This is a genomic window from Luteimonas gilva (genome assembly GCF_005239095.1).
Classification (GTDB): Bacteria; Pseudomonadota; Gammaproteobacteria; order Xanthomonadales; family Xanthomonadaceae; genus Luteimonas_C; species Luteimonas_C gilva.
This window is the reverse complement of record NZ_SZUA01000001.1, coordinates 56,935-114,605: the sequence shown is the minus strand read 5'-3', so window position 1 is coordinate 114,605 and position 57,671 is coordinate 56,935. Positions and strand designations below refer to the sequence as shown.

General features: G+C 67.0%; 48 protein-coding genes (2 of these 48 only partly in view). 34 read left to right on the top strand and 14 right to left on the bottom strand.

What is annotated here, in order from left to right; genetic code table 11:
* From parC to FCE95_RS00480, 3 genes are all read left to right on the top strand, one after another.
* Positions 1-562: the end of a DNA topoisomerase IV subunit A gene (gene parC / locus FCE95_RS00490; protein WP_137265058.1), read on the top strand. It extends 1,682 nt beyond the left edge of the window; only the last 562 of its 2,244 coding nucleotides appear in the window; its start codon lies off the left edge, out of view; it ends in the stop codon at positions 560-562.
* Between the two features lie 52 nt (positions 563-614).
* Positions 615-1,298 (top strand): thiopurine S-methyltransferase, encoded by a 684-nt coding sequence (locus FCE95_RS00485; RefSeq protein WP_137265057.1) that lies wholly within the window; start codon positions 615-617, stop codon positions 1,296-1,298.
* A gap of 64 nt (positions 1,299-1,362) precedes the next feature.
* Entirely contained in the window at positions 1,363-3,741 is a 2,379-nt protein-coding gene (locus tag FCE95_RS00480) for a penicillin acylase family protein (protein ID WP_137265056.1), read from the top strand.
* 140 nt (positions 3,742-3,881) lie between these two features.
* On the opposite strand, the gene asnB is transcribed toward FCE95_RS00480, so the two are convergent.
* From asnB to map, 6 genes are all read right to left on the bottom strand, one after another.
* Entirely contained in the window at positions 3,882-5,570 is a 1,689-nt protein-coding gene (asnB, locus tag FCE95_RS00475) for an asparagine synthase B (RefSeq protein WP_137265055.1), read from the bottom strand.
* A gap of 234 nt (positions 5,571-5,804) precedes the next feature.
* Positions 5,805-6,953, bottom strand: coding sequence for a succinyl-diaminopimelate desuccinylase (gene dapE, locus FCE95_RS00470; RefSeq protein WP_137265054.1), 1,149 nt, complete (start codon positions 6,951-6,953; stop codon positions 5,805-5,807).
* On the bottom strand, positions 6,950-7,309 hold the full coding sequence (locus FCE95_RS00465; RefSeq protein ID WP_137265053.1) for a Spx/MgsR family RNA polymerase-binding regulatory protein: 360 nt from the start codon (positions 7,307-7,309) through the stop codon (positions 6,950-6,952). Before FCE95_RS00465 ends, dapE begins: the two co-directional genes overlap by 4 nt.
* Before the next feature lie 151 nt (positions 7,310-7,460).
* The gene (gene dapD / locus FCE95_RS00460) at positions 7,461-8,342 is read right to left on the bottom strand and encodes a 2,3,4,5-tetrahydropyridine-2,6-dicarboxylate N-succinyltransferase (protein WP_137265052.1); all 882 of its coding nucleotides are present in this window, start codon (positions 8,340-8,342) and stop codon (positions 7,461-7,463) included.
* Entirely contained in the window at positions 8,339-10,972 is a 2,634-nt protein-coding gene (gene glnD, locus FCE95_RS00455; RefSeq protein WP_484496910.1) for a [protein-PII] uridylyltransferase, read from the bottom strand. The genes dapD and glnD overlap by 4 nt, the downstream gene beginning before the upstream one ends.
* Positions 10,969-11,745 carry a type I methionyl aminopeptidase gene (map, locus tag FCE95_RS00450; protein WP_137265050.1) on the bottom strand — a complete coding sequence of 259 codons (777 nt, stop codon included), beginning with the start codon at positions 11,743-11,745 and terminating at the stop codon, positions 10,969-10,971. The genes glnD and map overlap by 4 nt, the downstream gene beginning before the upstream one ends.
* Positions 11,746-12,089: 344 nt before the next feature.
* On the opposite strand from map, the gene FCE95_RS00445 reads away from it, so the two are divergent.
* The 6 genes from FCE95_RS00445 (at position 12,090) to tsf (ending at position 18,919) form a co-directional block, all read left to right on the top strand.
* The gene (locus FCE95_RS00445; RefSeq protein WP_137265049.1) at positions 12,090-12,584 is read left to right on the top strand and encodes a Csu type fimbrial protein; all 495 of its coding nucleotides are present in this window, start codon (positions 12,090-12,092) and stop codon (positions 12,582-12,584) included.
* A gap of 69 nt (positions 12,585-12,653) precedes the next feature.
* A complete protein-coding gene (locus FCE95_RS00440; protein WP_137265048.1) occupies positions 12,654-13,376 on the top strand; it encodes a fimbrial biogenesis chaperone in 723 nt (240 codons plus the stop codon).
* Positions 13,330-15,708: a fimbria/pilus outer membrane usher protein gene (locus FCE95_RS00435; protein ID WP_137265047.1), complete on the top strand. Its 2,379-nt coding sequence runs from the start codon at positions 13,330-13,332 to the stop codon at positions 15,706-15,708. Before FCE95_RS00440 ends, FCE95_RS00435 begins: the two co-directional genes overlap by 47 nt.
* Positions 15,705-16,727 carry a Csu type fimbrial protein gene (locus FCE95_RS00430; RefSeq protein ID WP_137265046.1) on the top strand — a complete coding sequence of 341 codons (1,023 nt, stop codon included), beginning with the start codon at positions 15,705-15,707 and terminating at the stop codon, positions 16,725-16,727. The genes FCE95_RS00435 and FCE95_RS00430 overlap by 4 nt, the downstream gene beginning before the upstream one ends.
* 294 nt (positions 16,728-17,021) lie before the next feature.
* Entirely contained in the window at positions 17,022-17,894 is an 873-nt protein-coding gene (gene rpsB, locus FCE95_RS00425) for a 30S ribosomal protein S2 (protein WP_137265045.1), read from the top strand.
* 152 nt (positions 17,895-18,046) lie between these two features.
* Complete coding sequence (gene tsf, locus FCE95_RS00420) at positions 18,047-18,919, top strand: translation elongation factor Ts (RefSeq protein WP_137265044.1); 873 nt, start codon at positions 18,047-18,049, stop codon at positions 18,917-18,919.
* A 93-nt stretch (positions 18,920-19,012) separates the two neighbouring features.
* On the opposite strand, the gene FCE95_RS00415 is transcribed toward tsf, so the two are convergent.
* Positions 19,013-19,708, bottom strand: coding sequence for an AIM24 family protein (locus FCE95_RS00415; protein ID WP_137265043.1), 696 nt, complete (start codon positions 19,706-19,708; stop codon positions 19,013-19,015).
* A gap of 115 nt (positions 19,709-19,823) precedes the next feature.
* Between FCE95_RS00415 and pyrH the strand changes: the two genes are divergently transcribed.
* From pyrH to FCE95_RS00305, 22 genes are all read left to right on the top strand, one after another.
* A complete protein-coding gene (pyrH, locus tag FCE95_RS00410) occupies positions 19,824-20,546 on the top strand; it encodes a UMP kinase (protein ID WP_137265042.1) in 723 nt (240 codons plus the stop codon).
* 157 nt (positions 20,547-20,703) lie between these two features.
* Positions 20,704-21,600 carry a cation diffusion facilitator family transporter gene (locus FCE95_RS00405; protein ID WP_137265041.1) on the top strand — a complete coding sequence of 299 codons (897 nt, stop codon included), beginning with the start codon at positions 20,704-20,706 and terminating at the stop codon, positions 21,598-21,600.
* A gap of 159 nt (positions 21,601-21,759) precedes the next feature.
* Positions 21,760-22,320 (top strand): ribosome recycling factor, encoded by a 561-nt coding sequence (gene frr, locus FCE95_RS00400; protein ID WP_137265040.1) that lies wholly within the window; start codon positions 21,760-21,762, stop codon positions 22,318-22,320.
* 13 nt (positions 22,321-22,333) lie between these two features.
* Complete coding sequence (uppS, locus tag FCE95_RS00395; RefSeq protein WP_189644597.1) at positions 22,334-23,095, top strand: polyprenyl diphosphate synthase; 762 nt, start codon at positions 22,334-22,336, stop codon at positions 23,093-23,095.
* Positions 23,092-23,955: a phosphatidate cytidylyltransferase gene (locus FCE95_RS00390; protein ID WP_137265039.1), complete on the top strand. Its 864-nt coding sequence runs from the start codon at positions 23,092-23,094 to the stop codon at positions 23,953-23,955. Before uppS ends, FCE95_RS00390 begins: the two co-directional genes overlap by 4 nt.
* 10 nt (positions 23,956-23,965) lie before the next feature.
* Positions 23,966-25,156 carry a 1-deoxy-D-xylulose-5-phosphate reductoisomerase gene (locus FCE95_RS00385; protein ID WP_137265038.1) on the top strand — a complete coding sequence of 397 codons (1,191 nt, stop codon included), beginning with the start codon at positions 23,966-23,968 and terminating at the stop codon, positions 25,154-25,156.
* Entirely contained in the window at positions 25,153-26,508 is a 1,356-nt protein-coding gene (rseP, locus tag FCE95_RS00380; RefSeq protein ID WP_137265037.1) for an RIP metalloprotease RseP, read from the top strand. Before FCE95_RS00385 ends, rseP begins: the two co-directional genes overlap by 4 nt.
* 80 nt (positions 26,509-26,588) lie before the next feature.
* On the top strand, positions 26,589-28,997 hold the full coding sequence (bamA, locus tag FCE95_RS00375) for an outer membrane protein assembly factor BamA (RefSeq protein ID WP_137265036.1): 2,409 nt from the start codon (positions 26,589-26,591) through the stop codon (positions 28,995-28,997).
* A gap of 79 nt (positions 28,998-29,076) precedes the next feature.
* Complete coding sequence (lpxD, locus tag FCE95_RS00370; protein ID WP_137265035.1) at positions 29,077-30,093, top strand: UDP-3-O-(3-hydroxymyristoyl)glucosamine N-acyltransferase; 1,017 nt, start codon at positions 29,077-29,079, stop codon at positions 30,091-30,093.
* Positions 30,090-30,548, top strand: a complete 459-nt coding sequence (gene fabZ / locus FCE95_RS00365) for a 3-hydroxyacyl-ACP dehydratase FabZ (RefSeq protein ID WP_137265034.1) — start codon at positions 30,090-30,092, stop codon at positions 30,546-30,548. The genes lpxD and fabZ overlap by 4 nt, the downstream gene beginning before the upstream one ends.
* Positions 30,548-31,333, top strand: a complete 786-nt coding sequence (lpxA, locus tag FCE95_RS00360; protein WP_189644596.1) for an acyl-ACP--UDP-N-acetylglucosamine O-acyltransferase — start codon at positions 30,548-30,550, stop codon at positions 31,331-31,333. The genes fabZ and lpxA overlap by 1 nt, the downstream gene beginning before the upstream one ends.
* A gap of 128 nt (positions 31,334-31,461) precedes the next feature.
* A complete protein-coding gene (gene lpxB, locus FCE95_RS00355) occupies positions 31,462-32,730 on the top strand; it encodes a lipid-A-disaccharide synthase (RefSeq protein ID WP_137265033.1) in 1,269 nt (422 codons plus the stop codon).
* Positions 32,727-33,347 (top strand): ribonuclease HII, encoded by a 621-nt coding sequence (locus FCE95_RS00350; RefSeq protein ID WP_137265032.1) that lies wholly within the window; start codon positions 32,727-32,729, stop codon positions 33,345-33,347. Before lpxB ends, FCE95_RS00350 begins: the two co-directional genes overlap by 4 nt.
* A gap of 275 nt (positions 33,348-33,622) precedes the next feature.
* Complete coding sequence (locus FCE95_RS00345; protein ID WP_137265031.1) at positions 33,623-34,246, top strand: YkvA family protein; 624 nt, start codon at positions 33,623-33,625, stop codon at positions 34,244-34,246.
* A gap of 176 nt (positions 34,247-34,422) precedes the next feature.
* A complete protein-coding gene (dnaE, locus tag FCE95_RS00340) occupies positions 34,423-37,956 on the top strand; it encodes a DNA polymerase III subunit alpha (protein ID WP_137265030.1) in 3,534 nt (1,177 codons plus the stop codon).
* Between the two features lie 204 nt (positions 37,957-38,160).
* On the top strand, positions 38,161-39,120 hold the full coding sequence (locus FCE95_RS00335) for an acetyl-CoA carboxylase carboxyltransferase subunit alpha (RefSeq protein ID WP_137265029.1): 960 nt from the start codon (positions 38,161-38,163) through the stop codon (positions 39,118-39,120).
* Between the two features lie 180 nt (positions 39,121-39,300).
* Positions 39,301-39,597 carry a hypothetical protein gene (locus FCE95_RS00330; RefSeq protein WP_137265028.1) on the top strand — a complete coding sequence of 99 codons (297 nt, stop codon included), beginning with the start codon at positions 39,301-39,303 and terminating at the stop codon, positions 39,595-39,597.
* Between the two features lie 61 nt (positions 39,598-39,658).
* Positions 39,659-40,966, top strand: a complete 1,308-nt coding sequence (gene tilS, locus FCE95_RS00325) for a tRNA lysidine(34) synthetase TilS (RefSeq protein ID WP_137265027.1) — start codon at positions 39,659-39,661, stop codon at positions 40,964-40,966.
* Between the two features lie 176 nt (positions 40,967-41,142).
* Positions 41,143-41,394: an exodeoxyribonuclease VII small subunit gene (locus FCE95_RS00320; RefSeq protein ID WP_137265026.1), complete on the top strand. Its 252-nt coding sequence runs from the start codon at positions 41,143-41,145 to the stop codon at positions 41,392-41,394.
* Positions 41,387-42,265 carry a polyprenyl synthetase family protein gene (locus FCE95_RS00315; protein ID WP_137265025.1) on the top strand — a complete coding sequence of 293 codons (879 nt, stop codon included), beginning with the start codon at positions 41,387-41,389 and terminating at the stop codon, positions 42,263-42,265. The genes FCE95_RS00320 and FCE95_RS00315 overlap by 8 nt, the downstream gene beginning before the upstream one ends.
* An 84-nt stretch (positions 42,266-42,349) precedes the next feature.
* Complete coding sequence (locus FCE95_RS00310) at positions 42,350-44,173, top strand: CHASE2 domain-containing protein (protein WP_137265024.1); 1,824 nt, start codon at positions 42,350-42,352, stop codon at positions 44,171-44,173.
* A 16-nt stretch (positions 44,174-44,189) separates the two neighbouring features.
* Positions 44,190-45,527 carry a M48 family metalloprotease gene (locus tag FCE95_RS00305; RefSeq protein ID WP_189644595.1) on the top strand — a complete coding sequence of 446 codons (1,338 nt, stop codon included), beginning with the start codon at positions 44,190-44,192 and terminating at the stop codon, positions 45,525-45,527.
* A 203-nt stretch (positions 45,528-45,730) separates the two neighbouring features.
* Here FCE95_RS00305 and FCE95_RS00300 read toward each other — a convergent pair whose 3' ends face one another.
* The 3 genes from FCE95_RS00300 to pmbA form a co-directional block, all read right to left on the bottom strand.
* Positions 45,731-46,129: a DUF4870 domain-containing protein gene (locus FCE95_RS00300; RefSeq protein ID WP_137265022.1), complete on the bottom strand. Its 399-nt coding sequence runs from the start codon at positions 46,127-46,129 to the stop codon at positions 45,731-45,733.
* Between the two features lie 288 nt (positions 46,130-46,417).
* Entirely contained in the window at positions 46,418-46,846 is a 429-nt protein-coding gene (locus FCE95_RS00295) for a DUF4870 domain-containing protein (protein ID WP_137265021.1), read from the bottom strand.
* Positions 46,847-46,903: 57 nt separating this feature from the next.
* Entirely contained in the window at positions 46,904-48,265 is a 1,362-nt protein-coding gene (gene pmbA, locus FCE95_RS00290) for a metalloprotease PmbA (protein ID WP_137265020.1), read from the bottom strand.
* A 67-nt stretch (positions 48,266-48,332) separates the two neighbouring features.
* Here pmbA and yjgA point away from each other — a divergent pair, with 67 nt between their 5' ends.
* Positions 48,333-48,881: a ribosome biogenesis factor YjgA gene (gene yjgA / locus FCE95_RS00285; protein ID WP_137265019.1), complete on the top strand. Its 549-nt coding sequence runs from the start codon at positions 48,333-48,335 to the stop codon at positions 48,879-48,881.
* Positions 48,882-49,042: 161 nt separating this feature from the next.
* Here the strand turns inward: yjgA and tldD are convergent, their stop codons facing one another.
* The 4 genes from tldD to FCE95_RS00265 all read right to left on the bottom strand — a co-directional run bounded on the left by tldD (position 49,043) and on the right by FCE95_RS00265 (position 56,747).
* A complete protein-coding gene (gene tldD, locus FCE95_RS00280; RefSeq protein ID WP_137265018.1) occupies positions 49,043-50,485 on the bottom strand; it encodes a metalloprotease TldD in 1,443 nt (480 codons plus the stop codon).
* 144 nt (positions 50,486-50,629) lie between these two features.
* Positions 50,630-54,463 carry a YhdP family protein gene (locus tag FCE95_RS00275; RefSeq protein ID WP_137265017.1) on the bottom strand — a complete coding sequence of 1,278 codons (3,834 nt, stop codon included), beginning with the start codon at positions 54,461-54,463 and terminating at the stop codon, positions 50,630-50,632.
* 15 nt (positions 54,464-54,478) lie between these two features.
* Positions 54,479-56,062: an Rne/Rng family ribonuclease gene (locus FCE95_RS00270; protein WP_137265016.1), complete on the bottom strand. Its 1,584-nt coding sequence runs from the start codon at positions 56,060-56,062 to the stop codon at positions 54,479-54,481.
* A gap of 88 nt (positions 56,063-56,150) precedes the next feature.
* Positions 56,151-56,747 (bottom strand): Maf family protein, encoded by a 597-nt coding sequence (locus tag FCE95_RS00265; protein ID WP_137265015.1) that lies wholly within the window; start codon positions 56,745-56,747, stop codon positions 56,151-56,153.
* Between the two features lie 110 nt (positions 56,748-56,857).
* Between FCE95_RS00265 and FCE95_RS00260 the strand changes: the two genes are divergently transcribed.
* Both FCE95_RS00260 and FCE95_RS00255 read left to right on the top strand, forming a co-directional pair.
* On the top strand, positions 56,858-57,604 hold the full coding sequence (locus FCE95_RS00260; RefSeq protein ID WP_137265014.1) for an SIMPL domain-containing protein: 747 nt from the start codon (positions 56,858-56,860) through the stop codon (positions 57,602-57,604).
* Positions 57,604-57,671 carry the 5' portion of a hypothetical protein gene (locus FCE95_RS00255; RefSeq protein WP_137265013.1) on the top strand. 121 nt of this gene lie beyond the right edge of the window, so the window shows 68 of its 189 coding nt (coding positions 1-68); the start codon lies at positions 57,604-57,606; the stop codon falls past the right edge of the window. Before FCE95_RS00260 ends, FCE95_RS00255 begins: the two co-directional genes overlap by 1 nt.

Genomic DNA, 57,671 nt, shown 5'->3' with positions numbered 1-57,671 from the left:
GACGTTGGCGCATTCGCTGCCGTCGGCGCGCGGCAACGGCGAGCCGCTGACTGGACGCTTCTCGCCCGCTGCCGGCGCCTCGTTCCAGGCGCTGGCCACCGGCGACAACGACACTCGCTTCGTGCTCGCTTCTTCGCACGGCTACGGCTTCGTCACCCGCTTCGAGAATCTGACCGGCCGGCAGAAAGCCGGCAAGGCGATGCTGTCGCTGACGCCCGGCGCGAAGGTGGTGCAACCGGCACCGATCGGCGATTCGGGCAAGGACCGCATCGTCGCCGTCACCAGCGCCGGCCATCTGCTCGCCTTCCCGGTGTCGGAACTGCCCGAACTCGACAAGGGCAAAGGCAACAAGATCATCGAGATCCCCAAAGCCAAGCGCGGCACCGAACGCGTCGTCGCGATCGCGGTGGTGCCGCCGGGCGGCACGCTGTCGGTGAAATCCGGCGCGCGGACGATGTCGCTGTCGTTCAAGGAATTGGACGACTATGTCGGAGCGCGGGCTTCGCGGGGCGGCTTGCTGCCTAGGGGTTGGCAGAAGGTGGACGGCCTTTATGTCGAATGACAGCCGGCGGCCTTAACTCTTAAGACACGAATATCGAACGGGCGCAAAGCACATGGACGCGGATTTCTGGCAAAAACGCTGGCACGACGGACAAATCGGCTTCCATCAGGACCGCGCCACGCCGCTGCTGGAAGCGCACTGGAACGCCGCGGAAGTGCCGAGCGGCGGTCGCGTCTTCGTCCCGTTGGCCGGAAAGTCGCTGGACATGCTCTGGCTGGCGGCGCGCGGCCATCGCGTGCTGGGCGTCGAGTTGTCGCCGTTGGCGGTGGAGCAGTTCTTCGTCGAAAACCGGCTGACGCCGTCGATTTCAGAATCGCGCTACGGCCGCCATTACGTCGCCGGCGCGATCGAACTGATTCTGGGGGACGCCTTCGCATTGGACGCGGAGACACTGGCCGATTGCGTCGGCGTGTTCGACCGCGCGGCACTGATCGCCCTGCCCGCTTCGATGCGCCGCCGCTATGCCGCCAACCTGTATTCGAAGCTGCCCGACGGCTGCCGCGGGCTGCTGATCACGCTCGAATACCCGCAATACGAGAAAGCCGGCCCGCCTTTCTCCGTCGTCGAAGCGGAGGTGCGCGCCTTGTTCGAACGCGATTGGCGGATCGAACCGTTGGAGCGCAAGGACATCATCGATACGCAGATCGCATTCCGCGAAGAAGGCGTGACCGCATTGACCACGGCGGCGTATCGGCTGGAACGCTGGAATACGCGGCAGGTGTCCGAACGCGGCTGAACCGGCGCCGCGGCGAATCGCCTCGCTCCCCTACAATGGCCCGATCCGGCTCGGGGAGGCCCGCATGGTCCGTTGGCTGAAGCGCATCGCGCTGCTGTTGGTCCTGATCGTCTTGGCGGCCGTAATCACGGTATGGCTATCGCTGCGCGCCAGCCTGCCGAAACTGGAAGGCGAATGGGCGCTGCGGGGCTTGTCCGCGCCCGTCACGGTCCAGCGCGACCGTCTGGGCGTGGTCACCATCGACGCCGCCAACGAAACCGACGCCATGCGCGCGCTCGGCTACGTGCATGCGCAGGAACGCTTCTTCGAGATGGATTTGATGCGGCGAACAGCGGCCGGCGAATTGTCGGAATTGTTCGGACCGATCGCGCTGGATACCGACAAGCGGCACCGCATCCACCGCATGCGCGCTCGCGCCACCGAGCACCTGGACGCGATCGCGGGCGATAAATTGCCGCAGCTGCGCGCTTATGCCGAAGGCGCGAACGAAGGCCTCCACGCCTTGAAGGCGCGCCCCTGGCCTTATCTGCCGCTGCGCGCCGAACCCGAGCCCTGGCAACCCGTAGACTCGCTGCTGACCGGATACGCGATGTATTTCGATCTGCAGGACGCGAGCGATGCGCGCGAATTCGCCTTGTGGCGGATCAAGCCGCATCTGCCGCCTGCGTTGTTCGATTTGATCGTCCGCGACGGCACGCGCTGGGACGCGCCTTTGATGGGACGGGCGCGCGGCGATGCGACGCTGCCGGGCCCCGATCAAGTCGATCTGCGCAAACTGCCCCGACCGACCGGACCGGGGCCCGGTGCGGCGAGCGGCGGCGATGCGCCGGGCAGCAACAATTTCGCGGTCGCGGGCGCGCTGACCCAAGACGGCCGTGCGATCGTCGCCGACGATATGCATTTGGGCCTGCGCGCGCCCAACATCTGGTTCCGCGTACGCCTGCGTTACGCCGCCGCCGACGCGCCCGGAGGCAAAGTCGACATCGCCGGGTTCAGCCTGCCGGGGCAGCCGGCGATCATCGTCGGCAGCAACGGACATATCGCCTGGGCTTTCACCAACGGCTATGTCGATACGATGGATTGGATGCGCGCGCGGCCCTGCTCGGGCGACGCCGCGCCGCAAACCTGCGCGCAGGTGCGCACTGCGCACGAGAAGATCGAGATCGCCGGCGCACCGGCATACGATTTCAGGATTGAAGAAACGGATTGGGGTCCGGTACTCCACAAGGACGCCGACGGCACTCTCTATTCCTTGCGTTGGGTGGCGCAGAGACCGGAGGGCTTGAATCTCAACCTGTCCGGCTTGGCCAAGGCGGATTCGGTGGATGCGGCGTTGCGGATCGCCGACCGGGTCGCGATCCCTGCGCAGAATCTGCTGGTCGCCGACGGCGCGGGCCGTATCGCTTGGCGTCTGCTCGGCGCTTTGCCGGCGCGGGAAAACACATGCCCCGCTTCGATGACGGTGGCCGACGGCGCAGGGTTTACGCCGCCGTCCCAATGCAGCGCTTGGGCGCCGCGCAGCGTCGATTTGCCGCAACTGCCCGACCCCGCTTCCGGACGCCTGTGGAGCGCCAACAACCGCTTGCTCGACGACGGCGCCTTAAACCAAGTCGGCGATAGCGGCTATGCCCTCGGTGCGCGCGCGAAACAGATCCGCGACGGTTTGTTCGCGAGATCCTCGCTTTCCGAACGCGATCTGCTCGCGATCCAGCTCGACGACCGCGCGTTGTTGCTGACGCCTTGGTGGACGCTGCTGCGCGAGCAAGCCGCGCGCGGCCGCACGCCGGCGATGCGCGAATTGGCCACAGCCGCCGAACATTGGGAAGGCCGCGCCTCGCCGCAATCGGTGAGCTACCGCATCGTCCGCGCCTGGCGCCTGGCCGTGCATGCGCGGATCGCCGAAGGCCTGCTCGCGCCGGCGCAGGCAGCGCTCGGCGACCGGTACGAGGCGCCCGACCTGGGCCAGTTGGAAGGCATCGCTTGGCCCTTGGTCTCGCAGCGGCCCACGCATCTGCTTTCGCGTCGTTATCCGTCGTGGGGTGCCTTGTTCGAAGATGCGGCGCAAGAAGTCCGCGATACGCTCGCCAAGCAAGGACCATTGGCGCAGCGCAACTGGGGCGAGCAGAACACCGCCGCGATCTGCCATCCGCTGGCAAAAGCCATCCCGCTGATCGGCAAGCGCCTACTATGCATGCCACCCGATCTTCTGCCCGGCGACGGCGCGATGCCGCGCGTGCAAGGGCCGGCCTTCGGCGCATCGGAACGCATGGTGGTTTCGCCCGGGCACGAAGCCGACGGCATCGTGCATATGCCGGGCGGACAGAGCGGGCATTTCTTGTCGCCGTTCTGGGGCGCGGGGCACGAGGATTGGGTGCACGGGCGGCCGACGCCGTTCTTGCCGGGGAAAACCGAATACACGCTGACCCTCAAGCCCGCACGCTAGCTGAGCTTGTATAGGAGCGGCTTTAGCCGCGAGCTTTTCCTCCAAATCCTTGCGTCGTCGCGATTTGACGAAAAAACTCGCGGCTAAAGCCGCTTCTACGAAAAACAGGAGCAGCCGAACAAGCCCCGCTCTACAAAACCTCAGAGCGCCGCGTTGTGGACGCCTGCGATAGCCCGACCAGACGGGTCGGCCGCCGCCGCGAAACTCGCATCCCAAGCGATCGCTGCCGGCGACGAGCAAGCGATCGACTTGCCGCCCGGCACCGTTTCCGCACAAGCCGTTCCCGGGAACGCTCGTTCGAACAGCGTGCGGTAGAAATACGCTTCTTTGGTCTGCGGCGGGTTGATTGGGAAGCGTTTGTCCGCCGCTGCCAGCTCGCGATCGCTGACGCGCTTTTCGGCATGCGCCTTCAGGCCGTCGATCCAGCCGTAGCCGACGCCGTCGCTGAACTGTTCCTTCTGCCGCCACAGGATCGAATCGGGCAGATAGCCTTCGAAGGCTTCGCGCAGCACCGCTTTTTCGATGCGTCTCTTGCCGGCTCCGCTCTTATCGACCATCTTGTGTTGCGCATCCATCCGCATCGCCACGTCCAGGAATTCCACGTCCAGGAACGGGACGCGCGGCTCTACGCCCCAGGCCATCATCGACTTGTTCGCGCGCAGGCAATCGTAGTTGTACAGCGCGTCCAGCTTGCGCACCAATTCCTCGTGGAATTCGCGCGCGTTCGGCGCTTTGTGGAAATAGAGGTAGCCGCCGAAGATCTCGTCCGAACCCTCGCCCGACAGCACCATCTTCACGCCCATCGCCTTGATCCGTCGCGCCAGCAGGTACATCGGCGTCGAAGCGCGGATGGTGGTGACGTCGTAGGTCTCGATATGGCGGATCACTTCCGGCAGCGCGTCCAGGCCTTCCTCGAAGCTGTATTTGAAGCCGTGATGCACGGTGCCGAGCGCCGCCGCGGCGATTTCGGCCGCGGCCAAATCGGGCGAACCTTCCAGGCCGATCGCGAACGAATGCAAGCGCGGCCACCAAGCTTCGGACGCATCGTCCTCTTCCACGCGCATGCGGGCGAACCGCGCCGCGCAGGCCGCGACCAGCGACGAATCCAAACCTCCGGACAGCAGAACGCCGTAGGGCACGTCGGTCATCAATTGCCGGTGCACGGCGCGTTCGAAGGCCTCGCGCAGTTCTTGCGGCGACACTTCCACGCCTTGCACGGCGCCGTAATCGCGCCAGGCTTTCGCGTAGTACTTCTGCAATTTGCCGCTGGCGCTGTCGTACCAATGGCCGGGCGGGAATTGGGCGACATCGGCGCAGATGCCGGCCAGGGCCTTCATTTCCGAGGCCACGCACAGCCGGCCTTCGCGATCGTGGCCCCAATACAGCGGGCACACGCCGATCGGATCGCGCGCCACGATCACCCGTTCGCGCGACTTGTCCCAGAGCGCGAAGGCGAAGATGCCGTTGAGTCGGTTGAGGAAGGATTCCGGCGCGTCTTCGCGGTACAAGGCGTTGATGACTTCGCAGTCCGAACCCGTTTGGAAGGCGTACGCCTGCTTCAATTCCTTCTTCAGTTCGCGATGGTTGTAGATTTCCCCGTTCACCGCGAGAACCAACTCGCCGTCGGACGAGCGCAGCGGTTGCGAGCCGCCGGCCGGATCGACGATGGCCAGGCGCTCGTGCACCAGGATCGCGCCATCGTCCATGTACACCCCGCTCCAGTCGGGACCGCGATGCCGCTGCTTCTGCGACAACTCCAGCGCCTGCCGTCGCAGCGCGCCGGCGTCGTCGCCCGGTTGCAGGCCGAATATGCCGAGGATGGAACACATGGAAGACTCCTGATTCGAAAGTGGAAGGCCTGAAACGAAAAAACCCGCGTCTGGGACGCGGGTTTCGGACGATGGGCTGGTGCTGCCTTGCCTAGTCGCGGACCCGCGTTTTCCGCGCACGATTATTCGCGCGCAGGTTATTGCGGTTCGAATTGCGATGGGCGTTGGCGGCGTTGCGGCGCATGAAAGCAACCTACCCTGTTTACCCGCGGGCTGGCAAGCCCTGTCCTGGGATTAACGCGGACCCGCTCCGGGACCGGTCAACAGGCGCTCGATGAGGGCCTGGTACAAGTCCGGCAATGCCTCCAAATCGGCTACCGCCACCTGTTCGTCGACTTTGTGGATGCTGGCATTCACCGGCCCGATCTCCACGCACTGCGCCCCCAACGGCGCGATGAAGCGCGCATCCGACGTCCCGCCGCCGGTACTCTCTTCCGGCGGGGCGCCTGCGAACCGCGCGAGCACCTCGCGCGCGGTCGCGCGCAGCGGGCCTTCGGGGGTGTAGAACGGTTCGCCGCCACGCTGCCAGCGGATGGCGTAGTCCAATCCGTGCGCCTTCAGCACTTCCTCGCAACGCCGTTCCAAACGCTCCGCGCGCCAATTCGGGTTGTAGCGCAGGTTGAACAACACCTGCAGCTCGCCCGGGATGACGTTGTTGGCGCCGGTGCCGGCGTGCACATTGCTGATCTGCAGGCTGGTCGGCGGAAAAGTCTCGTAGCCTTCGTCCCAACGCTGCGCGGCGAGTTCGGCCAAAGCCGGCATCGCCTGGTGGATCGGGTTGCGCGCTTTTTCCGGATAAGCGACGTGGCCTTGCACGCCGCGCACCGTCAGCGTCGCCGACAGCGTGCCGCGGCGGCCGACGCGCAACAGGTCGCCCAACTTCGCCGTCGAAGACGGTTCGCCGGTGATGCACCAGTCGATCTTCTCGCCGCGCTCGCGAAAGGCGTCGGCGACGCGGCGCACGCCGTCGATGGCGTCGCCTTCCTCGTCGGAGGTCAGCAGCAAGGCGACGGTGCCCGCGTGGTCGGGATGCGTGGCGACGAAACGCTCCAGCGCGACGACGAAAGCCGCCACGCTGCCCTTCATGTCCGCCGCGCCGCGGCCGTACAGGGCGCCGTCGCGGATTTCCGGCACGAAGGGATCGCTGGCCCAAGCTTCGCGCGGCCCGGGCGGCACCACGTCGGTGTGGCCGAGCAGCACCAGCACCGGGCCGCCGGAGCCGTGCGTCGCCCACAGATTGTCGACGTCGCCGAAGCGTAGCGATTCGCAGGCAAAACCGGCGCGCCGCAGGCGCTCGGCGATCAAAGCCTGGCAGCCGGCGTCGTCGGGCGTGACCGACGGCCGTAGCAGCAATTCCTTGGTCAGCTCGACGACTTCTTTCATTTTCCGACGCCGAAACGCTGCTTGAAGCCGTTGTCGCTGAAGCCCTGGGTCATCTTGCCGTCGTCGGTGACGACCACGGGACGGCGGATCAGTTGCGGATATTCCTTCAGCAGCAGTTTCCACTCGGCGTCCGAACCGGGCGTCTTGCGGTTCGGCGGCAGATTGCGCCAAGTGGTCGAGGACTTGTTCACCAACGCATCCCAGCCGCCGGCTTGCTTGGCCCATTCCGACAGCGTTTCCGCGGATTGGCGCTCATCGCGGTAGTCGAGGAAAGCATGGGCGACGCCGAAGCGATCGAGCCATTTGCGGGCTTTTTTTGTGGTATCGCAGTTGGAGAGTCCGTAGATCGTCGTCATGCTTTGCTCTTCCGCCCTTGCTTTCAGCCGTCATTCCCGCGAAGGCGGGAACCCAGCGACTTTAACTCCTCCAGAAAATCGCGACGCGAACTTCGATCGCGCGCGCCCTCACCCAGCCCTCTCCCGCAGGCGGGAGAGGGCTCAAGCCGGATCAGTCGGCCATGCCGCGCAATAGATCGTTGATCGAAGTCTTGGCCCGGGTCTTGGCGTCGACCTGCTTCACGATCACCGCGCAATACAACGAGTGCGAGCCGTCCTTGGCCGGCAGCGAACCAGACACGACTACGCTGCCCGGCGGCACGCGCCCATAGGAAATCTCGCCGGTCATGCGGTTGTAGATGCGGGTCGACTGGCCGATGAACACGCCCATGCCGATCACGCTGTGGTGGCCGACCACCACGCCTTCGACCACTTCGGAGCGCGCGCCGATGAAGCAATGGTCCTCGATGATGGTCGGGCTGGCCTGCAGCGGTTCGAGCACGCCGCCGATACCGGCGCCGCCGGAGATATGGCAATGCTTGCCCACTTGCGCGCAGGAACCGACCGTGGCCCAGGTGTCGACCATGGTGCCGGCGCCGACATGCGCGCCGATGTTGACGAAGCTCGGCGTCAGCACCACGTCCTTGCCCAGATAGGTGCCGCGGCGCACGATCGCGCCGGGCACCACGCGCACGCCGAGTTTGCGGAACGCGGCTTCGTCGAAATCGGCGAAGCGCATCGGGATCTTGTCCCAGAACGGCGCCGGGTAGGACTCCATCAACTCCATGTCCTGCACGCGGAAGTACAGCAGCACCGCCTTCTTCAGCCATTCGTTGACGGTCCAGCCGCCCTTGCCGTCCGGTTCGGCGACGCGGAATTCGCCGCTTTCCAGGCCTTCGATGACTCGTTCGACCGCGGGCGCGGTCGAACCTTCCAACTCTTCGGGCGTCAGCATCGTGCGCCGTTCCCAGGCGCTGTCGATCATGAACTTCAGTTCGTCGATCCCGGGACCGGGCGGCGCTTTCTTCTTGGCGGTCTTGCGGGGCGGACTCATCCTTCGTTTTCTCCGTCGATGCGGGCCTGCAGCGCTTCGCGCAGGACCTGTTGCTGTGGATCGTCCAGCGCGCGGTCGTCCGCGCCGCTGATCAGGAAGACGTCTTCGGCGCGCTCGCCGAAGGTGGCGATGCGCGCGTCGTGGATGCGCAGGCGCTGCGTGCGCAACACGTGCGCGAGGTCGGCGAGCAGGCCCGGGCGGTCGGTGCAAACCACGCTCAGGACGCTGCGGCGGCCGTCGGAGCTGACGTCGAACGCGATTTGCGGCGCGATCCGGAAGTGGCGCAAATGGCGCGGCTGGGTACGGCGTGAAGGCCGGATGTTCTCCAGCGGGCCGGACAGGGCCGCGGCCAAGCTGCGTTCGATCTGCGCCGCGCCCGGCGCGTAACGCGGGTCGGCGTTGACCACTTCGAAGCTGTCGAAGATGGTGCCGTCGGGTCCGTTCAGCGCGCGCGCCTGCTGGATCGCCAGGCCCAGCAAGCGGTCCAGCGTGATGACGATCGATGCGAACAAGCCGTCGCGGTCCGGCGAATGCACGAACACTTCGAAGGCGCCCGCGTGGCCGGCGAGCTCGCGCACGCGCACGACCGTCGCGCCGGTTTCGGCGCCCTGCAGCGACGCCGCCTGCCAAGCCAATTGCTCGGGACGTTCGCGCAGGAAGCTTTCGGCCGGCATGCGCGCGAACAAGGCGTCGCTTTCCGCCGCGGCGATGCCTTGCGCCGCCAGCAAGGCGGCGGCCGCGCCGCGGTTCTCTGCGATCCGCTCAGCGGCGCCGACCGGATGCTCCAATCCGCGCCGCAACGCCAGCCGCGTTGCGGTGTACAGGTCTGCGAGCAGCCGGTCCTTCCAGGCGTTCCACAGCTTCGGCGACGTGCCGGCGATGTCGGCGCAGGTCAGCAAATACAAATAATCGAGCCGCACGCGATCGGCGACCGCGGATGCGAAGCGATGGATCACTTCCGGATCGGAGATGTCCTGCTTCTGCGCGGTGACCGACATCAACAGATGCTTTTCGACCAGCCAGGCGACCAATTCGGTATCGGCTTCGCTCAGCGCGTGCGCGGCGCAGAATTCGCGGGCGTCGATCGCGCCCAGTTCGGAATGGTCGCCGCCGCGGCCTTTGGCGATGTCGTGGAACAAGCCGGCCAGCAGCAGCAATTCCGGTTTGCGCAGCCGCGGCCAGACTTCGTGCGCCATCGCGAAGCGCTCGTCGGGCTGGCCGGAGGCGAAAGAAGCCAGGTTGCGCAGCACCGCCAGCGTGTGCTGATCGACGGTGTAGACGTGGAACAAGTCGAACTGCATGCGCCCCGACACCAGCGCGAACGCCGGTAGCCAGCGGCCGAGCACGCCCAGCCGGGCCATGCGTTCTAGCGTCTTCACCGGCTGCGGGCCGCGCAGCAGCGACATGAAGGTTTCGCGCAGGATCGGCGTCGCCGCTTCGTAGGCGGGCAGCGAAGGCAGCGCTTCGGCCAGCGCACGCGCGGTGTGCGAGTGCAGGCCGCGCGCTTGCGGGTGCGCGGCCCACACGGCGTACAGCGCGAACACTTCGGCGATGTCGCCGCGCGGCCAGGACGGATCGCGCGCGGCCAAGTATCCGCGGCGCAGCTCGAAGCGTTCGTCCAGCGGTTCCGGATCGGCGACGCCGTCGAATTGCTCTTCGAAGCGCTGCAGCAGGCGGTCGTTGATCCGGCGCACGACCGCCGCGCTGCGGTAGAAGCCCTGCATCATCTGTTCGACGCCGAGATTCTGCGCATCGTCGGCGAACCCCAAACGCGCGGCCAGCGATTTCTGGTGGTCGAAGCGCAAACGTTCTTCGGCGCGGCCGGCGACCAGGTGCAAGCCGTAGCGCAGCTTGGCCAACATGCGCCGTTCGCGCTCCAGCGCGGCGGCTTCGTCGACGCCGAGATGGCCCAGGCCGATTAGCGGCTGCAATTCGCGCAATCCGAAACTGCGCAGCGCCATCCAGCCGAGCGTGTGCAGGTCGCGCAAACCGCCCGGCCCGTCTTTCAGATTCGGTTCGAGATTGTCGGAGGTGTCGCCGAAGCGCGCATGCCGGCTGCGCTGCTCTTCGCTCTTGGCGAGGAAATATTCGCGCGCCGGCCAGATCCTGGTTTCGGCGATCGCGTCGGCCAAGGCGGCTTGCGCGGCTTCGTCGGCGGCCAGCGGACGCGCCTCCGACATCGCGGTGAGCGCGGTGATGTCGGCGGCGGCCTCGGTGCATTGCGCCTTCGAACGCACCGCATGGCTGGCGCGCAGTCCGGCGTCCCACAGCATCGCGAACAATCGCGCCAACGGCGCGTGGCAGGCTTCCTGCGCGTCGGATTCGGCCAACACGAGCAGATCGATGTCCGAGTGCGGAAACAATTCGCCGCGGCCGTAGCCGCCGACCGCGAACAGCGCCAACGGCGCGCCGGCCGGAATGCAACGGGCCCAAGCGGCCTTCAGCACGTGGTCGACCGCGCGCGCGCGCAGCGCGAGCAAGCGGCCGACGTCGTCGCCCTGGTCGAAGCGCTTGTTGAGCTTGGCGTCCGACTGAGCGAGCGCGGCGCGGGCGGCGGCCGACCAGGCCGCGTCGTCCGCCGCGTTCTCCAGCGGCACCGCGACGTGGTCGGCGGCGGCCGGTTCGCTCACGGCCGCGGTTCTGCGCCCGGCAGTTGGGTCAGCACTTCGAAGCCGTCGTCGGTCACGGCGATCGTGTGCTCCCATTGCGCGGACAGCTTGCGGTCCTTGGTCACCACCGTCCAACCGTCCGGCAGCACCTTGGTGTGGCGCGTGCCTTCGTTGATCATCGGCTCGATGGTGAAAGTCATGCCCTTCTGCAGGATCAAGCCTTCGCCGGCGCGGCCGTAATGCAGCACCTGCGGTTCTTCGTGGTAGATGCGGCCGATGCCGTGGCCGCAGTACTCGCGCACCACGCTGAAGCGCTCGCCTTCGGCCAATTCCTGGATCGCCGCGCCGATGTCGCCCAAGGTCGCGCCCGGCTTCACTTTGCGGATGCCGCGCCACATCGCCTCGTAGGTGGTTTCGACCAGGCGCTTGGCCATCACCGACGGCGCGCCGACGTAGTACATGCGACTGGTGTCGCCGTGCCAGCCGTCCTTGATCACGGTCACGTCGATGTTGACGATGTCGCCGTCCTTCAGGACTTTGGCGTCGCTGGGGATGCCGTGGCAGATCACGTTGTTGACCGAAGCGCACACGGTTTTGGGGAAGCCGCGGTAGCCGACGTTGGCCGGCACGGCCTTCTGCACATTGACGATGTGGTCGTGGGCGATGCGGTCCAGGTCCTCGGTGGTGACGCCCGGCTTGACGTGCGGCACGAGGATTTCCAGCACCTCTGCGGCCAGGCGGCCGGCGACGCGCATCTTTTCGATGTCTTCGGGGGTTTTGATGGTGATGCCCATCGGCCCATTATCGCCGATTCCCCGGCGGCCCTGGTTGCGGCGCCGCGCGGCGCACCCGTCGGATACCGGCCACGGGCCGGCCCGAGCCTGCCGCCGCAACTTATTCATACTCATGAAGAAGGCGAATGACGTGCCGCGTCACGTTTTGTCGGCGTTGCGGCTAAAGCCGTCGAAAGGCCGCTAAATAAAGCGTTCAGGCTGCCGTTTAACGATTCCCTAACCCCCGAAAGCGGGGTTTGAGGGTTGGCTCACACTGCGAATGTGAGGTTGGCACGGCTTCTGCTCTGACTTAGGGCGACCGGTATTCCCCGCCGGCCGACATGCGCCGACGCGCGGAGCCACTCATGAACCTCTTCAAAGCCACCTTGCTCGCCACCGTTCTGCTCTCGGCCGGTGCCGCACCCGCCTTCGCGGCGGATACCACCACCTTCAACGTCAAGATCACCATCCTCAAGGCCTGCGACGTCGACGCCAGCGCGGCTAGCGACGTCAACTTCGGCAGCGTCGCCTCGACCGCCGTCAATACCGACAACGCAGGCGCGTTGAACGTGCGCTGCACGCCGCTCACGCCTTACAACATCGCTCTGAACAACGGCCAGAACGGCGCCACGCTCGCCGACCGCAAGATGGCCAACGGCGCCAACCTGGTCCCCTACCAGCTGTACCGGAACGCGGCGCGCGGCGCCGGCGACGTCTGGGGCGCCACTGTGGGCACCGACACCTACAGCGCCACCGGCACCGGCCTGGTGCAGAATGTGCCCGTCTACGGCCGGGTGCCGAGCGCCAACTTTCCGGCTGGTAGTTACAACGACGTGGTAACGGCTACGATCATCTACTGATGATGCAGTGACCGCTACGATCATGTACTGAAACGGCAACGGGATGGCCGGATGAAGCAAGGATGGCGTATGGGGCTCCACGCGGCGGCGTGTCTGCTGTCGCTGGGCTTGTGCGCCTCCGTCCATGCCGCCAGCCTGCAGGTATCGCCCACGTCGGTGACGTTGCAGGCACGGCAGAACGCCGACGGGCTCACCCTGACCAACACCGGCACCGCGCCCCTGCATGCCCAGGTGCGCGTGTTCCGCTGGACACAGCAAGGCGACGAAGAAAAGCTCGAGCCCACCCGCGACATCGCGATCAGCCCGCCGATGCTGCAACTCGCGCCGGGCGCCCAGCAACTGGTCCGCGTCATCCGTCTCGGCGCGCCGCCGACGGACGTGCAGACCGGCTATCGCTTGATCGTCGACGAACTGCCGGTGGAAAAAAGCGAGGCCAAGCCCGGCTTGCAGTTCGTGCTGCAGTATTCGGTGCCCGTGTTCCTGATGCCGCAGGGCGATGCGTCGATCGCGCCCGAGCTGCGGGCGCGCGTGGTGCGCGAAGACGATCGCGCCTATATCGCGATCGGCAACAGCGGCAAGGCGCATGCCCAGGTCGCGGAATTGGCCTATGTCGCTGCGGACGGCAGTTCACACACCATCGCGGCGGGCTTGTCCGGCTACGTGCTGCCCGGAAATACCAGGCGCTGGCCGCTGCCCGCCACGCTTACCGTGTCGTCTTCCGGCACATTCAAGGCGAGGATCAACGGTGAACCCGTCGTGCAGACGCTGCCGCTGGATCCGGCCGCTCCGTGATGCGCTGCTGACGGCATCGCTGGCGGTTGGCGCGGATTTCCCGGCCTTTGCGGAAACACCGGTCGGGTCGACGGCTGTCTCGGACATCGACGGCGAAGAGCTTTATCTGGAAGTGATCCTCAACCAGGCCCGCAACGGCCAGCTGTCCCGTTTCGTGCGTCGCGGCGAGCGCTTTTTCGCCAGCGCGGACACCCTGCGCCAGTTGGGCTTCAGAGTCGAAGGCGCGGACCCGGGCGCGATGCGCGCACTCGACGAATTCGGCGGCGTCGCCGTTCGTTACGACGCTGGCAAGCAGATCCTTTCGATCGACGCGCCGTTGTCGCAGCTGTCGCTGCCCACGACGATGCTCAACGCGCCGCGCGCCGACGAACCGCAGGCCGCGGGACCGGCGCCGGGCGCGCTGCTCAATTACGATCTTTACGGCAGCCGCCAGGACGGCGCCAACAATCTGACCGCGACGGCCGAATTGCGCTTGTTCGGCATCGGCGACGGCGTGTTCAGCAACACCGCCGTGACCCGCGCCTACCGCGGACGCGGCGGCGATTGGCGCGGCGAAACGGTACGCTTGGACAGCAGTTGGCAACTGTCCTTTCCCGAATCCGCGGTCACCGTCGTGGTCGGCGACACCTTCAGCGGCTTCCTCAACTGGACCCGCACGGTGCGGCTGGGCGGCGTGCAGATCGGCCGCAACTTCGCCCTGCAGCCCTACCGCATCACCGCGCCTTTGCCGTCTTTTCTCGGCGAAGTCGCGGTACCTTCGTCGGTGGAGCTTTACGTCAATGGGATGCGGCAATACAGCGGCCAGGTGCCCACTGGACCGTTCCAACTCGCCACCGTGCCCGGGGTGACAGGCGCGGGCGATGCGCGGATCGTCGTCACCGACGCGTTCGGCCGCACGCGGACGCTGGATTTTCCGTTCTATGCGACTCAGCAATTACTTGCTAAGGGGTTGTCGGACTGGTCGGCGACCGCGGGCGTGGTGCGAGAGAACTACGGCCTGCGTTCCTTTTCATACGCCAACGACCCGGTCGCCAGCGGCAATTGGCGTTACGGCGTGAGCGACCGTTTCACCGCCGAAGCGCACGCCGAGACCGGTGGCGGCCTGACCAATGCCGGCGCGGGCGGCCTGTGGCTGTTGCGAAGAGCAGGCGTGCTGAGCGGCTCGTACGCGCACAGCGAATTGGACGGCCGAAACGGCGCGCAGACGTCGCTCGCCTATTCCTGGAACAACGGCCGCTTCAATTTTTCCGCCGACAGCCAACGCACGCACGGCGAGTACCGCGATATCGCATCGCTGTACGGTCCGCTGCCGCCGCGGGTCAGCGAACGGGTGCTGGCGGGCTTCGCCACGCCTTCGTTCGGCAATTTCAGCGCGAGCTACGTGCGACTGGCCTATCCGGAGGGCGGAACCTCGCGCTACGCCGGCGCCTATTGGTCGCAAACCTTTTCGCGCGGCTGGTCGGCCCATCTTTCGCTCAACCAGAACCTGGACGACGACGACGATCGCAGCGTTTATCTGGGGGTCTCGGTGGCGCTGGGCAGCGACTACCAGGCGAACCTGTCGCTGCAACGCAACGGCGACCGCGACGATGCCGTGCTCGACGCGTCGCGGCCCGTGCCGGGCGACGGCGGCTACGGCTGGCGCGTGCAGGCGCGCGGCGGAGACGATGGCGGCGGCGGGCTGGCCGAAGCGGGCTGGATCAATGGAACCGGCCGTTACGGCCTGGGTTTCGCCGGTTTCGGCGGCGCCAGCTACGGCTACGCCAGCGCGAGCGGCGGGCTAGTGCTGATGGGCGGCCACCTGTTCGCATCGCGCAACATCGGCGACGCGTTCGCGGTGGTGTCCACCGACGGCGTCGGCGGCGTGCCGGTGAAGCTGGAGAACCGCCTGATCGGCCGCACAGACGAGGACGGGATGCTGCTGGTCACGCCGCTCAACGCGTGGCAACACAACAAGTTGTCGATCGACCCGATGGATTTGCCGGCCAACATGCGCATCGCCGATGTGGACCTGCTGGCGACGCCGCGCGACCGCTCCGGCGCGCGCGTGCGCTTCGCTATAACTCCGGCGCGGGCGGCGGTGGTCGTATTGCACGACGCGGCCGGCCAACCGTTGCCGCTGGGCAGCACGGCCCGTATCGAAGGCGCCTCGGATACCGAGGCGATCGTCGGCTACGACGGCGAAACGTATTTCGACGCGTTGCAGGCGCACAACCGCTTGCACGCCCGTTCGCCCGCCGGCCCCTGCACCGCCAGCTTCGACTATCCGGCCGCGAGCGATGCCATTCCGCGCATCGGCCCTTTGATCTGCAAGCGGGAGACTGCGCCATGAGCCCCCTTATCGTCAGGTTCGCGCTGGTGTCGGCCATGTTCCTGGGACTTCTCGGCTTCAACCCGTCGGCGAGCGCGGCGACCACCTGCAGCGCCACCAGTCCGGGCACGCTCAGCTTCGGATCGGTATCCCTCACCGGCCAAACCGACGCCATGGTCACGTTCAACGTGACTTGCAACACCTTCGGACTGTCGCTGCTGGCCAATGCGAAAGTCAGGATGTGCCTGAACATCGGCGACGGCGTGAACGGCGGCGGCAATTTCAATCCGCGCAGGATGCTCAACGCCACCAACGACGGATTGCAATTCCAGTTGTACACCGATGCCAGCCGCACCCTGATCTGGGGATCGCGCGGCAATCCTACGGTGCCGACGCCGAACGGACTGGATTTCGACTATTCGGTGCCGCTGCTGGGCGGAAGCCAGACGCTGCCGGTCACGCTCTACGGACGCGTGCCAACCCAGACGCTGATCGCGGGCAACTACACCAACCCCTTCACTACCATCCACACGTCGATCGAATTCCACTACAACGAAACCTTGCTGGGCACCGCCAACTACCCCGCTTCCTGCGTATCGGGCGGAACCGCCGGCACTGGCTCAACCTTTCCATTCACGGTCACGGCCAGCGTGCCGGTGAACTGCCGCGCCTACGTCACCACCGAACTGAATTTCGGCAACGTGCCGGGCCTGATCAGCGCGAACAAGGACCAGATCTCGACCATCGCCATGATCTGCACCGGCCGCACCGCCTGGAACGTGGGCCTGAACAACGGCCTGAACGCCAGCGGCAGCATCCGTCGAATGCGGCTGGGCGCCACCGGCAACTACGTGAACTACGAGCTATACCGCGAAACGGGCCGGACGAATCGCTGGGGCACCGTGATCGGCACCGATACGGTCCCGGGGACAGGAACCGGCACGGAGCAGACCCTGACGGTTTTCGGCCGGGTGCCGGCGACGCAGGCTGCGGCGGCCGGCAATTACAGCGACACGATCACCGTAACCATCACCTATTAGCTCTTTCAAACGGGGAAGCGGACCCGGAAGGCCCCGGACCTCGCCGATTTGCCTGAAAACCGGGCCGCGGGCTATACTTCCGCGGCTTTTTTGGCCCCCGGCCCGGAAGCCGCCCACGACGGGCGTCACCGTCGAATACACACCTGCTGCAATGACCCCGTGCCGGGGTGCCCGCTGTCGAAGGGGTTCGGTCACGGAGGCGGCGGGGAGGCCCAACCCCGGAACCTATCGCCCGCTCGCGGGCGAACCGCCATCACCTATCCGGCGGCCGGTTCCCCATTCGGAGTTTTAGCCATGTCCCAGATCACCATGCGCCAGATGCTGGAAGCCGGCGTGCATTTCGGCCACCAGACGCGCTACTGGAATCCCAAGATGGGCCCGTACATCTTCGGCGCCCGCGGCAAGATCCACATCATCAATCTCGAAAAGACGCTGCCGCTGTTCACCGACGCGATGAACTTCATCTCCGCGATCGCCCAGAAGCGCGGCACCGTGCTGTTCGTCGGCACCAAGCGCAGCGCCCGCGAAGCGATCAAGGAAGAAGCCGCCCGTTGCGGCATGCCCTACATGACCCAGCGCTGGCTGGGCGGCACCCTGACCAACTTCCGCACCGTGAAGGCCTCGGTCGCGCGCCTGAAGGAACTGGAAGCCGGCGAAACCGACGGCACCTTCCAGAAGCTGGTCAAGCACGAAGTGCTGGCCCTGCGCCGCGAGCGCGACAAGCTGGAAGCCTCGCTGGGCGGCATCAAGGAAATGAACCGCCTGCCCGACGCGCTGTTCGTGATCGACATCGGCCATGAAGACATCGCCATCAAGGAAGCCAAGAAGCTCGGCATCCCGGTGATCGCGGTGGTCGACACCAACTACGATCCGGCCCTGGTCGACTACGCCATTCCGGGCAACGACGACGCCATCCGCGCCGTGCAGCTGTACGCCCGCGCCGCCGCCGACGCCGTGCTGGAAGGCAAGGCCGCCGCGCCGGCCGCCGGCGTGCGCGAGGACGAGTTCGTCGAGCTGGACGCCGAAGGCAACCCGGTCGCCGACAAGCGCGGTCCGCGCGGTCGCGGCGCTCCGGCCAAGAAGGCTGCGCCGGCCAAGAAGGACGCCGCCGCTCCGAAGGCCGACGCCGAGGCCGGCGAAGGCGAAGCGGCCGAAGCCGCCGAGTAACCGCTGCGCAACGCAGCCGCGCGAACATGCGCGGCTGCTCTTAGCCGTCATTCCCGCCAAGGCGGGAATCCAGCGAATTTGCGGGCATCCCGCCTGGTTCCCGGCGTTCGCCGGGATGACGACCACTTTCGAAGAATACCGAGGTAGATCCCATGGCAGAAATCACCGCATCCCTGGTCAAGGAACTGCGCGAGCGCACCGGCGCCGGCATGATGGAGTGCAAGAAGGCGCTCACCGAGAACAACGGCGACATCGAAGCCGCCGCCGATTGGCTGCGCAAGACCGGCCTGGCCAAGGCCGACAAGAAGGCCGACCGCGTCGCCGCCGAAGGCCGCGTGGCCATGGCCCAGGCCGACGGCAAGGCCGTGCTGGTCGAGATCAACTCCGAAACCGACTTCGTGGCCAAGGACGCCAACTTCCTGGCCTACACCGACGCCGTGGCCCAGGCCGCGCTGAACGCGAACGACGTGGAAGCGCTGAAGTCGGCGACGATCGGTTCGGGCGAGACCGTCGAAGCTTCGCGCTCGGCGCTGATCGCCAAGGTCGGCGAGAACGTGCAGGTGCGCCGCATGGCGCGCCTGGAAAGCGCCAACACCATCGGCGCCTACGTCCACGGCGGCCGCATCGGCGTGCTGGTCGAACTCAAGGGCGGCAACGCCGAGCTCGCCCGCGGCTTGGCGATGCACATCGCCGCGATGAACCCGCCGTACATTTCGGCGGCGCACGTGCCGGCCGAGTTCGTCGCGCGCGAGAAGGAAATCGCCCTGGCCCAAGTGAAGGATTCGGGCAAGCCGGCCGAAATCCTGGAGAAGATGATCTCGGGCAAGGTCGCCAAGACCATCAACGAGATGACCCTGACCGGCCAGCCTTACGTGCTGAACACCGATCAGACCGTCGAAGCCGCGCTGAAGGCCGCTGGCGGCGCCGAAGTGCTGAACTTCGTGCGCTTGGCCGTGGGCGAAGGCATCGAGAAGAAGGAAGACGACTTCGCCGCGGAAGTGATGAAGCAGGCGGGTCTGGCATAAGCCGTCCGATCTTCGGAACAAGAAAAAGCCGCGGGAAACCGCGGCTTTTTTGTTTTTAACCCTCTCCCGCGTGCGGGAGAGGGTGCAATGCGCCTACTCCTTCGCCTGCAACACCACTTCCTCGTACGGCTGCACCACCACCCACCCGTCGCCGGCGAACTTCAGCTGCACGCTTTCGCCCGAGCCGCGCCCGAACAGCGTGCCCAGCGAAATGTCGGCGACGATCTCCGGTGATAACCCGCCCGACCACGCCACCGTCGCGTTCGGATCGGTGAATACCGGTCCGGTCTGCGCGTTCACCGGCAGAGTCAGCGGCTGGTAATGCGACGTGATGGCGACGATGCCGTGCCCGCTCAATCTCACATTGAACAGGCCGCCGGACAGCATGCCGGCCACGCGCCGCATCATCGTGATCTTGTTGTCGATGCCCGCTTCGATCGCCAGCACGTCGTTGCCGTTGACGAAGATCGCTTCGCCGGCCAAGCGCAGTAGGGTGATCTTCTTGCCGGCATCGGCCAAATAGACACGGCCCTCGCCTTCCATCTTCATCAGCTGCATGCCTTCGCCGCTGACCGCCTTCTTCAAAAGATTGCCCAGGCCCTGCTCCAGCACACCCTGCCGGGTGAACTTCACGTTGCCCTTGCGCGCCACCATCGCACCGGCCTTCGCCCACACCAGGCCGTCGACGCGCACCTCGAGCAGATGCGGATTCTCCAATTCGAACGCTTCCGGGCTGGCGTCTTTTTCCTTGGATGCGGCTAGGAACTCCTGTAGCGACTGCACGGCCATTGCGGCTCCTCGCGTTGACGGGAGCGCGATGTTAGCCCGCCCTCGCTTCGCTTTGGCGACAGCGCCGGGCCCGCTTCGGCTAGAATTGCAGCGTTTGCACGCCTGGAGTCCGCCGATGCCCGCTCTCGCCTACCGCCGCGTCCTGTTGAAGCTGTCCGGCGAGGCCTTGATGGGCGACGAGGATTACGGCATCGATCCGAAGGTGATCGGGCGCTTGGCGCGCGAGGTGATCGAAGCGCGCGAAGCCGGCGCCGAGATCGCGCTGGTGATCGGCGGCGGCAACATCTTCCGCGGCGCCGGTTTGGCCGCATCCGGCATGGACCGCGTCACCGGCGACCAGATGGGCATGCTGGCCACCGTGATCAACGCGCTGGCGATGCAGGACGCTTTGGAAAAACTGGGCGCGAAAGTCCGAGTGATGAGCGCGATCAAAATCAACGACGTCTGCGAGGACTACATCCGTCGCCGAGCGATCCGCCATCTGGAAAAGGGCCGGATCGCGATCTTCGCCGCCGGCACCGGCAATCCCTTCTTCACCACCGATTCGGGCGCGGCGCTGCGCGCGATCGAGATCGGCGCCGATCTGCTGCTGAAGGCGACCAAGGTCGACGGCGTGTACGACGCCGATCCGAAGAAAAATCCGAACGCCAAGCGCTTCGATTCGTTGACCTACGACGAGGTGATCAGCCGCGACCTCAACGTGATGGACACCGCTGCGTTCGCGCTGTGCCGCGACAGCGACTTGCCGCTGCGGATCTTCGACATGGGCCAGCCGGGCGTGCTGCTGAATGTCCTGAAGGGCGCCAACATCGGCACCCTGGTCCAAGGCCGCGGCTAAACCGCTTTTTGTGGGAGCGGCTTCAGCCGCGAGCTCTTCCACCTGTGCCGCAGCATCGATTCGCGGTGGGCCGAAAAAGCTCGCGGCTGAAGCCGCTCCCACAAAAGCTGCTGGCGGTGAAATAGTGTCCGGGCCCAGCGGGTGGCAGGATTCGCCCATGCACTCCCACGACCACGGTTCCAACACCCGCGCTTTCGCCGCGGTGACGCTGATCAACCTCGCCTACACCGCGCTCGAAGCGGGCTACGGCTTCGCCACCAACTCGCTGGCGCTGCTGTCCGATGCGCTGCACAACCTGGGCGACGTACTGGGCCTGGGCCTGGCTTGGGGGGCGGCGGTCATCGCCAAGCGGCCGCCGACCCAACGCCACACCTACGGCTGGCGGCGCGCGACTTTGCTGTCGCCGCTGGCCAACGCGCTACTGCTGGTGGCGTTCGCCGGCGCGCTGGGCTGGGAAGCCGTGCGCCGTTTCAGCGCGCCGCCGCAGATTCCGGCCATGCCGGTGGTGGTCGTGGCGGCGATCGGCATCGCGGTCAACCTCGGCGCGGCGTGGTTCGTGCGCGACGGCCACGCCCAGGATCTGAACCGCCGCGGCGCTTTCCTGCACCTGGTCGCCGATGCCGCGGTCTCGCTGGCCGCGGTGCTGGCCGGCATCGGCATGTTGACCCTGGGTTGGGCCTGGCTGGATCCGCTGACCGCGCTGGTGGTCGGCGGCGTGGTCGCCATCGGCGCCTTCGGCCTGCTGCGCGACGCCTTCAACGCCGCGATGGACGCGGTGCCGCGCGGCATCGACCAGGCCGAGGTAAACGCCTTCCTGGTCTCGCAGCCGGGGGTCAGCGCGGTCCACCATCTGCACATCTGGTCGCTGGGTGCGGGAGAAATCGCGATGACCGCGCATCTGGTGCGTCCCCAAGGCGACGACCACGACGGCTTCATCGACCGCCTGGTCCACGACTTGGACGAACGATTCGGGATCAACCACCCGACCTTACAGATCGAACACGGCCAGGCCTGCGAGCACGACCTGCACGACCGCGCCCCGCACGCCCATTGATCGTCTGTAGCCCGGGTAAGGCCAAAGGCCGCACCCGGGATCCTGGCAGGACCAACGGCCGCGCGGCGGTCCGCTTCACGAAACGCCTGCGGCGTTTCCCGGGTGCGCTGCGCTTACCCGGGCTACAATTCCCGGCTGAATCATGCAACGGAGCCGGCCATGACGCCGAACGACATCAAGAAGGACGCCCAGACCCGCATGGCCAAGAGCGTGGACGCGCTGCGCCACGACCTGACCAAGGTCCGCACCGGCCGTGCCTCGGCCGCGCTGGTCGACCATTTGAAGGTGAACTACTACGGCTCGGATACGCCGCTCTCGCAAGTGGCCAGCATCGCCGTCACCGACGCGCGCACCTTGACCATCAGCCCGTACGAGAAGCAGATGGTCGGGCCGGTGGAGAAGGCGATTCTCGCCTCCGATCTGGGCCTGACCCCGAACACCGCGGGCACCACCATCCGCATCAACCTGCCCGCGCTGACCGAGGAACGCCGCAAGGAACTGTCCAAACACGTCCACGGCGAAGGCGAAGACACGAAGGTCGCGATCCGCAACATCCGCCGCGACGCCAATCAGCAGGTGAAGGATTTGCTCAAGGACAAGAAGATCACCGAGGACGACGAGCGCCGCAGCGAGGACGAGATCCAGAAGCTGACCGACAAGGCGATCAAAGACGTCGACGAGGTGGTCAAGGCCAAGGAACAGGAATTGATGGCGGTTTGACCCGGCCATCGACATGAGCGCAACGCCGCCCGCGCCCGTGCGCGTCCCGCGCCACTTGGCCGTCATCATGGACGGCAACGGCCGCTGGGCCGAACGCCGCAGACGGCCGCGCGTGATCGGCCACCGAGCCGGCGCGCGTTCGGTCAATCTGTGCATCGACTTCTGCCTGGAACAAGGCATCGAAGCGCTGACCTTGTTCGCCTTCTCCAGCGAGAACTGGGGCCGGCCCGAAGAAGAAGTCGGCGCCTTGATGAAATTGTTCCTCAACGCGCTGGATCGCGAAGTCGAAGAACTCGGCCGGCGCGGCGTGCGAATCCGCTTCATCGGCGAACGCGAACGCTTCGGCGCCGTGCTGCGCGAGAAGATGGACACGGCCGAGGCATCGACCCGCCAACACCGCCGCCTGACCTTGTCGATCGCCGCCAGTTACGGCGGCCGCCAAGACATGGCGGCGGCGGCGCGTTCGCTGGCGCGCGACGTGGCGGAAGGCAAGTTGCGGCCCGAGGACATCGACGAAGCCGCCGTGGCCGCACGCATGGCCCTGGCCGATTTGCCGCCGCCGGACCTCTTCATCCGCACCGGCGGCGACCACCGCATCAGCAATTTCCTGCTTTGGCAGCTGGCCTACACCGAGCTCTGGTTCACCGAGACGTTGTGGCCGGAGCTGGATGCGGCGACACTGCGCCGCGCCCTGGACGATTACGCCCAGCGCGAGCGCCGTTTCGGCCTGACCGGGGCGCAAGTGGCAGCCCCCTCCGCACCGAGCGCCGAATGACGAAGATCCGCACCCTGACCGCTCTGATCCTGGCGCCGATCGCGATCGCGGCCATCCTGCTGCTGCCCACGCCCTGGCTGGCGGCGCTGGCGGCGGTGGTGTTCCTCGCGGGGCTGTGGGAATGGTTCAAGCTGGCCGAGATCGACGACACCCTGTCGCGCACCGTGCTGCTGCTGGTCAACCTGCTGCTGATGGTCGCCCTGGTGTGGGCTTCGCGCTCGTCCAGCGGCGGCTCGCTGGTGCTGTTCCAATTGGCGACGGTGGTGGGCGTGATCTGGTGGCTGCTGGCGGCGCTGTGGCTGAAGCATTACTCGTTCGCCTCGGACCACGATACGCATGCGCGCATGTTCAAGCTCGCCGCCAGCACGCTGGCGGTGGTGCCCGCTTGGTGCGCGTTGGGCTTGATCCACGCCAGCGATCCGACGCCCAGCGTGTGGGGCACGATTCCGAAAGGCCATCTATGGCTGCTGACCGCGCTGATGATCGTGTGGGCGGCGGACAGCGGCGCGTATTTCGTCGGCCGCCGCTTCGGCAAGCACAAGCTCAGCCCGCGGATCAGTCCGAACAAGACCGTCGAAGGCCTGCTCGGCGGGCTGGCGGCCGGCATCGCGGTCGGCGTGGCCGGCGGCGCGCTGGCCGGGGCATCGCCCGCGCAATTGCCTTGGGTAGCGCTGGTGGCGCTGCTCGCGGTCGCCGCTTCGGTGGTCGGCGATTTGTACGAAAGCCTGCTCAAGCGCCACGTCGGCGCCAAGGACTCGAGCAATCTGCTGCCCGGCCACGGCGGCATCCTCGACCGCCTCGACGGCGTGCTGGCGGCCCTGCCCGTGTTCGCGCTGGGGAAAGCCTGGCTCGGCTTCTGAGTCCGCGACGATGACGGCTTCCGCTGCGCGCAACGTCGCCGTCTTCGGCGCCACCGGATCGATCGGCGCGTCCGCGCTCGATGTGATCGCGCGCCATCCCGACCGCCTGCGCGCCAGCGTGCTCGCCGCGGGCAGCAACGTGCCCGCCTTGCTCGCGCTGTGCGTGCGCCATAAGCCCGCGCACGCGGCGATCGCCGACGCTTCCCGCTACGCCGAATTGCGCGACGGCTTGCGCGACGCCGGCTTGTCCACACAGGCGCACGCCGGCCCCGAGGCGCTCGACGCGCTGGCCGCCGGCGACGTTTGCGACACCGTGGTCGCCGCCATCGTCGGCGCGGCCGGACTGGCCTCGACTCTCGCCGCCGCGCGCGCCGGCAAGCGCCTGCTGCTGGCCAACAAAGAATCGCTGGTGCTGGCCGGCGAATTGTTGACCGGCATCGCCCGCGACTCCGGCGCGCAAATCGTGCCCATCGACAGCGAGCACAACGCGATCTTCCAATGCTTGCCCGACGCGGCCTGCGCCGACGCGCTGCGCCGGATCGTGCTGACCGCTTCCGGGGGTCCCTTCCGCGGGTGGGACCGGGAACGGTTGCGCACGGTGACGCCGGCGCAGGCGGTGGCGCATCCGCGCTGGTCGATGGGGCCGAAGATCTCGGTCGATTCGGCCACGCTGATGAACAAGGGCTTGGAAGTGATCGAAGCCCACCACCTGTTCGGCATGGCCGCCGACCGCATCGAAGTGCTGGTGCATCCGCAGAGCCTGGTGCACTCGCTGGTGGAATTCATCGACGGTTCCACCCTCGCCCAGCTCGGCCTGCCCGACATGCGCACGGCGCTCGCGGTGGGCCTGGCCTGGCCGCAGCGGATCGAATCGGGCGTGGAAAGGCTGGATTTGCTGACGCAAGGCCGGCTGGATTTCGAAGCCCCCGACCTGGACGCTTTCCCCTGCCTGGCGCTGGCCTACCGCGCGCTGCGCGCCGGCGGCACCGCGCCGGCCATCCTTAATGCGGCCAACGAAATCGCCGTTTCAGCGTTTCTTCAGGGCCAACTGGGTTTCCTAGCCATACCTGCGCTGGTCGAGGACGTCCTCGCCGCGCTTCCTTCCCAAGCGGCCGATACGCTGGACACGTTGCTGGAGGCCGATGCGCAAGCGCGGCGGCTGGCATCGAAAGCGGCGGCGACAACGACGATCGGCGCATGAGCGACTTTTTCGGCTCGATTTGGTGGTTGATCGTCAGCATCGGCTTGCTGGTGACGTTCCACGAGTTCGGCCATTTCTGGGTCGCGCGCCGTTGCGGCGTCAAAGTGCTGCGCTTCTCGATCGGATTCGGCAACGCATTGTGGTCGCGCCAAGGGCGCGACGGCACCGAATACCGGATCGCGGCGATCCCGTTGGGCGGCTACGTCAAGATGCTCGACGAGCGCGAAGGCGACGTGCCGGCCTCCGAGGCTCAGCGCGCGTTCAACAACAAAAGCGTTTGGCAAAGGATCGCGATCGTCGCGGCCGGACCGATCGCCAACCTGGTGATGTGCGTCGCGCTGCTGTGGGCGATGTTCGTGATCGGCAAGCAGGACTATTCGCCGACCGTCGGTCGGGTCAGCGCGATCGCCGAACAAGCGGGATTGCGCGCCGGCGACCGGGTGCAGTCGGTCGACAAGCGCGCGACCGCCACCTGGGCGGACGCGACCCAGGCGATCATGCTCGCCGCCATCGACCGCCACGACGTCCCGCTGCGCGTGAGCGATGCGCAGGGCAACGCGCGCACGCTCGTGCTGCCGCTCTCGCGCCTGCCCGACGATTTCGACGAAACCCAATTCGCCCGCCAAACCGGTTTGCGCTGGCGCTTCACCCTGCAGCCGGCGGTCGTCGCCAAGATCACCCCCGGCACGCCGGCGTACGGCGTGCTGGCCGAAGGCGACCGCATCACCGCCGTGGACGGCGAGCCGGTGCTCGACGCGGAAGACCTGGTGAACCACGTCGCCAAGCTCGGCGAGCGCGGCGGCAGCGCGATGATCGAGGTCGAGCGCGACGGCTCCAGAATGGCCTGGACCCTGGCCCCGCAGCGGCTGAAGGATCCCCAGGGCAAGCCTTACTGGGGCCTGGGCCTGGGCTTGGCGGCCGCCCAGCAGCCCGCCTACGACGCGGTCCAGCGTTTCGGCCCGCTAGCTGCGGTTCCCCAGGCCTTCAGCGCGACCGCGGCCATGACCGCGGACTCGCTCGGCATGATCAAGCGCATGCTGACCGGCCAGGCGTCGATCAAGAACATCTCCGGGCCGATCACCATCGCGCGGGTCGCCAACGACACCGCCAAGCGCGGCCTGGACTGGTTTTTGAACTTTCTGGCCCTGCTTTCGCTCAGTCTGGCGATCATCAACCTGCTGCCGATCCCGGTTTTGGACGGGGGCCACTTGCTGTATTACCTTATTGAGTTGGTCAAGGGCAGCCCGCTGAGCGAGCGCGCCATGGCCGCCGGCCAGTACGTCGGTCTGGCCTTGCTGGCCAGCCTGATGGGCTTGGCGTTCTACAATGACATCCTGGGTCTGGTGCGCTGATGGCCCGTTTTTCGCGTTTCCCGCGCGATGAACGGCCGCGACGCGCCGCGAACCCGCAGCTCCCCTTAACGGACGTAACGATGACGCGAAGCCCCACTCGCCGCCTGCTTGCCCTCGCCCTCGCCTCGGCGCTGTCCGCGCCCGCCTGGGCGCAGTTCGCCCCGCCGGCCGCGACGCCGTCATCGCCGCTTCCCGCCCCCGCCGCCTCGCCCGAAGCCTTCACCGTCAGCGACATCCGCATCGACGGCCTGCAGCGCATCTCGGCCGGTACGGTGTTCACCTACCTTCCGATCGAGCGCGGCGACACCGTCGACCAGCCGCGGGTGGCCGCGGCGATCCGCGCCCTGTACAAGACCGGCTTCTTCGAGGACGTGCAGATCGGCCGCCAGGGCGGAATCCTGGTGGTGACCGTGAAAGAGCGCCCGGCGATCAACAAGCTCACGATCACCGGCAACAAGGACATCAAGACCGAAGACCTGTCGAAGGGCCTGAAGGACATCGGCCTGGCCGACGGCGAAACCTTCGACCGCATGGACCTGGACCAGGTCACCAAGGAATTGACCCGCCAGTACAACAACCGCGGTAAGTACAACGTCGAAGTCACGCCCACCGTGACCCAGCTCGACCGCAACCGCGTCGATGTGACCATCACGATCAAGGAAGGCAAGGCCGCCAAGATCCGCCATATCAACCTGATCGGCAACGAGAAGTACGAAGAGAAGTACATCCGCGACGACTGGGAATCGCGCGAGCACAACTGGATGAGCTGGTACAAGCGCGACGACCAGTATTCGCGCGAGAAGCTGGACGGCGACTTCGAGAAGCTCGACCAGTGGTACTTGGACCGCGGCTACGTGGATTTCGCCCGCGATTCGGTGCAGGTGGCGATCAGCCCCGACAAGCGCGACATGTTCATCACCGCCGGCGTCACCGAAGGCGAGCAGTACAAGATCTCCGACGTCAAGGTCAGCGGCGACACGGTGCTGCCGCGCGAGGAAGTGGAGAAGATGATCTTCGTCAAGAAGGATCAGATCTTCTCCCGGCGCGTGCTGCAGGCCACCACCGAAGCCATCACCGCGGTGCTGGGCAACATCGGCTACGCCTTCGCCCAGGTCAACCCGGTGCCGGACGTGGACCGCGAGAAGCGCACCGTCGGCATCGATTTCCAGGTCGTGCCCGGGCCGCGCGTGAACGTGCGCCGGATCGTCTTCAAGGGCAACAACCGCACCGCCGACGAAGTGCTGCGCCGGCAGATGCGCCAGTTCGAAGGCAGCTGGTACTCGCAGGTGGCGATCGACCGCTCCAAGATCCGCCTGCAGCAGCTGGGCTATTTCGAGACGGTCGACATCGAGACGCCGCAGGTGCCCGGCTCCAGCGACCAGGTCGACGTGGTGGTCAACGTCAAGGAAACCACCTCCGGCAGCTTCCTGTTCGGCGTCGGCTACTCGCAGCTGAGCGGCATCACCACCTCGATCCAGCTGACCGAGAACAACTTCCTCGGCAGCGGCAACCGCGTGTCGGTGGCGGCGCAGCGCAGCTCGTACCAGAAGCGCTACGACTTCTCGTTCATGAATCCGTATTTCAGCGACAACGGCATGGCGCTGGGCTACAACCTGTGGTGGCGCGAATTCGACTACTCGGACTTCAACGTCGCCCAGTATTCGTCCAACAGCGGCGCCGCGCAGGCCATCGTCAGCCTGCCGATCACCGAATACGACTCGGTCTCGGCCTTGTTGGGCATCGACACCAACGAGATCTTGGCGTTCCAGGGCACCACACCGCAGGTGATCGTCGACTACATCGACGCCGTCGGCAACCGCACCTTCCACTCGTGGCGCGCGCAGCTGGGCTTTTCCCGCGACACGCGCAACAACGCCATCTTCCCGAGCAGCGGCACCGCGCAGCGGATCACCGTGGAATCCACGCTGCCGGGATCGACGGTCGAGTACTACAAGATCGAATACGACTTCTCCAAGTTCTGGCCGCTCGGCCAGGCCCTGGTGCTCAACACGCGCCTGGACCTGGGCTACGGCGACGCCTACGGCAAGGACTTCACGCGCACCCTGCCCGACGGTCGCGTGGTCACCGCCAGCGGCTTGCCGTTCTTCGAGAACTTCTACGCCGGCGGCGTGAGCTCGCAAGGCCGCCTGCGCGGCTACGTCGACAACACCTTGGGCCCGCGCGCCACCAGCGTGTTCGGCTTCCCGCAGCCCATCGGCGGCTCGCTGAAGACGATCGGCTCGCTGGAAATGTTCTTCCCCAAGCTGTTCGACAGCAACGCGGCGCGGATCTCGGCGTTCCTGGATTTCGGCAACGTGTACAAGGACGTCGACAGCTTCTCGGCCAGCGAATTCCGCGCTTCGACCGGCGTCGCGCTGCTGTGGCGCTCGCCGATGGGGCCGATTTCGATCAGCTACGCCTTCCCGCTGCGCGACAAGGTCGGCGACGAAACCGAACGCCTGCAGTTCACCTTCTCGGGCGGACTGTAAGCGGTTTCCGAAATGGCTCTTCCCGCGCCGGTACGGCAGCGTACGTGCCGGCGATGCCTGCGTCTGGCAACATAGCCGGATGAGCCGATACACCATCGCCGATCTCGCCGAACGCTTCGGCCTGCGCGTGCAGGGCGACGGCGGCGTGAGCATCGACGGCGTCGCCACGCTCGCCAACGGCGGCGACGGCAAATTGGCGTTCCTGGCCAATCCGCGTTACCGGCCGATGCTCGCGAGCACGCCCGCGGCCGCCGTGGTGCTGCGCGAGAACGACGCCGAAGCCAGCCCAGTCGCCGCCTTGATCGCAGAAGATCCCTACGCCGCTTTCGTCAAGATCGCGTCCTTGTTCGAAACGCGCCGCGCGCACGCGCCCGGCGTGCATCCCAGCGCCGTCGTCGACCCGAGCGCGCGCATCGATCCGACCGCGTCGATCGGGCCTTTCGTCTCCATCGGCGCGAACAGCAGCGTCGGCGCCGGCGCGGTGGTCGGTCCCGGCTGCGCGATCGGCGAGGATTGCCGCATCGGCGCGAACAGCGAACTGGTCGCGCGGGTGACGCTGGTGGTGCGGGTGAAAATCGGCGAGCGCGTGCTGATCCATCCAGGCGCCGTGCTCGGCGCCGACGGCTTCGGCCTGGCGATGGAGAACGGCCGCTGGATGAAGGTGCCGCAGCTCGGCGGCGTGAGCGTCGGCGACGATTGCGAAATCGGCGCCAACACCACCATCGACCGCGGCGCCATCGACGACACGGTGCTGGAAGAAGACGTGCGCCTGGACAACCAGATCCAGATCGGACACAACGTCCGCATCGGCGCGCATACCGCGATGGCCGGCTGCTCCGCGGTCGCCGGCAGCGCCACCATCGGTCGCTACTGCCTGATCGGCGGCGCGGCGGGCGTGCTGGGCCATCTGGACATCTGCGATCGGGTCATGGTCACCGCTATGAGCCTGGTCACCCATTCCATCCGCGAGCCCGGCGAATACTCGTCGGGCACGCCGCTGATGGACAACCGCAGCTGGCGCAAGAACGCGGCCCGCTTCAAGCAACTCGACCAGATCGCCCGGCAACTCCAGGCGCGCAACAAGGAACAAGGATGAGCAGCAACGCCCTCGCCCTCCCTCTCGACGTCGTCGGCATCCAGAAGCTGCTGCCGCACCGCTACCCCTTCTTGCTGGTCGACCGCGTGGTCGAACTCGATCCGCACAAACGCGTGCTGGCGCACAAGAACGTGACGATCAACGAGCCCTTCTTCCAAGGCCATTTCCCCGGCCATCCGGTGATGCCGGGCGTGCTGGTGATCGAAGCCTTGGCCCAGGCCGGCGGCCTGCTCACCCAGCTCTCCCACGGCAACACCGCCGACGGCAAGCTGTTCTATCTGGTGAAGATCGACAACGCGAAGTTCTCGAAGATGGTCGTGCCCGGCGATCGCTTGGAATTGGAAGTCACGCTCAAGCGCAACATCCGCAACATGGCCTTGTACACCGGCGTGGCGCGGGTCGACGGCGAACAGGCCGCGTGCGCCGAAATCCTGTGCGCCGAGGTCAAGGGCTGATGGCCGAGGCTTCCATCCATCCCAGCGCTTCGGTCGATCCGTCCGCGCGCATCGGCAGCGGCGTCGTCATCGGCGCCTTCACCGTGATCGGCGCCGACGTCGAAATCGGCGACGGCACCCGGATCGGTCCGCATTGCAGCGTGCACGGCCCCACCAAGATCGGCCGCGACAATCATTTCCACGGCCACGCCGCGATCGGCGGCGAGCCGCAGGACAAGAAGTTCAAGGGCGAGCGCACGGAACTGGTGATCGGCGACCGCAACACCGTCCGCGAATTCGTCACCCTCAACCGCGGCACCGGCGACGGCGGCGGCGTCACCCGCATCGGCGACGACAACTGGATCCTCGCGTACAGCCACGTCGCCCACGACTGCATCGTCGGCAGCCACTGCATCTTCTCCAACAACGCCACGCTGGCCGGGCACGTGGAGATCGGCGATTACGTGATCCTCAGCGGCTTCGCCGGCATCCACCAGTTCTGCCGGATAGGCGCGCACGCCTTCGTCGGCATGGGCGCGCTGGTCAACGGCGACGTGCCGCCGTTCGTGATGGTGGCCGCGGACGAGTACGGCCGGCCGCGCGGCATCAACAGCGAAGGCTTGAAGCGGCGCGGCTTCGACGCCGAGCGGATCGCGGCGATCAAGCGCGCTTATCGGACCTTGTACGTTTCCGGCGCCAATCTGGCCGATGCGCGCGTCCAGCTCGCGGAAATGGCGCAAAGCAGCGACGATATCCGCGCGTTCTTGGAATTCATCGAAAGCGGCGAACGGCCGCTCCTGCGCTAACCCGCCGTTCCTCCCCCTTTGAAAAAGGGGGATTGAGGGGGATTTGTTTTTGCCGTTGCCCTTGAAGGCAAGATCAAGAGCAAATCCCCCTGTGTCTCCCTTTTTCAAAGGGGGAGAAAGCAGAAGCGATTCGCGGCAAACTATGCCGAAGTCGCGATCACGAGCCGATCTTGCCCGACAACACGCCCGCGCCCCGCAAACCACTACGCTTCGCCCTGGTCGCCGGCGAGGCATCGGGCGATTTGCTCGGCGCAGGCCTGATCGAGAAACTGCGCGAGCGCTACCCTAACGCGCAGTTCGCCGGCGTCGGCGGCGACGCGATGCGCGCAACCGGGTTCGACGCCTGGTACGACGCGCAGGCACTGGCGGTGATGGGCCTGGCCGAAGTGCTGCGCCATTTGCCGCGCCTGCTCAAGCTGCGCCGCGAGCTGCGCCAACGCCTGCTGGCTTGGAAGCCCGACGTCTTCGTCGGCATCGACGCGCCCGACTTCAACCTGGGCTTGGAACGCTGGCTCAAGCAGCGCGGCGTGGCGACGGTGCATTACGTCAGCCCGTCGGTATGGGCCTGGCGCGAAGGACGCGCGGCGAAGATCGGACGCAGCGCAGACCGCGTGCTGTGCCTATTCCCGATGGAGCCGCCGATCTATGCGCGCCACGGCGTCGACGCGCGTTTCGTCGGCCACCCGCTCGCCGACGCGATGCCGCTCGACCCGGATCGCCATCACGCGCGCGACGCGCTCGATCTGACCGCCGACACGCCGATGCTGGCCCTGCTGCCCGGTTCGCGCCTGGGCGAGATCCATCGGTTGAGCGCGGATTTCCTGTCCGCCGCGCTGCTGATCCAACGCCAGCAGCCGAATTTGCGCATCGTCGCGCCGATGGCCAACGCCGCCGCGCACGCCGCCTTCGAGCGGGAGCTCGAGTCGCATCCCGACGCCGCCGAGCTGAAGCCGGCATTGCGCATCACTCAAGGCAATGCGCGCACGGTGATGGTCGCCGCGGACGTGATCCTGCTCGCTTCCGGCACCGCGACCTTAGAGGGCATGCTCGCCAAGCGGCCGATGGTGGTGGCGTACAAGATCGCGCCGCTCACCTATTCGATCGTCAAAGGCCTGCGCATGCTCAAGGTCGACCATTACGCGCTGCCGAACGTGCTGGCCAACGAAGCCTTGGTGCCGGAGTTGATGCAGTACGACTGCACGCCGGAAAACCTGGCGGCGGCGATCTCCAGTTGGCTGCGCAATCCCACTTCGATGGCGGCCCTGCCTTCCCGTTTCCGCGAACTGCACCAGGTGCTGCGCCGGGATGCGTCTTCGCGCGCTGCCGAGGCGGTCGCCGAACTGGCCGAGCGTGCCCCAGCAGGGGGCGCTCGGATCGAATACGCTAAGCCACCATGAACCTCCTCGCGCCTTCGCCCTGCGCAGCGCCGTTGCTGGTGGCCGGCGTCGACGAAGCCGGCCGCGGTCCGCTCGCCGGTCCGGTGGTGGTGGCGGCGGTGGTGTTCGATCCCGCGCAGCGGCGGATCAACGGCCTGGACGATTCCAAGCAGCTCGCGCCCGCCCGCCGCGAAGTCCTGTACGAGCGCATCGTCGAGCGCGCGTTGGCTTGGCACATCGTGTTCGTCGAAGTCGACGAGATCGACCGCATCAACATCTTCCAGGCGACCATGCGCGGCATGCGTTCGGCGCTGGAAGGCGTCGCGCACGCCGCCGGCATCGCCCGCATCGACGGCAACCATCTGCCGCCGTCCCTGCCTTGCCCGGCCGAAGCCTGGATCGGCGGCGACGCGCGCGACCGCTCGATCATGGCCGCGTCGATCCTGGCCAAGGTTTCGCGCGACCGCGCGATGATCGCCTTGCACGAACGCCACCCCGAATACGGTTTCGACGAACACAAAGGCTATTCGACGCCCGCGCATCTGGCCGCGCTGCGCGAGCACGGGCCGTGCCCCCACCACCGCCGCAGCTTCGCGCCGGTGGCCCAAGCCTTGCATCTGCAGCCCAGCCTGCTCTGAGCGTACAAGCGCCGATCTTGTTTTCGACCGCGCGCGCGGCGGATCGTTCCGCGCGGTAGGCGGAACCGCCGAAGGCGATTCCGCCGATCGTTCGCGCGATTGGCGGAATCCGCTGCGCGGGGTTCCGCCCTACTAGGTCCAAGGTCATTCTCACTTCCGCCTCACGACAAACGGCTTGCAACCGCGCAAGCTGCAAGCGCATCCATAGAAAGAGGTCGCGCGCGCCGCCGGCCTAGCGCGCGACACGAATCCGGGCCGGAACCGGGAGGTGTGCGATGCGTGCGTTGACCGCTTATCCGACCGACCGTCCTTTGCCGCTGCGCGGCGAGGGCGAGCCGAAACTGGCCGCTAGCGCGCTGGGAATCGAGGCTGAACAGGTCGCCGCCTTCGATGCGCTGCTGCACGAACTGCATCCCGGCGCCGAGCGCGTCGATGGCGCGACGATTTCGCGTCTCGCGGCCTGGCTGACTTCCCTGCCACCTGCCGAGGCGCGCGCCGCGCTCGACGAACGCCTGTCGCGGATCGAAGAATTGCGCGCCATGGTGGACGATCCCGACTGGGATTGCGCCGAAGCCGATTGCGCCAACGTGCGTCGGTTGTTGCGCTATCTGGACCAGACCGACGATCTGATCCCGGACACGATCCCGCTGCTGGGCAAGCTCGACGACGTGCTGCTGCTGGAACTGGCCTGGCCGGCCGTGTCGGACGAGGCCGAGGAATACCGCGATTTCGTCCAATACCGCGAAACCGCGCATCCCGGCGGCGACGGCGCGCAGCGGCGCGCGGCCTGGATCGCCGATCGGATGGCCGAACTGTCGATGCTGCGGCAGCAGATGCGGGCGAACGATGGGTTGCACCTGAACGACGGGCGGCGGGAGACGCGGTTCCGGGTCGTCTGACCCGTTGCCTTATTGGCTCTTGTGGGAGGGGCTTTAGCTTCGACAGGATCCGTCGCTGGCCTTCTGTCGGGGCTAAAGCCCCTCCCACAAGAGCCGGCGGCATCTACTGCGCTGTCAAGACCTTGTCCCTGTCCCGGCCGGGCCCTAACCTGCGGTCTGATCCGCCGGCCCCGCCGATGTCCGCACGCTTCGCCCACCTGCACCTGCATAGCGAGTATTCCCTCGCCGACTCGACGATCCGGGTGCCGGAGCTCGTCGCGCGTTGCGCTGCGCTGGAGCAGCCTGCGGTGGCGATCACCGACCGCAACAACCTCTTCGCCCTGGTCAAGTTCTACAAGGCCGCCGAAGCCGCCGGGGTCAAGCCCATCGCCGGCGCCGACATCGTCGTCGCCGACGGCGACGACGCGCCCTGGCGCCTGACCCTGCTCTGCCGCGACCGCGCCGGCTATCTGGCCCTATCGCGCCTGCTCAGCCGGGCCTGGCTGGAAGGCCATCGCCACGACGGCGTGGTGGTGCGGCCGGAATGGCTGCGCGAAGACGATTGCGCCGGCCTGTTCGCCCTGGCCGGACGTCACAGCCTGGCCGGCAAGCTGGTCGCGGCGCATCGCCAGGACCACGCCGAACAATGGCTGGCCGATGCGCAGCGCCTGTTCCCGGACCGGCTGCATCTGGAACTGACCCGCTGCGGTCTGGAAGGCGAAGCCGGCTTCAACGATTTCGCGCTGTACGCGTCCGCCGCGCGCGGCATTCCCGTCGTCGCCAGCAACGATGCGCGCTTCCTCGACGAAGAAGGTTTCGAAGCCCATGAGGCGCGCGTGTGCATCGCCTCCGGCCGCGTGCTCGACGATCCCAAGCGGCCGCGCGACTACAGCCGCGAGCAATACCTCAAATCCAGCGAACAGATGGCTGAATTGTTCGCCGATGTGCCGGATGCGATCGACAACGCGGTCGATCTGGCCAAGCGCTGCAATTTCGAACTGAGCCTGGGCAAGTACTACCTGCCCGCGTTTCCGGTGCCCGAAGACCACACGCTGGAAACTTGGATCCGCGCGCAGTCGCGCGAAGGCTTGGCGCATCGGTTGGAAAAAGCGCCGCTGGCCGAAGGCAAGACCCGCGCCGATTACGAAGCGCGGCTGGATCTCGAGCTCGACGTCATCATCAAGATGGGCTTCCCCGGCTACTTCCTGATCGTGGCCGACTTCATCAACTGGGCCAAGCAGCACGACATTCCGGTCGGTCCGGGCCGCGGTTCCGGCGCGGGCTCGCTGGTGGCCTGGGCGCTGGGCATCACCGATCTGGATCCGCTGCCCTACGACCTGCTGTTCGAGCGCTTCCTGAATCCCGAACGCGTGTCGATGCCGGACTTCGACATCGACTTCTGCATGGACCGCCGCGACGAGGTGATCGATTACGTCGCCGCGAAATACGGCCGCGACCGGGTCAGCCAGATCATCACCTACGGCACCATGGCCGCGAAGGCGGTGCTGCGCGACGCCGGCCGCGTGCTCGGTTTCCCGTACGGCTTCGTCGACGGCCTGGCCAAGCTCATTCCGCTGCAGCCGACCGATCCGATGACGCTGGAGGACGCGATCGGCCGCGGCGAGCGCGCGCGCAAGGATCCGTCGCGCATCGTGGCCGAGTTCAAGGAGCGCTACGAAGCCGAAGACGACGTCCGCGATCTCGTCGACCTGGCATTGCAACTGGAAGACCTGACCCGCAACGCCGGCAAGCACGCCGGCGGCGTGGTGATCGCGCCGGCGCCGCTGTCCGAGTTCTGCCCGCTGTTCGCCGAACACGACGGCCATGGCGCCGGCCGCAGCCCGGTGACGCAGTTCGACAAGGACGACGTCGAAGCGATCGGCCTGGTGAAGTTCGACTTCCTCGGCCTGCGCACGCTGACCATCATCGATTGGGCGGTGAAGGCGATCAACGCGCGCCGCCGGGCCGCCGGCGAAGCGCCGCTGGACATCACCACCCTGCCCCTGGACGACCCGAAAAGCTACGAGCTGTTCGCGCGCGGCGAAACGGTGGCCGTGTTCCAGTTCGAATCGCGCGGCATGCGCGAGCTGGTCAAGCGCGCGAAGCCGGACCGGTTCGAAGACATCATCGCGCTGGCCGCATTGTTCCGCCCCGGCCCGCTCGGTTCGGGCATGGACCGCGACTGGGTGGACCGCAAGCACGGCAACGCCGAGGTCAGCTATCCGCATCCGTCGCTGGAGCCGGTGCTGGCGCCGACCTACGGCGTGATCGTGTACCAGGAACAGGTGATGCAGATCGCCCAGGTCCTGGCCGGCTACTCCCTGGGCGGCGCCGACTTGCTGCGCCGCGCGATGGGCAAGAAAAAGCCCGAAGAGATGGCCAAGGAGCGCGCCAAGTTCGAAACCGGCGCGGCCGAGCGCGGCGTGGATCCGCGCAAGGCGACCCAGATCTTCGACTTGATGGAGAAGTTCGCCGAATACGGCTTCAACAAGTCGCACTCGGCCGCGTACGCGCTGGTCGCCTACCAGACCGCTTGGCTGAAGACGCACTATCCGGCCGAGTTCATGGCCGCGGTGCTGTCCAGCGATATGGACAACACCGACAAGGTGGTCGGCTTCCTCGACGAAGCGCGCGCGCTGAAATTGACCGTGCTGCCGCCGGACGTGAACGCTTCGAACTACATGTTCGAGGCGATCGACGACGCGACGATCCGCTATGGCTTGGGCGCGGTGAAAGGCGTCGGCCGCGGCGCCTGCGAAGCGATCGCGCACGATCGCCTGCGCAACGGCGTGTACGCGGACTTGCTCGATTTCTGCAAGCGCGTCGACTCCACCAAGTTGAACAAGCGCGTGCTCGAAGCGCTGGTGCAATCCGGCGCGCTCGACGCGCTCGGCGCGAACCGCGCCTCGCTGATGCTGCAGTTGCCGGAAGTGCTGAAGGCGACCGAACAGCTGGCGCGCGAGCGCGAGGCCGGCCAAGTGTCGCTGTTCGGCGGCGGGCACGATGCCGAACCGCACATCGATGTGGCTCTGCCCGTCGCCGAAGACTGGCCGCTGGCGCAGAAACTCACCGGCGAGCGCGAAACGCTGGGCCATTATCTCAGCGGCCATCCGCTCGACCCCTACCGCGACGATTTGCGCGCGTTGGTCGGCAACGACCTGGGCGAACTCGACCGCTTGTGGAGCGAGCGGCCCGACGAAGACCGGCGCAGCTGGCGTCCGGAAAAAAGCGTGGTCATCGCAGGACAAGTCGTCGCGCTGCGCAAGAAGGGCGACAGCCAGGCCTTCGTGCAGATCGACGACGGTCGCGGTCGGCTGGAATGCGCCTTCTTCGCCGAAAGCTATTTCGAATTCGCGCAGCTGCTGACCCGGGACCGGATCTTGGTGATCGAAGGCGGACTGCGCGAAGACGAATTCAGCGGCGGTTTTTCGTTGCGCGCGCGGCGCTGCTGGGACTTCATGCAGGTCTGCCCGCAGTACACGCAGCGCCTGTCGCTGCGCCTGGATCTGCGCGTGCCCGGCGCGTTCGAACGGATCGACGCCTTGCTGTCCAAGCACCGCCCCGGCGCCACGCCGATCCGCTTCGACCTGTTGCGCGACGGCGTGGCGGGCACGCTGGACCTCAACGGCAGCCAGGGCGTGCGCGTGGACGCCGACTTGCCCGCCGCGCTGCGCGAGCAGCCGGGCGTGCGTGCGGTCAGGCTGACGATATCGCGGCCCTGGACGGGCTAGCCCTCTCCAGCGCTTTAGCCCTCTCCCGCTTGCGGGAGAGGGTTGGGTGAGGGCGCGCGCAAACCACAGATCGCTGCAAAAAATCGCGCAAGCCGCGCCGTTTCGCCCGCAAGCGGGAGAGGGAGCTTCGAGGCCTCGACCCACCACACGGTCTAGTACGGACGACTCGGGTAGACTGCCGCCCTCGCCGTGCCATCCCAGCCGATGAACCCGAACTACCTCGACTTCGAACAGCCGATCGCCGACCTGGAAGCCAAGATCCAGGAAATGCGCCACGCCAGCGCCGGCCCCGCGGTCAATATCGATGCCGAAGTGCACGCGCTGCAGGACAAGCTGCGCTTGCGCACCGCGCAGATCTTCCGCGATCTGACGCCTTGGCAGGTCTCGCAGTTGGCGCGCCATCCGGCGCGTCCGTACACGCTCGATTACCTGCGCGTGATCTGCGACGAATTCCAGGAACTGGCCGGCGACCGCGCTTTCTCCAACGACAACGCCATCGTCGGCGGCCTGGCCCGCATCGACGGCCGCAGCGTGGTGGTGATCGGCCACGAAAAAGGCCGCGACACCAAGGCCAAGATCCGGCGCAATTTCGGCATGCCCAAGCCCGAGGGCTACCGCAAGGCGCTGCGCCTGATGAAGCTGGCCGAACGCTTCAAACTGCCGCTGCTCACCTTCATCGACACCGCCGGCGCGTGGCCGGGCATCGACGCGGAAGAGCGCGGCCAGTCCGAGGCGATCGCGCGCAATCTGCTGGAAATGGCCGAATTGAAGATCCCGGTGATCTGCACCGTGATCGGCGAAGGCGGCAGCGGCGGCGCCCTGGCGATCGGCGTCGGCGACCGCACCTTGATGCTGGAATACAGCACGTATTCGGTGATCACGCCCGAAGGCTGCGCCTCGATCCTGTGGAAGACCGCCGACAAGGCCAAGGACGCGGCCGAGCAATTGGGCCTCACCGCGAAGCGCTTGCACGAGCTGGGCCTGATCGACAAGGTGATCCGCGAACCGATCGGCGGCGCGCACCGCAATCCCAAGCAGATGGCCACGCGCCTGAAAGCGGTGCTGATGAACGAGCTGGATGCGCTGGAACAGGTGCCGATAGACCAGCTGCTGCAGCGCCGCTACCAACGCTTGCGCGGCTACGGCGCCTACGAAGCCGCCTGATCGCGGATTTTGAAGGGGTCGGGCTTTTGTGGGAGCGGCTTCAGCCGCGAGCTCTTTCCCGCACGCTGCCACGACCTGATCGAACAGCTCGCGGCTGAAGCCGCTCCCACAAAAGCCGCAGCCGGATGGGCTAGGATGGGCTCCCGAAGCCGGCGCCCGCCGGCATTCGGGAGCAGCGCAATGATCATCCGCCGTCTCGGTGTCATGTCCGTCGCTAAGATTTCCGCCATCATCGCCGCCGTCGTCGGCCTGCTGGCGGGCATCTTGTTCTTCCTCGTCTCTCTCGCCGGCGGCGCGGCTGGCGCCATGTCCGACAACGATCCTGGCATGGCTTGGGTATCCGGTCTCGGCGCCATGGCGATCGTGGTCCTGCCGATCCTGTACGGCGTGTTCGGCTTCATCGGCGGCGCGATCCAAGCCTTCGTCTACAACCTCGCCGCCAAGTTCGTCGGCGGAATCAGGATCGAAACCGAATAATCGTGCATTAAGCCCTCTCCCGCTCGCGGGAGAGGGCCGATCCAAGGATGGCGAGACCGACATGACCGACGCGCTGCGCACCTATCTCGAAAGCGCTTTTCACGGACTGCCGCAGCGTCCGCTGCACGTCGGCTACAGCGGCGGCGCCGATTCGACCGCGTTGCTGCATTTGCTGAGCGGCATCGGCAGCGTCCGCGACGTCGGCCTGCGCGCCATCCATGTCCATCACGGCTTGAGTCCGCACGCCGACGATTGGGCCGAACGCTGCCGCCGCTTCTGCGACGCGCTCGGCGTGCCGTTGACCGTGCTGCGCGCCGAAGTGCGGCGCGATGCGGGCGAAGGCCTCGAAGCCGCGGCGCGCAAAGCGCGGCACGCCGCTTTCGGCGATGCGGTCGGCGAAGACGAGATCCTGGCCACCGCCCATCACCGCGACGACCAGGCCGAAACTTTCCTGCTGCGCGCGCTGCGCGCATCGGGGCCCGACGGACTCGGCGCGATGCGGCCTTTGCGCCGGTTCGGGCGCTGCTGGCTGTGGCGGCCGCTGCTGGGCGTGCCGCGCGCGGCGCTGATCGCCTACGCCGAACGCGAAGGCCTGGATTGGATCGAGGATCCGAGCAACGACGATACCGCGCTCGACCGCAATTATCTGCGCCACCGGGTGATGCCGCTGCTGCGCGAACGCTGGCCGCACGCCGACGCCGCGTTCGCGCTGAGCGCCGCGCTGTCGGCCGAAGCCGACCGCCTGCTCGACGGCGAAGACGCGCTCGCGCTGGCGCAGGTACGCAGCGCCGATCCGCACGCCTTGCGCATCGAACCTTTGGCCGCGCTCGCTCCGGCGCGGCGGGCGCGCCTGCTGCGGCGCTGGATAGAAGAACTCGCGCTGCCGCCCTTGCCCGCGCAAGGCATCGCCCGGATCAACGAGGACCTGATGTCCGCGCAGGCCGACGGCGAAGCGGCTTTCGCTTGGTCCGGCGCGGTCGTGCGGCGTTGGCGCGATCTGCTGCATGCCGACCGTCTCTACCCCGCCTTGCCCGAAGATTGGGAAGCCGATTGGGACGGCCGCGCGCCGCTGCCGCTTCCCGGCGGCGGCGAGTTCGCGCTGGAAGGCGCGGCGGCGTTCGATCGCGCCCTGCGCGCGCACGTGCGCCGCGGCGGCGAGCGGATCGCGCTGCCCGGCCGCGGCCACACGCACGCGCTGAAACACGTGCTGCAGGACTTGGCGGTGCCGCCCTGGGAACGCATCCGCCTGCCGCTGCTCTCGGACGGCGAGGAAGTGCTCGCCGCCGGCGATCTGCTGTATTCGGCGAGTTTCGACGCTTGGCTGCGCGAACGCGGCGCGCGGCTGGTCTGGACGCCATCCCGATCGTAACTCCGCTGCTTTGTAGGAGCGGCTTTAGCCGCGAGCTCTTTCCTTCAGGTCGCCGCAACGTGCGGGAAAGAGCTCGCGGCTAAAAGCCGCTCCCACAAACGTGCGCCCGCACCTTTCCTGGGGCCGCTGCGGCATTGTTCGTTCCGGCTGTCCCGGACATGGCTTAAACTGCCCCCATGGCCCGTAAACCCGCCGCCGAAGGTTCGCCCGTCGCCGATTTCGAAGCCTCGCTCGATGCGCTCGAGCAGTTGGTCGAGAAGATGGAGCACGGCGAAATGAGCTTGGAAGAATCGCTGGCCGCCTACGAGCGCGGCGTCGGGCTGTATCGCCGCTGCCAGCAGGCGCTGGAACAGGCCGAGCTGCGCGTGCGCTTGCTGAGCGACCCTGCGGATCCGGCCTCGGCCGAGCCTTTCCAGCCGGATGCCTGAGCCCGATTTCGGCCCTTGGCGCGCGCGGATCGAATCCGCGCTGGACCGCGCCCTGCCCGCCGCCACCGAACCGCCGCAGCGGCTGCACGCCGCGATGCGCCACGCCACCCTCGGCGGCGGCAAACGCATCCGCGCCCTGCTCGTCTACGCGGCCGGCACCGTGTTCGGCGCGGAGCCCGCGGCGTTGGATGCGCCGGCCGCGGCGGTGGAGCTGATCCACGCCTATTCGCTGGTCCACGACGATTTGCCGGCGATGGACGACGACGACCTGCGCCGCGGCAAGCCGACCGTGCACGTGGCCTTCGACGAAGCCACCGCGATCCTGGCCGGCGATGCGCTGCAAACCCTCGCTTTCGAAATACTGGCCGACGCCCCGTTCGGCGACGGCGTGCGCGTGGCGATGCTACGCGAGCTCTCGATCGCAACCGGCGCGCGCGGCATGTGCGGCGGCCAGGCTTTGGACATCGACGCCACCGGCGGCGCGGCTTTGTCGCTGGCCGAACTCGAGCGTCTGCATGCGATGAAAACCGGCGCGCTGTTGCGCGCGTCGGTGCGGCTGGGCGCGATCGCCGCCGGCGCGGCCGACGCGCAACGCCCCACGCTGGACCGCTACGCCGAGGCGCTGGGTCTGGCCTTCCAGATCCGCGACGATCTGCTGGACGTCGAAAGCGACAGCGCCACACTCGGCAAGACGGCCGGCAAGGACGCGGCGCAGGCCAAGGCCACGTTCCCGGCCTTGCTGGGCGTCGTCGCTTCGCGCGAGCGTTTGCAAGGCTTGGCGGCGAAAATGTCCGCCGCGCTGGCGCCGCTCGGCGAACGCGCCGCCGCGCTGGCCGCGCTGGGCCGCGAAGTGGTCGAGCGGCGCAACTGACGCTGCGTCCCGCTGTCCCGGCGGACCGGGTTTTCCCGTTGTCCGAACGATGGGGACGAAACCACGCAAGCGAGGGAACGCGGAGTGAAGCGCATCGGCCGCGCGCTGCTGGCTTGGATCGACGCCGCGATGGCGCGCGCGGCGATCCTGTTCATGGAAGGCTGGTCCAAGGTCGAACGCGCCTACCGCCGGCCTTTTTCGCGCTTTTCGCTGCGTCTGAAATTCCTGTTCTACCCCCTGCTCGCTTGCGTGGCCGTCGGCTGGCTGGCTTGGGATTGGACCCACGATAAATCGCTGGACGCCGCCGAAGACGCGATCTTCGACAAGGTCGTGCATTGGCGTCCGTGGGAGCCGCGGGCTTCCGGAAAAGTGGTGGTGGTGGAGATCGACGAATGCTCGATCGACCACTTCCGCGCCCGCGGCGAAGGCGGCTGGCCATGGAGCCGGCAGCGGCATGCGGATCTGCTCGACGCGCTGGATCGCGCCGGCATCGCCGCGGTCGGCTACGACGTATTGTTCGTCGATCCTTCGCCGGACGATGCGCAGGGCGACGCAACTTTGGATGCGATGGCCGAAGGCGGCGCCGGCCGCTTCGTGTTCGCTTCGACCAGGCTGCACGAAGACTACGACGAAGGCGCGGTGCTGCGCATGGTCGACGCGCCTTCCGCATTCGCGGTGGTGCGTCCGCCGCGCGACAATCCGCAAGTGGCGATGCAATTGCCCTACGGCGAGAGCATGGCCCGCTACAGTGCGCTGGCCAACGTCGAGCGCAACGAGGACGGCGTGCTGCGCGATATTCCGCTGCGCGAGGACGTCGGCGACTGGGCCTTGGCTTCGCTGCCGCTGCAATTGGCGGCCGCCGCGCACGCCAAAGTCCGGCAACCGCCCGCCGCGACCGTGCGGCCGAATTGGCGGCGCGACAGCCGGCTGCCGCACGTCAGCGCGGCGGATCTGCTGGAAGGCGGCGCGGCGATTTGCCGCGAAAAAGGCAGCGCGATGCCGAAGCTGCGCGGCGGCATCGCCCTGGTCGGCTATACCGCTTCTGGCTTGAACGACGCCAAGCCGACCCCGGTCGACCCGGTGATGCCCGGCGTGGAGGTGTTGGCCGAGGCCACCGAGGCCTTGGTCGCCGGCAGCGCGATCCGCATGCCGCCGGCCTGGCTGAAATACGTCCTGGCCGCGGCGCTGGTGATGCTGACCGCGTTCGCGTTCTGGCGCGGCGAACCGCACGAAGACGTGGATTCGGTGTTCGTCGCCACCAATTTGGCGCTATTGCTGATCGCCTTCGTCGGCCTGACTTTCTTCGGCGCTTTTTTCGACATCTTCGCCAGCATCGGCTTCGTCAGCCTGTGTTTCGGCTTTTGCCGCCTTTACGCCGGCATCCAGCGCGGACGCGCGGTCGGCAACGCGGATTACCGGCACGAGTACGATCCGCAGACCCATCCTTGGCTGGCGATGGCGCGCCTGCGCTTCGTTCCCGATCCCAAGCTCGATGCGCGCGCGGCGAAACGGCGCCGCCGCGAATACCGGCGCCGCCTGCGCCGCTTCCTCTACGCCGGCTGCGATGCGGTGATGATCGAGGGCGTGGTCGAACGCAAGAGCTGGCTGCACGACATCCTGGACGATCTGATGGTGCTGGTCTGGAAAGGCCGCGACCGCGCCGACGCGAATGCGCACGCGCGACGCGAATTGGACGCGCTCTACCGCCATCTCAACGCCCACGACGATCGCTTGGACGACGACGGCAGCGTGATGGTGTGCGTAGTCGCCGCCGAGATCGACGACGGCCGCGACGACAGCCAGCGCGGCGAACGCCTGCGCCTGCGCGAATTGCTCGGCCAGGACCTGAACGAGCCCGCCGAGTGGCCGTTGTCGGCTTCGAATGCGTTCTTTTCGGAAGAGGCCTAACCATGAGGGGGAGACCATGCGCGCTTCACGAATCCTGCTGATCCTGCTGGCTTGCGCCGGCGCGGCCTTCGCCACGGGCCAGAAAGCCGAACTCGACGCCGTGGTCAGCAAGCCCAGCGTCGACGTGCGCAGCCATCCCGATTTCGCCAGCGCGCGCGTCGCCACGCTCAAGCGCAACGCGCCGGTGAAGATCGCCGCGCAACAAGGCCTGTGGTATCGCCTCGCGCTCGCCGACAAGCCCGGCTACGTGCGCGTCAACGACGTGCGCGTCGCGTACGCGGGCGTGGCCGCCAACGACAATAGCGTGCTGTTCTCCGGAAAATCGGGCGCAGGCCGGGCCAGCGAAACCGCAGGCGTGCGCGGCCTGGACGAGAACGATCTGCGCACCGCGTACGCCAACGGCGCGCAGTTGGCGAAGATGGAGTCCTATCGCGTCTCGCCCGCGGCAGCCGCGGCTTATGCCGGCAGCCACCGCTTGGCCGATACGACCGTCGCCTACGCCACCGAACTGCAACCCGCCGATGGCAACAAGAGCGGCGGCATGACCCAGGCGCAGAAAAAATCGGGCTTCGCCTTGGCGCGCGGCCTGCTGTCGCAGATCGGCGGCGGCTTGAGCGGTAAGGCCGACAGCGCGGCGGACGTGGCCGAATCGACGATCGGCAAATCGGAAGCCGAACAATCCGAAGAAGAACAAGCGCTCGGTCCGCTGCTGGCGGCGCGCATCCTGGGCGCGCGTCCCTTGTGGCAGGACGACGCTGCGCAGCGCCGCGTCAATACCATCGGGCGTTGGGTGGCCTCGCACAGCAGCCGGCCGCAACTGCCTTGGACTTTCGGCGTCATCGACTCCGCCGACGTCAACGCCTTCGCCGCTCCGGGCGGATACGTGCTGATGACGCGCGGCCTGTATCAATTGCTGGATAGCGACGCGGAGGTCGCCGCGGTCCTCGGGCACGAGATCAGCCACATCGTCCAGCGCGATCACTACAACGTGATCCGCAAACAGGAGATCGCGTCGACCGGCAAAAGCGCCGCGCTGCGCAACGTCCGCACGGGCGGCGGCATCGCCGGCGGCTATGCGCGGGAATTCGTCGAAAGGAACGGCGCGGCGGTGATGCTGACTAGCCTGGATCGCGGCGCCGAATACCGCTCCGATGAAGCCGCGCAGGTCTATCTGGCGCGTTCGGGCTACAACCCGCTGGCGCTGTATTCGGTGTTGCAGAAGATGGCTTCGCTGGGCAATCAATCCGCGCGGATGGCGCAGATGTTCAAGACGCATCCTGCGTTGGGCGACCGGCTCGATCAGATCGATCGGCGCGGTTATGGGGCGTTAGAGCGGTATACGGATAGGCAATAACGAATGCTCCCTCTCCCGCCTGCGGGAGAGGGCCGGGGTGAGGGCGCGCGGGCCATCAGTTCGCGTCAAACGCAATGGTTCTCCGCACTCATTATCGGATACACACGATCGCAGCGATCGACGACTCCGCGCGCCCTCACCCAACCCTCTCCCGCGAGCGGGAGAGGGCTAAAGCATTTGGCGTGGGCTAAAGCCGAAGCGGCTTAGCGGAACAACCGGATCGTCAACGGATAGCGGTAATGCTGTCCGTCGTAAGCCTTGAACGCCGCGATCAAGCTGCACACCAGCCAGACCAGCGCCAGCGCCGCCCATATCGGGAGCGCCACGACGATGCCCAAGCCCAAGGTGAAGATCACCAGCGCCACGGCGATCGCGGCGTAAATGAACATGCTCAGGTTGAAATTGAGCGCTTCCTTGGCGTGTTCGGCGGCGAACTCGGATTTGTCGCGCACCAGCATCCAGATCGCCAGAGCGCCAAGCGCGCCGGCCACGCCGGCGAACCAGCTGGTCACCAAGGCCAAGGTCAAAGCCGCTACATGCGCGCCCGCGGCCCACTGGCGGTCGCTCAGGCTGGGGTTAACGGTGTTGATTTGGGTTTCCATGGTCGACTCCCGCCGGAAACGTTCCGGTGTAAGCCGATGATGGGGCCGGGGGCATCGTCTACAAGTAAACGAAAGACATACCTGCTTTACCCCCTCCTTTTACGGGGTGAAGGGGCATTGCTTGCGAATCACCGATTCGCATGCCCCCGAACGCCCTCGCGTAAGCGAGGGCTGGGGCGCGGAGCGGGAGAGGCGCGAAGCGCCAGGGAGAGGGTTCGGCTTTTGGCGCGCAGCTACCCGAGAGCTCGCGTATTCCGTTTATTGGCAGGCAATTCGCCTTCGCGCTGGCTACTTGATCAACCGCAGCGTGAACGGGTAACGGTAGGCCACGCCTTCGTTCGCCTTGATCGCAGCGATGATGATGAAGACGAGCGCGGCGACGCCGATCAGCAGCATCAGCGGCGCGATGACGATGAAGCCGATGCCGACAGTCAGCAGACCCAGCGCGGTCAGGATCACCATGAGCCCAGCCAGGGTGATGTTGAAGTTCAAAGATTCCTTGGCCTGATCGGCCGCGAACGGCATGGTGTCCTTCTTGATCTGCCAGATGATCAGCGGCCCGATCAGGCAACCCAGGCTGGCCAGCCAACCGGCCGTGACGATGCCACCGATCAGGGCGGAGAGATGCGCGAACATCGCCCACTGGCGCTCTTCGGCGCTGGGCGTGCCTGCGGACGCGGGCGGCGGTGGCGGCGCCGCTTCGTTGATATCGCTCATGTTCGTACCCTCCGGTTTATCGGGCGGCCCTCGTGCCGCCCGTCGGCTGAGAATACGTCAATCCGTGCCGGCGACGGTCATTTTGCCGACCAAAATCGACCCGCTGCGGATGTGGGAGCGCAGGTCAACGTCGTTGCCGACCGCCTCGATGCCCGCGAACATGGCTTTGAGGTTGCCGGCGACGGTGATGCCGTCGACCGGATAGGCGATCGCGCCGTTCTCGATCCAGAAACCGCCCGCGCCGCGCGAATAGTCGCCGGTGACGTTGTTCACGCCCTGCCCCATCAGCTCGGTGACGAGCAAACCGCGGCCCATGCCGGCGATCAGTTCGTCCAGACCGCCGGCGTTCGACGACACCGCAATATTGTGCACGCCGCCGGCGTTCGCTGTGGTCTGCAAGCCGAGTTTGCGCGCCGAATAGCTGCCCAGCACGTAGCGTTGCAGCGCGCCCTCGCGCACCAGCGGCGATTCGCGGGTGGCGACGCCTTCGGCATCGAACGAAGAAGAACGGAAGCCGCGGCGCAGGAAGGGCTGTTCTTCGATCGACAACCACGACGGAAACAACTGCGTGCCGACGCTGTCGAGCAGGAAACTGGCGCGCCGGTACAGCGCGCCGCCGGAAACCGCGCCGATCAAATGGCCGATCAGCGAACGCGCGATGTCCGCCGAAAACAGCACCGGATAGGCGCCGGTCGCGACTTGACGCGGCGCCAACCGCGCGGCGGCGCGCTGCGCGGCGCGCAAGCCGATGCTGGCGGCCGATTCCAGATCTTCCGCGGCCAAGGCCGTGCTGTACCAGCCGTCGCGCTGCATTTCATCGCCGCGGCCGGCGATCAGCGCGCAGCCGATGGTGTGCTGGGTGCTGCGCTCGCGACCGACGAAACCGTGCGAGTTGGCGTAGACGCTGAGGCTTTCGCTGCTGCCGACCGACGCGCCGTCGGAATTCTCGATGCGGGCGTCGGACTCGCGGCCGGCGTTCTCGCTGGCCAGGGCCAGGTCGATGGCGCGATCCGCTTCGATCGCCCACGGATGCCAGGCGTCGAATTCGCTTTGCTCGCGCGCCATCAGCTCGGCATCGGCGAGGCCGGAGGCGGGATCGTCCTCGGTGTATTTGGCGATGGCGCAAGCCTGGGCCACGGTGGCTTCCAGGCTGTCCTCGCGCAGATCGGCCGTACTGGCGCTGCCCTTGCGCTTGCCGAAGTAGACGGTGACGCCGATGCCGCGGTCGCGCGTGGATTCCACCGTTTCTACTTCGCCCATCCGCACGTTGACGTTGAGCCCGCGCTCCTCGCTGCAGCTCACTTCGGCCTGGTCGGCGCCGTTCGCGCGGCAGCGCTCGAGCAGGCGCTGCGAAATCTCGGCCAATGCGTCCAGGCGGGCGCGGCTGTCGTCCTGGGTTTGCGGAATCACTGCGTTCAATGGCTTATCCTTGGGTCTGCGGCGCCGGAAAAACGCTTGCCGGCGGATTATCGATAGCGAAGAGGTCATGCGAGGACGCGACGAAGACACCGGCGATTTCCTGGGCCCCAGCCGCACCCGGCAGCGGCAGGCGGCCTTGGACGTCCTCGCCCTGGGCCAGCAGTTGGTCGCGCTGAGCGCGGCGCAGCTGGACAAGCTGCCGATTCCGGAAGGCCTGCGTCCGCACATCGCCGAGACCCAGCGCATCACCTCGCCCATCGCGCGCAAGCGACAGATGGCGTTCCTGGCCAAGCAGATGCGGCGCGAGGACGACGCAACGCTGGACGCGATCCGCGACGCGCTGGACGCCGGCGGCGAAGCTTCGCGGCGCGAGACGGCGATGCTGCATCGCGCGGAGGCGTTGCGCGAGCGGCTGCTGACCGACGGCGACGCGGCTTTGGCCGAATTGCTGGCCGAGCATCCGGATGCGGATCGGCAACGTTTGCGCCAACTGGTGCGCAACGCCGCCGAAGAGCGGGCGAAGAACAAGCCGCCGCACAGCTATCGCGAGTTGTTCCGCGAATTGCGCGAGTTGTTGGCGCATACCAACGACGAAAGCGACGGCGGCCTCGAATAACGGCGCGATACGCGTTTCTTTCCCGCCTCGGGACAAGATGGTGCGATAGCGCCGGATGAGAGTTCGGCGCGAGAACGAAGCTGCAACCGCACGCCGAACCCTCATCCGCCCTTCGGGCACCTTCTCCCGATGGGAGAAAGAAAATGCATGCGCCGAGCCCATCACGCCTGCGTGCCGCCCACCGTCAACTGGTCGATCAGCAACGACGGCTGCCCCACGCCCACCGGCACGCTCTGACCGTCCTTGCCGCACACGCCGACGCCGTCGTCCAAGCGCATGTCGTGGCCGATCATTTTCACCCGCTGCATGGTTTCCGGGCCGTTGCCGATCAAGGTCGCGCCCTTCACCGGCGCGGTGACCTTGCCGTCTTCGATCAAATAGGCCTCGGTCGCCGAGAACACGTACTTGCCGCTGGTGATGTCGACCTGGCCGCCGCCGAAATTCACCGCGTACAGGCCCTTCTTCACCGAACGGATCATCTCGTCGGGGTCGTGCTGCCCGGCCAGCATGTAGGTATTGGTCATGCGCGGCATCACCAGGTGCGCGAACGATTCGCGGCGGCCGTTGCCGGTGGGCTTGGCGCCCATCAGACGCGCGTTGAGGGTGTCCTGCATGTAGCCGACCAGCACGCCGTCTTCGATCAGCATGTTGCACTGGGTGGGCGTGCCTTCATCGTCGATGTTGAGCGAGCCGCGCCGGTTCGGCAGGGTGCCGTCGTCGACGATGGTCACGCCCGGCGAGGCGACGCGCTGGCCCATGCGGCCGGCGTAAGTCGAGGTGCCTTTGCGGTTGAAGTCGCCTTCCAAGCCGTGGCCCACGGCTTCGTGCAGCAGCACGCCCGGCCAGCCGCTGCCGAGCACCACCGGCATCACGCCGGCCGGCGCGTCGATCGCCTCCAGGTTCACCAGCGCTTGCCGCAAAGCTTCGCGCGCGAACTTTTCCGGCTTGCCGTCGGCGAGCAGTTCCTCGTAGGTGTAACGGCCGCCGAAGCCGGCGAAACCGGTCTCGCGGCGCCCGTTCTGCTCGACGATCACCTGGATGTTCATCCGCACCAGCGGCCGCACGTCGCCCGCCAGCACGCCGTCGCTGCGCGCGACCAGGATGGTGTCCACGCCGCCGCTCAAGCCGACCATCACCTGCTGCACGCGCGGATCGGCCGCGCGCAGCAGTTTGTCGACGCGGCGCAGCGCTTCGACCTTGGCGGCGTTGTCCAAGCCGTCGATCGGGTCCTGCGGCACGTATAGCTCGCGTCCCGGGCCGCGCACCAGCGCTTGCGCCGGACGCTCGCTGCCGTCGCGGGCGATCGCGCGCGCCGAGTGCGCGGCTTCCAGCAGGGCTTGGACGTTGATGTCGTCGGAATAGGCGAAGCCGGTCTTCTCGCCGCTGATCGCGCGCACGCCCACGCCCTGTTCGATGGAATGCGCGCCGTCCTTGACGATGCCGTCCTCCACGCTCCAGCTTTCGCGGCGCGCGTGCTGGAAATACAGATCGCCGAAGTCGATGCCCGGCCCGAGCAAGGTGCCGAAGGCGCGGTCCAGACCCCGGTTGTCGAGGCCGGCCGGCAGCAGTAGGCGGGATTCGGCGATGGCGAGGGATTGGGTCATCTGCATTGAGGTCCGTGAATGTTCGAGGCGTCTGCTTTTGTGGGAGGGGCTTCAGCCCCGACAGCGACCGTTGCGATGCTGTCGGGGCTGAAGCCCCTCCCACACGAGCAACATTAGGCAAGATGCGGCTCCGAGCCCGCCGAATCAACCGGCCGGAGCCGCCTGCGAGCGCGAAACGCGGCCCTGCTCGCGGCCGATCACCTCGACTTTCGGCTCTTTCCAGGGCCCGGTGACGCGATAGGTCTTGGCCGCCACCTGCCCCAGCGGCTTCTTCAGCACCGCGTTCGCGGCCGCGCCGATAGCCGCGCCCACAGGGCCGCCGGCCAGCGCGCCGGCGACGGTCAGCAGATTGCCGGCGCGCGGCAGCACTTCGATAGTCTGGTCGAACTGCTGCGCGCGAAGATCCGCGCTGCCGCGGATGCGGATCTCCGCGGCCGGACCTTCGATGGCCAGATCGTCGCTGCGCGCCTGGCCCGAAGCGAATTCTATGTTGCCGGCGATCTCGTTGAAGGCGAAGCCCTTGGAGAAGAAATCTCGGAAATCCAGCATCAGCCGGCGCGGCAACTGAGTGAGGCTGAGCAGACCGAGCACGCGTCCGGCGCCGGGCTCGATTTCCAGCAAGCGGCCGTCGGTGGCCGACAGGCTCAACTTGCCCTGCAACGCATCCAGTTTGAACGCCGAAGGCGCGCCCGGCCAATTCGCATCGAAGCGGATCTTGCCCTTGCCGCCGTCGACTTGCTTGCCGAATCCGGCGCCGGCCAGCAGCGCGCCCACATCTTGGCTGTCGATCGCGATCCCCAACCGCGTACGCGCCGCGGCACCGCGTCCGAGCCAATCGCCTTCGATGTCGATGCTCTGCTTCGCGCCGCGCGTCTGCAGTTGTTCGATGCGCATGCCGTTCGCGACCGGCCGGGTGCGCAGCTTGGCGTTGCCGAACGGGCCGTCGTTGATGCGCAGGTCGGCGATGTCGAAAGTGAGCGGCGGCACTTTGGCCGGATCGATGTCCGCCGTCTTCGGCGCTTGCGCCGCCGTCGCGGGCGCCGCTCCGGCGGCCGGTTTGGCAAATTTGAAATAGACGCGTTCGAAATTGCCGCTGAGCGGCGCGCTGTCGGCCGACGGCGCCAGCACGGTGCCCGCCAGCGACGGGCCGTCGATGCGGATGCGGCTGCCGGAAGCCGTCGGCGTCACCTGCAATCGCGTATTGGCGAACGCGGAACCGAACAACAGCATACGGTTGGCGCTGACGTCGGCCTGCTGCAGCTTGAGGCCCTCGCCCGAACCGCCGCCCCCGGCCAACGATAGCCATTCGAGCGCATCGAGCGTGTTCGCGCGTCCGCTCACCGCCAGGCCGGACGCGGGCGGCGCCTCGGCGACGTTGCTCGCGCCGAGCGCGATCCTGACGCCGGTGCGGTCGCCCACGCTGCGCGAGCGCAACGCGAGCAGGTTGCCCAGCGCGACTTGCACCTCGCCGCTGCCCAAGGGCAATGCGGCATTGATGGTCGCCGCCAAAGGCACGCTGGCCGGCTTGCTGAGCGGCGCGGGCAGCTTCAAAGCGGTACCGACCAGGTTGGAACGCAGTTGCAATCGGCTCGGCGCCGCGGTCTTGCCCGGCGCGGTACGCGGAATGGCCACCGCCACCGTCCATTGCGAACGGCCTTCCAGGTAGGGTTTCAACCAAGCCAGTTGTTCCGAACGGTCGAGCAAGGCGTCGCTCGACACGAGGGATTGCAGATCGGCTTCGAAGGCCTGGCGCGCATCGCGCGCATAGCCGCCCGCGCGCAGCGACAGCTTGCCCGGCTGGCCGTCGTGGACCACGTCGAGCTTGTCGGCTTCGAAACCGTTCTGGTTGTAGCGCGCATGGCCGCGCACGTCGGCGAAAGCCAATTGCCAGCGCTTTTCCGACAGCTTCGCGCCGGCCAGATCGACTGTGCCGTCGATCCGCTGCTTCGCGCCGGACGAAGCGCGCAGCGGCAGCGACATGTCGAACGTCAGCTTGGCCGGGCCGCTGGCTTCGATATTGGCGAAAGTTTCGCCATGCTCCTTGCGCAGCGGGCTCTGCCGCAGCAACCCGAGCAGCTTGGCCGCGTCGCCCGCGCCCTCGGCGCGCACCGCGAGTTCGGCCTCGCCGAAGCGCGGTATGCCGGCATGCAGCTTCTGGATGCCGACGCCGGCAATGCTCGCTTTGCCGTCGACGGTGAAGCCGTCGGCGACGAAGCTGACCTTGCCGTCGAGCGCTTCAGCGGCCGGCCACTCCGACTGGAATTTCACGGTCGCGCCGTCCAGCTCGGCGTCGGCCTGGAACAAACCGTTGTCGTCGCGGAAGGGCCAATCGTCCAAGTCGCCGGAAGCGACGGCATGGCCGTTGCGCACATGGCCGGCCACCAGCGCGGTGTCCAGCCAGCGCACCGTCGCCGGCGACATCTGGTACTTCACCCAGAAACCTTTCGCTGCGCCCACGGTGGTGTCGTCCAGATCCGCGGCCAGATCGATCCACGGCCGCGTGCCGTCGTTCTGGAACCATAGGCCGCCGCGTACGTGCGCGCCGAAATCCGTGCCTTTCGCGTACAGCGCGCTGGTGCCGACGCGCCAGCCCGCGCCTTCGCGCCAACCGGCGACGGTGCCGTGCAAGCTGGCCGGATGCGGCACGCCGAAACCGCTGGGCCAGTCGAAGACGAAAGGCGATGCCGGGTCGAGCGTCATCGCGAAACCGTCGGCATCGCCGATCAGATCGCCGGACAAGCCGCTCAATCCCGGCGCATGGCCGACGGGCGCGAAGCCCAAGTTCACGATCCGCGCTTTGGCGCGCATCGGCCCGCCCGCATTGCCCGCGACTTCGACGTTCTCCAACGACGCCGTCGGTTTGGCCGAGGCCATCCAGCGGCGCAAACCGGGTTCTAGGCGATCGCTCAACGCCGCGACCGGCAGCAGCGGCGCCAGCGCGATGCGGTCGGCCACCAGCGCGTAACGGCGTCCGCCCGCCACGAGCAGGCCGTCGAGCGTCTGATCGGTCTTGCCGTTGCCGATCCGCAAGCGCGGCGCATCGAAGCGCCAACCGCCGGAAGCCGCTTGCCAGCGTCCGCGCATTTCGAAGCGATCGAAGCTCACGCGCGCGCCTTTCGGATCGGCGGCCGCGAGCCCGCGCAGCGCGAAACCGGTCAACGCGGCGTCGACCGTCACTTGCACGACGCGGTGGCCATCGAGTTGCGCCCAGGCTTCGGCGCGGCCCCGGCCGGCGTCGGCCGTTATGCCCGCATAGCGCAGCAGCGGCGACCAGACGGAAAGATCGGCGCGCCTGGCCGCGAAATAGGCGCGGCCGTCGCCGCGCTTGCGGTCGAAATCGATCACCGCATCGACCGGCGCCGCGCCTTGGCCGCTGTCCGCTCGCGCCCAAGCGCGCACGCCGGCGCGGACGCGGTCGCCATCGACGCGCAAACGCACATCGACCTTGGGCAAGCGCGCATCGATGCCCAGCGAAGGCGCGGTCAAAGCGAGCTTGGCCCCGATCACCTGCACTTCGCCAAGGTTTTCCAGCGCGCCGAGCGGATCGCCGCCCGCGCGTTCCTGTCCCGGCAGGCCGCGCACCGACCAACGACCGTCGTCGCTGCGCTGCAGAGCCAGTTCCAAACCGCGCAAGCGCAATTCGGTGAACGAGCGTCCCGGCAGCAAGCCGGCGTATTGCGCGACCAGGATTTCCGCTTCGCCGACCGGCACCGCATCCGCGCCGTCGCCGATGCGCAAGCCGTCCAAACGCAGCAGAGGGCCGCGGCGGGTCCATGCGGTTTCGACGTGGTCGAAAGCGACTTTGCGTTGCGCGCGTTCGCTGAGCCAGGCGGCGATTTTTTCGGGATGGCGCTCGGCCAGCGGCAGCAATTGGCTGGTGACGCCGGCCACCAGCGCCATCAGCACCAGCACTGCGGCAAGCGCGTACCACGCGCCGCGGCGGAACAGGCGAAGGCGATGGCGCCAGGGCGTCGGCATCAGCCGGCGATCCGATCAGAGCAGGACCACATCGAACTGCTCCTGCAGATACTGCTCGTCGGGCTGGAAGCGGATCGACTTGCCCAGGAATTCCTCCAACTCCGCCACCGCCGCCGATTCCTCGTCGGTGATCCGCGCCACCACTTTCGGCGATGCGATCACCAGCAGGCGCGCGGCTTCGAACTGGCGCACGGCGCGGGTGATTTCGCGGAAGATTTCGTAGGTTACCGTCTCGGCGGTCTTCAACATGCCGCGGCCGCCGCATTCGTGGCAGGGCTCGCACAATTGCCGTTCCAGGCTCTCGACAGTGCGTTTGCGGGTCATCTCGACCAGGCCGAGCGGCGAGAAGTCGTAGACCGTGGTCTTGGCGTGGTCCTTCACCAACGACTTCTCGAGCGTGCGCAGCACCTGGCGTCGGTGTTCGGCGTCGACCATGTCGATGAAGTCGATGATGATGATCCCGCCCAGGTTGCGCAGCCGCAATTGCCTGGCCACGGCCTGCGCCGCTTCCAGGTTGGTCCTGTAAACGGTCTCCTCCAGATTGCGTTGACCGAGGAAGGATCCGGTATTCACGTCGACCGTGGTCATCGCTTCGGTCTGGTCGATGACCAAGTAGCCGCCGGACTTGAGCGGCACTTCTTTTTCCAGCGCGTGCTGGATTTCGTCCTCGACCCCGTACAGATCGAAGATCGGCCGCGCGCCGGCGTAATGCTCGATCTTCTCGGCCAGGCCCGGCATGTATTGGGCGGCGAAATCGCGCAGTTTCTCGCAGGTTTCGCGCGAGTCGACCTTCACCTTCTCCACGTCGCGCCGCATCAGGTCGCGCACCGCGCGCAGCGGCAAGCTCAAGTCCTCGTAGACCGGCGAACCGACCCGCGCGTCGCGCGAGCGTTGTTCGACCAAAGCCCAAGCGCGGCTCAGATAGGCGACGTCTTCGGCCAAGGCTTCGGCGGGCTGGCCTTCGGCATTGGTGCGGACGATGTAGCCGTGTTCGCCGCCGCGCTTGGCCGGCGCCCGCAGAGGCTCCGGCGGCGGTTCGGGCGCGACCGCGCCGGCGTTCTCCAAGGCCGCGGCGACGATGTCCGCTGGGCGCGCGATGCCCGCCAATTCGGACACCAGCGATTTCAACCGCAAGCGCTCGGCCTCGTCCTCGATCCGCGCCGACACGCCGACCACGCGCGATTGCGGCAACAACACCAGATAGCGGGATGGAATGCTCAACTGGGTGGTCAAGCGCGCGCCTTTGCTGCCGATCGGGTCCTTCACTACCTGCACGATCACGTCCTGGCCTTCGCGCACCAGTTCGGTGATCGGCCGGGTCGGCGTGGGCGGCAGCGGCGCTTCGTCGCCGTTCTCGCCCTGCTCCATCGCGGGGCGGACGATGTCGTTGGCGTGCAGGAACGCGGCGCGGTCCAGTCCGATTTCGATGAAAGCGGCCTGCATGCCGGGCATCACCCGCTGCACGCGGCCTTTGTAGATGTTGCCCACCACGCCGCGGCGCCAGCCGCGTTCGATGTGCAGCTCCTGCAGCATGCCGTTTTCGACGACGGCGACGCGGGTTTCGCGGGGCGTTACGTTGACCAGGATCTCTTCGGTCATATCGCAGCCCCTGTGAAGGCCAAAACTTTTAGACGCGGATCAGATCCGAAAAAAGCGGATAAAAAAATCAAAGGGGTTTTATCCGTGCTCATCCGATCCGATCCGTGTCCAAGTTCTTGGCTTTGATCCCGAATTCCTTCAAAAGCCGCGATGCTTCGAACAGCGGCAATCCCATCACTCCGGAATAGCTGCCCGACAAATGCGAGATGAAGGCGTGCGCGCGCCCCTGGATGGCGTAGGCGCCGGCGCGGTCGCGCCACTCGCCGCTGGCCAGGTAAGCCGCCAGCTCGGCTTCCGGCAATTCGGCGAAAGTCACTTCCGACAACGAAACGGCCTGCGCTTCGCGCGAAGCCGACACCAGCGACAAGGCCGAGATCACCCGGTGCGTGCGGCCGGACAAGCGGCGCAGCATCGCCGCCGCGTCGGCCTCGTCGCGCGGTTTGCCGAACACGTCGTCGTCGAGCACGACTTCGGTGTCGCCGCCCAGCACGGCCGCGCCGGCGACGCCGACCACCTGCAGCAATCCGGCGCCCGCTTTCTCGCGAGCGACGCGGCGCACGTAGTCCTCGGCGGGCTCGCCGGGAGCGCGCTGCTCGGGAACGTCGATGTCCAATAGGCCGAAATCCAAGCCCAGGCGGGCGAGCAGTTCGGAACGGCGGGGGGATTTCGAGGCCAGATACAACATGAAGAAAGGATAACCTGCGGCCCCGAAACCGGCCCCGTCCGACCCCGATCCGGCTCACGGGCCGTTCACCGCTATCCGAAGACCCTGTCACACATTCCAAGGAGATCTACATGCGCCTCACCGGTTTGCGACCGCTGCTGCTTGCCACCGCCCTTGCCACGAGCTTCCTGATGACCTCCGCTTGCGCCCAGACTGCCGCCCCCGGCGGCTACGCCATTCCCGCCGACGGCACCCTGCTCTCGGTTTCGGCCCAGGCCGAATCCAAGCGCGTGCCCGACGTGGCCACCATTTCCACCGGCGTGGTCACCCAGGCCGCCGACGCCAACGCGGCCATGCGCCAGAACGCCGAGCAGATGGCCAAGGTGGTCGCGGCGATCAAGGCCGCCGGCATCGCCGAGCGCGACGTCCAGACCAGCGGGATCAGCATCAATCCGCAGTACAAGTACGCCGAGAACCAGCCGCCGCAGATCACCGGCTACCAGGCCAACAACACGGTCAGCCTGAAAGTCCGCGACATCGGCAAGCTGGGCAAGGTGCTGGACACCCTGGTCGCCCAGGGCGCCAACCAGGTCAACGGCCCGAGCTTCGAGGTCGACAAGCCCGACGAGGCCTACGACGAAGCCCGCCGCGCCGCGCTCGAAAAGGCGCAGGCCCGCGCCGACATGTACGCCAAGACCATGGGCCTGAAGGTGCGCCGGGTCGTGAGCATCAGCGAGAACGCCGGCGGCGGTTTCCCGCGGCCGATCACGATGATGGCCGCCCGCAGCAAGGAAGCCTATGCGGGCGATACCTCGATATCGCCGGGCGAGACCGCGCTGTCGATCACTTTGGACGTGGTGTTCGAACTGGGCCGCTGATGGCCGGCCACGACAAATCGGCGCCATCGGCGCCCGATCCCAAGCCCGGGCGCAACCCGGGCTATGC

Bases quoted from the DNA above. Each gene is read 5' to 3' on its own strand.
- FCE95_RS00485 (WP_137265057.1), top strand. From the start codon at position 615: ATGGACGCGGATTTCTGGCAAAAACGCTGGCACGACGGACAAATCGGC.
- FCE95_RS00480 (WP_137265056.1), top strand. From the start codon at position 1,363: ATGGTCCGTTGGCTGAAGCGCATCGCGCTGCTGTTGGTCCTGATCGTC.
- asnB (WP_137265055.1), bottom strand. From the start codon at position 5,570: ATGTGTTCCATCCTCGGCATATTCGGCCTGCAACCGGGCGACGACGCC.
- dapE (WP_137265054.1), bottom strand. From the start codon at position 6,953: ATGAAAGAAGTCGTCGAGCTGACCAAGGAATTGCTGCTACGGCCGTCG.
- FCE95_RS00465 (WP_137265053.1), bottom strand. From the start codon at position 7,309: ATGACGACGATCTACGGACTCTCCAACTGCGATACCACAAAAAAAGCC.
- dapD (WP_137265052.1), bottom strand. From the start codon at position 8,342: ATGAGTCCGCCCCGCAAGACCGCCAAGAAGAAAGCGCCGCCCGGTCCC.
- map (WP_137265050.1), bottom strand. From the start codon at position 11,745: ATGGGCATCACCATCAAAACCCCCGAAGACATCGAAAAGATGCGCGTC.
- FCE95_RS00445 (WP_137265049.1), top strand. From the start codon at position 12,090: ATGAACCTCTTCAAAGCCACCTTGCTCGCCACCGTTCTGCTCTCGGCC.
- FCE95_RS00440 (WP_137265048.1), top strand. From the start codon at position 12,654: ATGGGGCTCCACGCGGCGGCGTGTCTGCTGTCGCTGGGCTTGTGCGCC.
- FCE95_RS00430 (WP_137265046.1), top strand. From the start codon at position 15,705: ATGAGCCCCCTTATCGTCAGGTTCGCGCTGGTGTCGGCCATGTTCCTG.
- rpsB (WP_137265045.1), top strand. From the start codon at position 17,022: ATGTCCCAGATCACCATGCGCCAGATGCTGGAAGCCGGCGTGCATTTC.
- tsf (WP_137265044.1), top strand. From the start codon at position 18,047: ATGGCAGAAATCACCGCATCCCTGGTCAAGGAACTGCGCGAGCGCACC.
- FCE95_RS00415 (WP_137265043.1), bottom strand. From the start codon at position 19,708: ATGGCCGTGCAGTCGCTACAGGAGTTCCTAGCCGCATCCAAGGAAAAA.
- pyrH (WP_137265042.1), top strand. From the start codon at position 19,824: ATGCCCGCTCTCGCCTACCGCCGCGTCCTGTTGAAGCTGTCCGGCGAG.
- FCE95_RS00405 (WP_137265041.1), top strand. From the start codon at position 20,704: ATGCACTCCCACGACCACGGTTCCAACACCCGCGCTTTCGCCGCGGTG.
- frr (WP_137265040.1), top strand. From the start codon at position 21,760: ATGACGCCGAACGACATCAAGAAGGACGCCCAGACCCGCATGGCCAAG.
- uppS (WP_189644597.1), top strand. From the start codon at position 22,334: ATGAGCGCAACGCCGCCCGCGCCCGTGCGCGTCCCGCGCCACTTGGCC.
- FCE95_RS00390 (WP_137265039.1), top strand. From the start codon at position 23,092: ATGACGAAGATCCGCACCCTGACCGCTCTGATCCTGGCGCCGATCGCG.
- FCE95_RS00385 (WP_137265038.1), top strand. From the start codon at position 23,966: ATGACGGCTTCCGCTGCGCGCAACGTCGCCGTCTTCGGCGCCACCGGA.
- rseP (WP_137265037.1), top strand. From the start codon at position 25,153: ATGAGCGACTTTTTCGGCTCGATTTGGTGGTTGATCGTCAGCATCGGC.
- bamA (WP_137265036.1), top strand. From the start codon at position 26,589: ATGACGCGAAGCCCCACTCGCCGCCTGCTTGCCCTCGCCCTCGCCTCG.
- lpxD (WP_137265035.1), top strand. From the start codon at position 29,077: ATGAGCCGATACACCATCGCCGATCTCGCCGAACGCTTCGGCCTGCGC.
- fabZ (WP_137265034.1), top strand. From the start codon at position 30,090: ATGAGCAGCAACGCCCTCGCCCTCCCTCTCGACGTCGTCGGCATCCAG.
- lpxA (WP_189644596.1), top strand. From the start codon at position 30,548: ATGGCCGAGGCTTCCATCCATCCCAGCGCTTCGGTCGATCCGTCCGCG.
- FCE95_RS00350 (WP_137265032.1), top strand. From the start codon at position 32,727: ATGAACCTCCTCGCGCCTTCGCCCTGCGCAGCGCCGTTGCTGGTGGCC.
- FCE95_RS00345 (WP_137265031.1), top strand. From the start codon at position 33,623: ATGCGTGCGTTGACCGCTTATCCGACCGACCGTCCTTTGCCGCTGCGC.
- dnaE (WP_137265030.1), top strand. From the start codon at position 34,423: ATGTCCGCACGCTTCGCCCACCTGCACCTGCATAGCGAGTATTCCCTC.
- FCE95_RS00335 (WP_137265029.1), top strand. From the start codon at position 38,161: ATGAACCCGAACTACCTCGACTTCGAACAGCCGATCGCCGACCTGGAA.
- FCE95_RS00330 (WP_137265028.1), top strand. From the start codon at position 39,301: ATGATCATCCGCCGTCTCGGTGTCATGTCCGTCGCTAAGATTTCCGCC.
- tilS (WP_137265027.1), top strand. From the start codon at position 39,659: ATGACCGACGCGCTGCGCACCTATCTCGAAAGCGCTTTTCACGGACTG.
- FCE95_RS00320 (WP_137265026.1), top strand. From the start codon at position 41,143: ATGGCCCGTAAACCCGCCGCCGAAGGTTCGCCCGTCGCCGATTTCGAA.
- FCE95_RS00315 (WP_137265025.1), top strand. From the start codon at position 41,387: ATGCCTGAGCCCGATTTCGGCCCTTGGCGCGCGCGGATCGAATCCGCG.
- FCE95_RS00305 (WP_189644595.1), top strand. From the start codon at position 44,190: ATGCGCGCTTCACGAATCCTGCTGATCCTGCTGGCTTGCGCCGGCGCG.
- FCE95_RS00300 (WP_137265022.1), bottom strand. From the start codon at position 46,129: ATGGAAACCCAAATCAACACCGTTAACCCCAGCCTGAGCGACCGCCAG.
- FCE95_RS00295 (WP_137265021.1), bottom strand. From the start codon at position 46,846: ATGAGCGATATCAACGAAGCGGCGCCGCCACCGCCGCCCGCGTCCGCA.
- yjgA (WP_137265019.1), top strand. From the start codon at position 48,333: ATGCGAGGACGCGACGAAGACACCGGCGATTTCCTGGGCCCCAGCCGC.
- tldD (WP_137265018.1), bottom strand. From the start codon at position 50,485: ATGACCCAATCCCTCGCCATCGCCGAATCCCGCCTACTGCTGCCGGCC.
- FCE95_RS00275 (WP_137265017.1), bottom strand. From the start codon at position 54,463: ATGCCGACGCCCTGGCGCCATCGCCTTCGCCTGTTCCGCCGCGGCGCG.
- FCE95_RS00270 (WP_137265016.1), bottom strand. From the start codon at position 56,062: ATGACCGAAGAGATCCTGGTCAACGTAACGCCCCGCGAAACCCGCGTC.
- FCE95_RS00265 (WP_137265015.1), bottom strand. From the start codon at position 56,747: ATGTTGTATCTGGCCTCGAAATCCCCCCGCCGTTCCGAACTGCTCGCC.
- FCE95_RS00260 (WP_137265014.1), top strand. From the start codon at position 56,858: ATGCGCCTCACCGGTTTGCGACCGCTGCTGCTTGCCACCGCCCTTGCC.